General features: G+C 67.8%; 45 protein-coding genes and 1 pseudogene (2 of these 46 cut by a window edge). 23 read left to right on the top strand and 23 right to left on the bottom strand.

What is annotated here, in order from left to right; translation table 11 throughout:
* Positions 1-992, bottom strand: the 5' portion of a protein-coding gene (locus D187_RS59700) for a T3SS effector IpaJ family cysteine protease (RefSeq protein ID WP_002627842.1). The gene continues 382 nt to the left of window position 1, outside the view; the window shows 992 of its 1,374 coding nt (coding positions 1-992); its start codon is at positions 990-992; its stop codon lies beyond the left edge, outside the window.
* On the opposite strand from D187_RS59700, the gene D187_RS09400 reads away from it, so the two are divergent.
* A complete protein-coding gene (locus D187_RS09400; RefSeq protein ID WP_002627841.1) occupies positions 991-1,359 on the top strand; it encodes a hypothetical protein in 369 nt (122 codons plus the stop codon). The genes D187_RS59700 and D187_RS09400 overlap by 2 nt on opposite strands.
* A gap of 39 nt (positions 1,360-1,398) precedes the next feature.
* Here the strand turns inward: D187_RS09400 and D187_RS09395 are convergent, their stop codons facing one another.
* Both D187_RS09395 and D187_RS09390 read right to left on the bottom strand, forming a co-directional pair.
* Positions 1,399-2,874 (bottom strand): hypothetical protein, encoded by a 1,476-nt coding sequence (locus D187_RS09395; protein ID WP_002627839.1) that lies wholly within the window; start codon positions 2,872-2,874, stop codon positions 1,399-1,401.
* A gap of 115 nt (positions 2,875-2,989) precedes the next feature.
* Positions 2,990-4,894, bottom strand: a complete 1,905-nt coding sequence (locus D187_RS09390; protein WP_020917906.1) for a propionate--CoA ligase — start codon at positions 4,892-4,894, stop codon at positions 2,990-2,992.
* 150 nt (positions 4,895-5,044) lie between these two features.
* Here D187_RS09390 and D187_RS09385 point away from each other — a divergent pair, with 150 nt between their 5' ends.
* Positions 5,045-5,794 carry a class I SAM-dependent methyltransferase gene (locus D187_RS09385; protein WP_002627837.1) on the top strand — a complete coding sequence of 250 codons (750 nt, stop codon included), beginning with the start codon at positions 5,045-5,047 and terminating at the stop codon, positions 5,792-5,794.
* A 44-nt stretch (positions 5,795-5,838) separates the two neighbouring features.
* On the opposite strand, the gene D187_RS09380 is transcribed toward D187_RS09385, so the two are convergent.
* Positions 5,839-7,254: an OprO/OprP family phosphate-selective porin gene (locus D187_RS09380; RefSeq protein ID WP_002627835.1), complete on the bottom strand. Its 1,416-nt coding sequence runs from the start codon at positions 7,252-7,254 to the stop codon at positions 5,839-5,841.
* Positions 7,255-7,472: 218 nt separating this feature from the next.
* Between D187_RS09380 and D187_RS09375 the strand changes: the two genes are divergently transcribed.
* Positions 7,473-8,624 carry an acyltransferase family protein gene (locus D187_RS09375; RefSeq protein WP_002627834.1) on the top strand — a complete coding sequence of 384 codons (1,152 nt, stop codon included), beginning with the start codon at positions 7,473-7,475 and terminating at the stop codon, positions 8,622-8,624.
* Between the two features lie 33 nt (positions 8,625-8,657).
* On the opposite strand, the gene D187_RS09370 is transcribed toward D187_RS09375, so the two are convergent.
* Positions 8,658-9,755: a mannosyltransferase family protein gene (locus D187_RS09370; RefSeq protein WP_002627832.1), complete on the bottom strand. Its 1,098-nt coding sequence runs from the start codon at positions 9,753-9,755 to the stop codon at positions 8,658-8,660.
* A 110-nt stretch (positions 9,756-9,865) separates the two neighbouring features.
* Here D187_RS09370 and D187_RS09365 point away from each other — a divergent pair, with 110 nt between their 5' ends.
* Entirely contained in the window at positions 9,866-11,332 is a 1,467-nt protein-coding gene (locus tag D187_RS09365; protein WP_002627829.1) for a flavin-containing monooxygenase, read from the top strand.
* Between the two features lie 144 nt (positions 11,333-11,476).
* On the opposite strand, the gene D187_RS09360 is transcribed toward D187_RS09365, so the two are convergent.
* Positions 11,477-12,634: a hypothetical protein gene (locus D187_RS09360; RefSeq protein ID WP_002627828.1), complete on the bottom strand. Its 1,158-nt coding sequence runs from the start codon at positions 12,632-12,634 to the stop codon at positions 11,477-11,479.
* A 223-nt stretch (positions 12,635-12,857) separates the two neighbouring features.
* On the opposite strand from D187_RS09360, the gene D187_RS56980 reads away from it, so the two are divergent.
* On the top strand, positions 12,858-13,106 hold the full coding sequence (locus tag D187_RS56980) for an ELWxxDGT repeat protein (protein WP_002627827.1): 249 nt from the start codon (positions 12,858-12,860) through the stop codon (positions 13,104-13,106).
* Positions 13,107-13,357: 251 nt separating this feature from the next.
* Positions 13,358-15,616: an RCC1 domain-containing protein gene (locus D187_RS09350; protein ID WP_002627825.1), complete on the top strand. Its 2,259-nt coding sequence runs from the start codon at positions 13,358-13,360 to the stop codon at positions 15,614-15,616.
* Positions 15,617-15,728: 112 nt separating this feature from the next.
* Here the strand turns inward: D187_RS09350 and D187_RS09345 are convergent, their stop codons facing one another.
* A complete protein-coding gene (locus tag D187_RS09345; protein WP_002627823.1) occupies positions 15,729-18,287 on the bottom strand; it encodes an RCC1 domain-containing protein in 2,559 nt (852 codons plus the stop codon).
* A 236-nt stretch (positions 18,288-18,523) separates the two neighbouring features.
* Between D187_RS09345 and D187_RS49705 the strand changes: the two genes are divergently transcribed.
* Positions 18,524-20,341, top strand: a complete 1,818-nt coding sequence (locus D187_RS49705) for a GAF domain-containing sensor histidine kinase (protein ID WP_002627821.1) — start codon at positions 18,524-18,526, stop codon at positions 20,339-20,341.
* Between the two features lie 39 nt (positions 20,342-20,380).
* Here the strand turns inward: D187_RS49705 and D187_RS57625 are convergent, their stop codons facing one another.
* The 4 genes from D187_RS57625 to D187_RS09320 all read right to left on the bottom strand — a co-directional run bounded on the left by D187_RS57625 (position 20,381) and on the right by D187_RS09320 (position 26,736).
* Positions 20,381-22,162, bottom strand: a complete 1,782-nt coding sequence (locus D187_RS57625) for a phosphatase PAP2 family protein (RefSeq protein WP_051256277.1) — start codon at positions 22,160-22,162, stop codon at positions 20,381-20,383.
* 160 nt (positions 22,163-22,322) lie between these two features.
* Positions 22,323-23,633, bottom strand: coding sequence for an McrC family protein (locus D187_RS09330; RefSeq protein ID WP_002627817.1), 1,311 nt, complete (start codon positions 23,631-23,633; stop codon positions 22,323-22,325).
* Positions 23,630-25,945 (bottom strand): AAA family ATPase, encoded by a 2,316-nt coding sequence (locus D187_RS09325; protein WP_002627815.1) that lies wholly within the window; start codon positions 25,943-25,945, stop codon positions 23,630-23,632. Before D187_RS09325 ends, D187_RS09330 begins: the two co-directional genes overlap by 4 nt.
* Before the next feature lie 11 nt (positions 25,946-25,956).
* Complete coding sequence (locus D187_RS09320) at positions 25,957-26,736, bottom strand: MBL fold metallo-hydrolase (protein WP_002627813.1); 780 nt, start codon at positions 26,734-26,736, stop codon at positions 25,957-25,959.
* Positions 26,737-26,842: 106 nt separating this feature from the next.
* Between D187_RS09320 and D187_RS09315 the strand changes: the two genes are divergently transcribed.
* The 4 genes from D187_RS09315 (at position 26,843) to D187_RS09300 (ending at position 34,102) form a co-directional block, all read left to right on the top strand.
* Positions 26,843-27,769: a phytanoyl-CoA dioxygenase family protein gene (locus D187_RS09315; protein WP_081713644.1), complete on the top strand. Its 927-nt coding sequence runs from the start codon at positions 26,843-26,845 to the stop codon at positions 27,767-27,769.
* A 66-nt stretch (positions 27,770-27,835) separates the two neighbouring features.
* A complete protein-coding gene (locus tag D187_RS09310; protein WP_002627810.1) occupies positions 27,836-30,088 on the top strand; it encodes a hybrid sensor histidine kinase/response regulator in 2,253 nt (750 codons plus the stop codon).
* 76 nt (positions 30,089-30,164) lie between these two features.
* Positions 30,165-31,520: a family 43 glycosylhydrolase gene (locus D187_RS09305; protein ID WP_155893268.1), complete on the top strand. Its 1,356-nt coding sequence runs from the start codon at positions 30,165-30,167 to the stop codon at positions 31,518-31,520.
* A gap of 134 nt (positions 31,521-31,654) precedes the next feature.
* Positions 31,655-34,102: a S9 family peptidase gene (locus D187_RS09300; protein ID WP_002627803.1), complete on the top strand. Its 2,448-nt coding sequence runs from the start codon at positions 31,655-31,657 to the stop codon at positions 34,100-34,102.
* A gap of 4 nt (positions 34,103-34,106) precedes the next feature.
* On the opposite strand, the gene D187_RS09295 is transcribed toward D187_RS09300, so the two are convergent.
* From D187_RS09295 to D187_RS09285, 3 genes are all read right to left on the bottom strand, one after another.
* The gene (locus tag D187_RS09295) at positions 34,107-35,348 is read right to left on the bottom strand and encodes a GAF domain-containing sensor histidine kinase (protein ID WP_002627801.1); all 1,242 of its coding nucleotides are present in this window, start codon (positions 35,346-35,348) and stop codon (positions 34,107-34,109) included.
* Between the two features lie 73 nt (positions 35,349-35,421).
* Complete coding sequence (locus tag D187_RS09290) at positions 35,422-36,066, bottom strand: hypothetical protein (RefSeq protein WP_002627799.1); 645 nt, start codon at positions 36,064-36,066, stop codon at positions 35,422-35,424.
* A gap of 6 nt (positions 36,067-36,072) precedes the next feature.
* Entirely contained in the window at positions 36,073-38,085 is a 2,013-nt protein-coding gene (locus tag D187_RS09285; protein ID WP_002627798.1) for an ATP-binding protein, read from the bottom strand.
* 217 nt (positions 38,086-38,302) lie between these two features.
* Between D187_RS09285 and D187_RS09280 the strand changes: the two genes are divergently transcribed.
* A complete protein-coding gene (locus tag D187_RS09280) occupies positions 38,303-38,683 on the top strand; it encodes a DUF5335 family protein (protein WP_002627796.1) in 381 nt (126 codons plus the stop codon).
* Positions 38,684-38,731: 48 nt separating this feature from the next.
* On the opposite strand, the gene D187_RS09275 is transcribed toward D187_RS09280, so the two are convergent.
* Positions 38,732-39,001, bottom strand: coding sequence for a DUF2277 domain-containing protein (locus D187_RS09275; protein ID WP_002627794.1), 270 nt, complete (start codon positions 38,999-39,001; stop codon positions 38,732-38,734).
* 46 nt (positions 39,002-39,047) lie between these two features.
* Positions 39,048-39,920, bottom strand: coding sequence for an alpha/beta fold hydrolase (locus D187_RS09270; RefSeq protein ID WP_002627792.1), 873 nt, complete (start codon positions 39,918-39,920; stop codon positions 39,048-39,050).
* A gap of 103 nt (positions 39,921-40,023) precedes the next feature.
* Between D187_RS09270 and D187_RS09265 the strand changes: the two genes are divergently transcribed.
* The 3 genes from D187_RS09265 (at position 40,024) to D187_RS09255 (ending at position 44,302) form a co-directional block, all read left to right on the top strand.
* Positions 40,024-40,392: a winged helix-turn-helix transcriptional regulator gene (locus tag D187_RS09265; RefSeq protein ID WP_043428952.1), complete on the top strand. Its 369-nt coding sequence runs from the start codon at positions 40,024-40,026 to the stop codon at positions 40,390-40,392.
* A 368-nt stretch (positions 40,393-40,760) separates the two neighbouring features.
* Complete coding sequence (locus D187_RS09260; RefSeq protein ID WP_155893267.1) at positions 40,761-41,909, top strand: hypothetical protein; 1,149 nt, start codon at positions 40,761-40,763, stop codon at positions 41,907-41,909.
* A 152-nt stretch (positions 41,910-42,061) separates the two neighbouring features.
* Positions 42,062-44,302 (top strand): RCC1 domain-containing protein, encoded by a 2,241-nt coding sequence (locus D187_RS09255; RefSeq protein ID WP_002627786.1) that lies wholly within the window; start codon positions 42,062-42,064, stop codon positions 44,300-44,302.
* A 12-nt stretch (positions 44,303-44,314) separates the two neighbouring features.
* On the opposite strand, the gene D187_RS09250 is transcribed toward D187_RS09255, so the two are convergent.
* Positions 44,315-44,689 (bottom strand): alpha/beta fold hydrolase, encoded by a 375-nt coding sequence (locus D187_RS09250; RefSeq protein ID WP_002627784.1) that lies wholly within the window; start codon positions 44,687-44,689, stop codon positions 44,315-44,317.
* On the opposite strand from D187_RS09250, the gene D187_RS53710 reads away from it, so the two are divergent.
* Positions 44,673-45,149, top strand: coding sequence for a winged helix-turn-helix transcriptional regulator (locus D187_RS53710; protein WP_002627783.1), 477 nt, complete (start codon positions 44,673-44,675; stop codon positions 45,147-45,149). The genes D187_RS09250 and D187_RS53710 overlap by 17 nt on opposite strands.
* 280 nt (positions 45,150-45,429) lie before the next feature.
* Here D187_RS53710 and D187_RS49700 read toward each other — a convergent pair whose 3' ends face one another.
* Positions 45,430-47,001: a non-reducing end alpha-L-arabinofuranosidase family hydrolase gene (locus tag D187_RS49700; protein ID WP_211241482.1), complete on the bottom strand. Its 1,572-nt coding sequence runs from the start codon at positions 46,999-47,001 to the stop codon at positions 45,430-45,432.
* Between the two features lie 173 nt (positions 47,002-47,174).
* Here D187_RS49700 and D187_RS09235 point away from each other — a divergent pair, with 173 nt between their 5' ends.
* From D187_RS09235 to D187_RS09225, 3 genes are read left to right on the top strand one after another with little or no spacing between them, the layout of a single operon-like run.
* The gene (locus tag D187_RS09235) at positions 47,175-47,579 is read left to right on the top strand and encodes a hypothetical protein (RefSeq protein WP_043428951.1); all 405 of its coding nucleotides are present in this window, start codon (positions 47,175-47,177) and stop codon (positions 47,577-47,579) included.
* Between the two features lie 41 nt (positions 47,580-47,620).
* Positions 47,621-48,019: a helix-turn-helix domain-containing protein gene (locus D187_RS53705; protein WP_002627778.1), complete on the top strand. Its 399-nt coding sequence runs from the start codon at positions 47,621-47,623 to the stop codon at positions 48,017-48,019.
* Between the two features lies 1 nt (position 48,020).
* Complete coding sequence (locus tag D187_RS09225; protein ID WP_002627777.1) at positions 48,021-48,698, top strand: IS630 family transposase; 678 nt, start codon at positions 48,021-48,023, stop codon at positions 48,696-48,698.
* Between the two features lie 263 nt (positions 48,699-48,961).
* On the opposite strand, the gene D187_RS09220 is transcribed toward D187_RS09225, so the two are convergent.
* Positions 48,962-51,085, bottom strand: a complete 2,124-nt coding sequence (locus D187_RS09220; RefSeq protein ID WP_020917902.1) for a recombinase family protein — start codon at positions 51,083-51,085, stop codon at positions 48,962-48,964.
* The gene (locus D187_RS59695) at positions 51,082-51,525 is read right to left on the bottom strand and encodes a DUF5372 family protein (RefSeq protein WP_497463183.1); all 444 of its coding nucleotides are present in this window, start codon (positions 51,523-51,525) and stop codon (positions 51,082-51,084) included. The genes D187_RS09220 and D187_RS59695 overlap by 4 nt, the downstream gene beginning before the upstream one ends.
* Here D187_RS59695 and D187_RS56970 point away from each other — a divergent pair.
* Positions 51,518-52,522, top strand: coding sequence for a transposase (locus tag D187_RS56970; RefSeq protein ID WP_245591669.1), 1,005 nt, complete (start codon positions 51,518-51,520; stop codon positions 52,520-52,522). The two genes, D187_RS59695 and D187_RS56970, sit on opposite strands and share 8 nt — an antisense overlap.
* A 72-nt stretch (positions 52,523-52,594) precedes the next feature.
* Here the strand turns inward: D187_RS56970 and D187_RS09210 are convergent, their stop codons facing one another.
* Both D187_RS09210 and D187_RS59515 read right to left on the bottom strand, forming a co-directional pair.
* Entirely contained in the window at positions 52,595-54,784 is a 2,190-nt protein-coding gene (locus tag D187_RS09210; RefSeq protein ID WP_043428949.1) for an ATP-binding protein, read from the bottom strand.
* Between the two features lie 204 nt (positions 54,785-54,988).
* A complete protein-coding gene (locus D187_RS59515) occupies positions 54,989-55,144 on the bottom strand; it encodes a luciferase domain-containing protein (RefSeq protein WP_438356945.1) in 156 nt (51 codons plus the stop codon).
* Between the two features lie 41 nt (positions 55,145-55,185).
* Here D187_RS59515 and D187_RS59510 point away from each other — a divergent pair.
* Positions 55,186-55,392: pseudogene (locus D187_RS59510) on the top strand (DUF6310 domain-containing protein); the annotation flags it as partial.
* A gap of 134 nt (positions 55,393-55,526) precedes the next feature.
* On the opposite strand, the gene D187_RS09200 reads toward D187_RS59510, so the two are convergent.
* Positions 55,527-55,928, bottom strand: a complete 402-nt coding sequence (locus D187_RS09200; protein WP_043428948.1) for a YybH family protein — start codon at positions 55,926-55,928, stop codon at positions 55,527-55,529.
* Positions 55,929-56,398: 470 nt separating this feature from the next.
* On the opposite strand from D187_RS09200, the gene D187_RS09195 reads away from it, so the two are divergent.
* On the top strand, positions 56,399-57,454 hold the full coding sequence (locus D187_RS09195; protein WP_002623367.1) for a patatin-like phospholipase family protein: 1,056 nt from the start codon (positions 56,399-56,401) through the stop codon (positions 57,452-57,454).
* A 152-nt stretch (positions 57,455-57,606) separates the two neighbouring features.
* Positions 57,607-57,671 carry the 5' portion of an ATP-binding protein gene (locus tag D187_RS49690; RefSeq protein WP_002623368.1) on the top strand. The gene runs 1,879 nt beyond the window's last position, so 65 of the gene's 1,944 nt are visible here — the first part of the coding sequence; its start codon is at positions 57,607-57,609; its stop codon lies beyond the right edge, outside the window.

Genomic DNA, 57,671 nt, shown 5'->3' with positions numbered 1-57,671 from the left:
AATTCCAGCCGACGCGCCGCGTCGATGAGCCCGGTAGGGAATGACTCCTCTTCCTCTTGGAGGTCTCGATCAGGAGGGACTCGATTGATGCACTGAAACAACAAAGGCTCGGCTTGCCCGGGCGTGGTGTCGAGCGGACAGCCATTCCAGAGTTCGGTACGTCCCAACTCCATCGCGGCACAGAGCAGACCCGTCGCGCCACAGGAGTGGGTGAACTCCTCTTGTTTGACGATGCCGAGGCGGTAGGCCGGAGGGGACTCGGACCGCGAAGGACCGCTGGGTGCTGGATTCCTTCCGGGGCCGTCATAGAACGAACCTCCGTGGCGAGGCCGCAGCGGGACATGGACCCTGGGCGGAGGCAGGAGCTTGACGGGGTCCTTCTTGGGCCGCTCGCTGTACCTGTCGCGGAACCGCAAAGGGCGTGGAGGGGCTGGCGGAGGGCCAGGAGGGCCTCCGTGAGGGCCAGGAGGGCCCCCGTGAGGCCCAGGAGGACCCCCGTGAGGCCCAGGAGGACCCCCGTGAGGGCCAGGAGGGCCTCCGTGAGGGCCAGGAGGGCCCCCGTGAGGGCCAGGAGGGCCCCCGTGAGGGCCAGGAGGGCCTCCGTGAGGGCCAGGAGGGGGCTGGTTGACAGCGGGGGGCGGGTTGGGCCTGGGATCCGCGATCAGTGGATTCTTGGAGGATGAGAATTCGGAGTTGCCCGTGAAGCCTTGACGGCGTTGGGGGGGGGGCTGGCCCGGCTGCCGGGATTGCTCCTGCGGGCTCGGACGTCCCGTGCCGGGGTGGCTCGAGGGATCGCCTGGAGGAGGAGGCGAGCGCCCGTCTTTGTCGGAAATGGGATGTCCGCCTTTCTGGCGCAACCATAGCGTGGATCGCGAACGAGGAAGAGTGGACGTGGGCGCGGATGAGGCAACCCGGGGCCGGTCTCGGCGATAATGGAGGAGGGACCTGTCCTCCGTGTAGGGAGGTGAGGTGTTCCCCCCAGGAGGCGCCATGTCCACCATCACCGGTCCGACCGGTCCCCGCGTGACCACCACCCAGACCCCGTCCACGGCACGGCAGGTCTCGGAGACGAGTTTCCTCTCGCGCGTGCAGGCGAGCACCAGCGGCGCGGCGGCCCTGTCGAAGCCAGGCAATGCACCCCTCGTCTCCGGCCGCGATATCGTCTCGACGGCTGTCTCCGCCGCCCAGCAGAAGTCCGGTTCCGCTCAGGGGACGGGGAGCACCGCGGAGACGGATCCCGCGCTCGATCAGCGGCGCGCCCTCCAGGAGATGTCGCGCGCGTTTCTGATGGGCAGCATCCAGTCCACCTTCGCGGGAGTCGCCCAGGCGGGCTCCATCCGTCCCGATCTGGAGGACTGAGGGGGCCGGAGCGCCCACGGGGCCGCGGCCCCGCGGGGGTTACTTCAGCTCGAGCATCTGGGAGTGCAGGAAGAACTTGACGGTATCGAGGTTGTTGTCGTGCTGGCCCGCCAGCTTGCGCGCCTCGGCCATCCAGGCATTGAGATGGGGCCCGTTGGCGGCCTCCTTGAAGACGACCTGATGCGTGTCGTCCAGGGCCTGGCGCAGCTCCGTATCGGACGGGGGTGGGGCCTTGGCTCCGGGGGCGGGGAGCGGCTTGCCGCTCAGCAAGCCGTGCAGGGCGAACTTGACGGCGTTGAAGTCGTTCTTGAGCTGGCTCGCCAGTTCACCCGCCTTGGCCATCCAGGTGTCGACCCGGGTCCCGCTGGCGCTCTTGCCGAAGACGAGCGTGTGCGCCTCGTCCAGCGCCTGGTGCAACTTGTCCTTGGACAGCGGCGCGGGAGTCTCGCCGGCGGGCGGGGTGAGCATGCCAATCATCAAGGCGTGCAGGGCCAGCTGGATGACCTTGAAGTTGTTGTGGTGCTGGCCCGCCAGCCCTTGCGCCTGCGCCATCAGCTCGTTGGCGCTGGTGCCGCTGGCGCTCTGGCCGAAGGCGAGCTGGTGCGCATCGTCCACGGCCCGGCGCAGATTCGTGTTGGACATGGGCGCGGGCGGCGCGCTCGACTTGACCGTGGCCATCTTGCCGAACAGTTGGTTCTGCATGGACTGCCGGGCGTGGTTGTTCACGGCGTAGGAGAGGGGATCTCCCATGCTCATCCCCCCCGAGGAGAAGCCGCCCGGGGACATCGCGCTGTTGAGAATCTGGGATTTCAAGGCCATCTGGGCGTAGGAGCTGTCGCCACTGGTCTTGTTGTGTGTGATTTTCTGACCCGTCTTCTCGGAGAGTATCTCGGCGTGCAGGGTGTATTTGATGTCGTTGAGGTCGTTGCCCTCGCTCGCGAGTTGCTTCGCCCGGGCCATCAGGGCCTTGGCCTTGGGTCCACTGGGCTTGCCGCCGTGGACGAGCTCGTACGCCTCGTTCAGGGCCGTGCGCAATCCCGAGTCGCCCTGCGTGTGGTTCGCGGGGCTGGAGGGAGCCGACGTGCCCTGGGTCTTGGAGAACATCTCGGAGTGCAGGGCGTATTTGACGGCGTCGAAGTCGTTGCCGTGCTCGCTCGCGAGCTCACGCGCCCGCGCCATCCAGTCGTCCACCTGGGAGCCACTGGCCTTGCCCCCGTGGATGAGCTCGTGCGCCGCGTCCAGGGCCTGCCTCAACTCGTCATCGCCCATCGCGCTGGCCTGGGCCGAGGTATGTCCTGGCGGAGGGGGCGTGACGAAGTTCTTCGCTTTCGCCGAGGCATTGCGTCGCACCGGGGCGCCGAATTTGCTCTGGAAGCGGGCTTCCCCGCCGGCCTTGCGCGGCTGCGCGGCGGCTGGGGGAGTGGGGTGCGTGGCCTGGGAGGTGGCGGTGGGCGCCGCCTCGCGCGCCTTCATCTCCTGCCCTGATACCGAAGGTTGTTTCTGTCCGATGCGCATGGGGGGCCTCGCGACAGTCTAACCCGAGACGCCTTGGATGGACAGGCGAGGAGGCGCGGCGCGCTGGCCGGTGCGCCGCTGCCCGTTCCTCGTATTCGGAGAAAATGAACCCGGGCTATTCGCGTGGCTTCAGGGCGGAGCGGATCTGCTCCAGGGCACTGGGATCCTCCAGGGTGGTGAGGTCGCCGGGCTCGCGCTGCTCGGCCAGGGCCTGGATGCCGCGGCGCAGCAGCTTGCCCGAGCGCGTCTTGGGCAGCAGCGTCACCAGGTGCACCTGGGCGGGGCGAGCCAGGGCCCCCAGCGTCTTGTCCACCGTGTCCATCACCTCGCGCGTGAGTGCCGCGCGGCCCTCCTCCGTGCGCGGCCGCGAGCCGTCCCGCGGCACCGCGAAGGCCACCACCACCTGCCCCTTGAGCGAGTCCTTCACGCCCACCACGGCGACCTCGGCGATGCCGGGGTGCCCGCAGATGGCCTCCTCGATTTCCCGCGTGCCCAGCCGGTGCCCCGCCACGTTGATGACGTCGTCGGTCCGGCCGAGGATGAAGTAGTCCCCGTCCTCGTCGCGCGTGGCCCAGTCGAAGGTGCTGTAGACGGGCTTGTCGAAGTGGGAGAAGTACGTGGACACGAAGCGCGCGTCATCACCCCACACCGTGGACAGGCACCCGGGTGGCAGGGGCGGCTCCACCACCAGCACGCCCTTTTGCTGGGGCTGGGTCACCTCCTCGCCCGTCTGCGAGTCCAGCAGCCGCACCCGGTAGCCATAGATGGCCGTGCCCGGTGAGCCGAACTTGCGTGGCCGGGCCTCCACCCCCGGACAGGGGCCGAGCAGGGGCCAGCCCGTCTCCGTCTGCCAGTAGTTGTCCAACACCTGGGTGGCGGGCAGCGCGGTGGAGATCCACTCGTGGGTGGGCGCGTCCAGGGGCTCGCCCGCGAGGAACAGGTAGCGCAGGCTCGACGTGTCATGGCGCGTCAGGTGTGCCGCGTCCTGCCGCTTCAAGAGGCGGATGGCGGTGGGCGAGGTGAACATCACGTCCACCCGATGCTCCTCCACGAGCTTCCACCAGATGCTCGCGTCCGGGCGGATGGGCAGGCCCTCGTACAGCACCGTCGTCATGCCGGCCAGCAGGGGGCCATAGACGATGTACGAGTGTCCCACCACCCACCCGATGTCGCTCGCGGTGAACATCGTCTCGCCGGGCTGGCCGGTGAAGATGTGGCGCATCGAGGACGCCAGCGCCACCGCGTAACCTCCCGTGTCCCGCTGCACGCCCTTGGGGCGCCCGGTGGTGCCGGAGGTGTAGAGGATGTAGCTGGGTTCGGAGGACTCGAGCCACTCCACCGCGACGTGCGCGCTCTCGTGTTCGCGCGCCAGCGTGGCGAAGTCCACGTCGTGCTCGGGCACGCGGGGCATGTTCGGATCCAACCCCCGGTCGAGCACCAGCACCCGGGGGGGCGGGTGCCGCGCCAGCTTCAGGGCCTCCTCCACCAGCGGCTTGTAGGGGATGACCTTGCCGCCGCGCATGCCCGCGTCCGCCGTCACCAGCAACACCGCTCGCGCGTCATCCATGCGCGTGGCGAGACTGTTCGCCGCGAAGCCTCCGAACACCACCGAGTGGATGGCCCCCAGCCGCGTGCACGCCAGCAGGGTGAAGATCGCCTCGGGCACCATGGGCAGGTAGATGATGACCCGATCGCCGCGCTTCACCCCGAGCGCGCGCAGCATGGCCGCCACCCGGTTCACCTCGGCATGCAGTTGTGCGTAGGTGTACCGGCGCTGCTCCTGGGTCTCCGTGGAGACATAGACGAGCGCGGGCTGTTGCGCCCGGGCCGCCAGGTGCCTGTCCACCGCGTTATGACAGAGATTGGTCCGCCCCCCGACGAACCAGCGAGTGAAGGGCGGACGTGAGAAGTCCATCACCTGGTCGAAGGGTCGCTCCCAGTCAATGAGCCGTGCCTGCTCGGCCCAGAACGTCTCGGGCTGATCCACGGACCGACGGTGAAAGTCATTATATGCGCCCATGTGCTCGCTCCTGCCTCCCACGCCCGCGCGTGGGGCTGTTGAACGGCCTCTTCGTCCAATATGCTTGTACCGCAACCGTTGCTTCATTTCGAAGGGCTGGCACTCCTGTATGACTTGGAGTGATCACGACTCTTTTCCCCTGGAGGGCCCATGGGGCACACCGCCGAGTACGACTCCCTCGCCGAGGAGTACCAGCAGTCCAAGCTGATTCCCTTTCGTCTCGAGCTCGAGCACTACAGCCTGTTCGCGCGGTTGGGTGAGCTGCGCGGCAAGCGGGTGTTGGACCTGGCCTGTGGTGAGGGTTTCTACAGCCGGCAGATGAAGCGGCGGGGCGCGGCCACTGTCCACGGGGTGGACGTGTCCCCGGCGATGATCGAGCTGGCCCGTGGGGCCGAGCGCCGCGCGCCGCTCGGGTGTACCTACGCGGTGGGCGATGTGGCCGGGCTCGAGCGCCTGGGTGACTTCGACCTCGTGGTGGGCTGTTACCTGCTCAATCAGGCGCACACCCGCGAGCAACTCCTGGACTTCTGTCGCGCCATCCACCGCAACCTCGCGCCGGGCGGGCGCTTCGTGGGCGTCGCCGACAACCCGCGCGGTGACCCGAGGCACTACGAGCACTACCGTCCCTATGGCCTCACCAAGCAGGCCGCCTCTCCACGCACCGAGGGGAGCCTCATCACCCTGACCTTCTTCAACCCGGACGGCACGAGCTTCCAACTCACCAATACCTACCTGTCCCCCGAGTCCTATGAGTGGGCCTTCCGAGAAGCGGGCTTCTCCTGCTTCGAGTGGGTGCCCGTGAGGGCTCGTCCCAGTCATGACCCGGCGACCGCCGACTACTGGCGGCGGTTCGTGGAGATGGAGCCGCTGGTGCTCCTGGAGGCCCGCTCGGACGGGTAGGGCGAGCGAGCGCCCCCTGTTCCGCCGGAGGAGCGGCCAGGCGTCTAGAAGTAGACCTGGACGCGGTTGAAGAAGACGAACTCGGCGGGCCGCGAGCCGCCCTCCGCCGCGCCACCGGTGAACGCGGTGCGCTCTCCCGTGAAGGTGATGCGGGTGTTGTCACTCAGGTACCAGTGGGCGCCAAAGCCCCAGGACTGGGCACCATTCGCCGAGCGGGCCGGGTCCGCGAAGAGCGGGAAGGCGTTGGGGTCGATGCGCAGCCCGGAGTAGCGGCCCACGAGCTCCACGGCGCCCCAGTGGCCCGCGGCGGGGCTCAGCGCCTGCTCGGGCTTGAGTCCCTCGTAGGAGGCCTTGCCCCCGAACAGCACGTACGAGGCGGACAACTGCCAGGCGGTGTTGGTCAACCGGGCCTCCTCGCCGCCGCGCCGCACGTCCTGCGTGGAGGAGACGTACTCGGCCATCACCCCGAGCGGCCCCGAGAAGTAGTAGGCCTGGGGAGAGAACCGGTAATGCCGGCCGCTGGCGAGCACCGTGACGTCCGTGGTCGCGCCCGAGAGGTAGGTGAAGAAGGTCTGCTGCCCTTCCGCGCGCAGCGTCGGCTCCTGGGTCGCGCCCAGCGTGCCGTACTCGCTGCCCACGGTGCCGGCGATGCCCAGGCCCAGTCCCTCGAGCAGCCCGAGCCCCGACTTGCGGAAGGGGTGCGAGAAGAGGCGGCCCTCCAGCTCCACGTTGTCATCGACGTTGAGGTCCGCCGCGCCACCGTCGGGCGAGCCGTTGAACGCGCCCACCGCGTAGCTCAACACCCCCCCGGCGATGTCGCCGGAGAACTGGATGCCCACTTCCCGGTTGGGGACCAGGCTGGTGGGCAGGGCGAACTCGGGGAACATCAAGGCCGTGGTGGGCTGCAGGCGCTCGAGGCCCACGGGGGCCTTGAACTTGCCCACGCGGATCCGGAACTCCCGCGCCGGGTGGATGTCCACGTAGCCGTCCTGGACGGGCTGGGCGTTGGGCGCCAGATCCAGCAGGAAGCGGACGTCGACCAGCCCCGCCACGGTGGCGTCGAGGGCGGGCTGGAACCGGCGCAGCAGGAAGGTGTTGTTGCCGTTGCGCTCCTTGCCCTCGGCGAAGTAGCGCGCGTCCGCCTGGAGCACACCGCGCAACTTGAGCTGATAGTGCTTGTCCGCGCTGGAGATCGTGAAGCCCCCCGGCCCGGCGTTGATGACGGGCGCTGGGGCGGTCGTGGCCGGCTCGGCCGCGGGAGGGGGCGCCGTCGTCGTGGCCGGGTTGATGTCGCGCGGCGTATCGTCCTTGGGGGGATCCGCCTGGGGCTGGGGAGCGGGGCCCTGCTGGGCCGCGGCGCCGCCCGCCAGGGTCAGGCAGGACAGGGTCAGGAGGACACGCGGAAGGGTTTGACGACGGAAGAGGCCAGAGAACCACGCCCTGCGAATCGAATCGTTCAAGCGGACACCGTCATTCGGAAACCGAGCCGTGCAGTGGAGGCGTCCAAGACGCAGCCGTGACGTATCGGTTCCCTGGGGGAGGAAAAACAGCTCTGGGACGGAACGACCCCGCCGCGAGTTCCCCGTGCCACGGCGGGCGCGCTCCAGAGGGAGCGAGCAGGTGTGGGAAGGCAACTCCTGCTTGAACGGCTCCAGGAAGTCTGACTACCTGTCGGCGCATGGCGTCCTCCTCATCCGCCCACCAACTCTTCCTCCACTCCCGCTTCTTCGGGGGGCTGGACGGGCTGCGTTGCCTGAGCATCGTGGCGGTGGTGCTGCACCACGCGGCCAGCAGCCACCACGGCGTGTTCGTCCGGTTCAACCAGGGCGTCTCGTTGTTCTTCGCCATCAGCGGCTTCCTCATCACCACCTTGCTGCTGCGCGAACGCGACAGCCGGGGAGACATCTCGCTGACGGGCTTCTACGCCCGGCGCTCGCTGCGCATCTTCCCGCTCTACTACGCGGTGCTCGGGCTCTACACCCTGCTGGTCGTCTTCCTCGAGAAGGACGTGCAGGCACGGGGGGATTTCCTCGACAACCTGCCCGCCTTCCTCACCTACACCTCCAACTGGTTCGTCTCGCTCGAGGGCCGCGTCATCTTCTACTTCGCCTGGTCGCTGGCCGCCGAGGAGCAGTTCTACCTGCTGTGGCCCCCGGTGATTCGCTACGCCAGGGGCGCGGGCGCGCTCGTCTTCATGTCCGGGGTGCTCGCGCTGTCCCTCCTGGCGCCCCTGGCCGTGAAGGCGGGCTACATCGACACGCACGTGCTCTGGGGGCGCATCCTCACCAGCTTCCAGCCCTCCATCAGCATGGGCTGCCTGGCGGCCCTCCTGGCCCACTCGCCCCGGGGCTTCGCCTGGCTCTACCGGGTGCTGGGCCAGGCGTGGAGCGCCCCGCTGGCGATGCTGCTCGTGGCCGGCGCGTTCTTCTGGGACTCCACCCCCAAGGCGCTGTTCTCGTTGCTCTTCACCGCCCTGGTGGTCGCCACCTGCATCCGCCCGGATCACGCGTTGATGCCCGTGCTGAGGCTGTCCTGGGTGCGCTACGTGGGCACGGTCAGCTACGGCGTCTACCTGCTGCACATGCTCGTCTTCAACCTCGTGCGGCGGGCGATGCCCCGGCCGTTCACCTCGCTGCTCGAGTCCTCGCTGGGGTCCGGGATGGTGGTGTTCGTCACCTTCGTGCTCGGACTGGGTGTCTCCGTCCTCCTGGCGGGGCTCAGCCACCGCTACTTCGAGAGCCGCTTCCTCGTGTGGAAGGAGCACTTCGACTGGCGCACGAAGCCGCGCCCCGCCGAGCCCGTGGTCTCCAGTTCGAACAGCCCGGCCTGACGGCTCGCGTCCGGGCCCGGACGGCCGTGGCGCTCAATAGGCCCACTCGCCCAGGCCGTAGTGCCGCGCGGTGGCCACGTTGAGCAGCACCAGGACCAGCAGCACGCCGAACTGGAACCAGCGGGGACGGCGCGCGCAGCCGTCTCCGAGGAAGAACAACAGCGGGAAGAGCGGGGCGGCGAACCGGAAGGTATTGACGAACTCCCCCTGGAGCAGTTGGACCAGCAGGCAGAGCGTCGCATAGAGGCCCAGGGCGGGTTGCCAGCGGGCGAGCCGCACCGCCCCCACGAGGAAGACCCACCACGTGACATACCAGAGCACGTTGTAGGGGTCCCTGCTCTGCCAGGCGTTGCCGAAGACGAGCGTCTTCAGCGCGCCACCGAGCGAGTCCACATGCGCCCATCCCTGCTGGGCCTGCATGAAGGCGAAGGGCGAGCCCGCGACGAGGGTCTGGAACGTGAGGAAGCCCAGCACCCCGAGCAGGCTGAGGAGTCCGGCGATGAGGAGCGCGCGGATGCGGCGGGCGGGCGTCGTCTCCACCCAGGCCGCCAGCAGCGCGGTCATCCCTCCCACGAAGACGCCCTGGTTGCGCGTCAGGGCGGAGAGCGCGCCGAAGAGCCCACCCCCTCCCGGCCGCCTCGTCCCGCTGAAGAAGAACGAGAGGAACGACAGCAGCAGGAACAGCGCCTCGGTGTGGTGCGAGTGGAAGATGTAGCTCGCGGGCGAGAAGAGGAAGAAGAGCCACCCCAGCCGGGTGTCCGGCGTCAGCCGCTCCGGAACATCATCCCGTTGGGAAACCCGGACACAGACGACGACGAACACGGCGAACATCACGGTGGAGAACGCCGCGCCCAACCATTGGATCCCGGTGACGCCCAGGAGCTTCGCGAGCGCCCCGACCGTGAGCGGATACGCCGGGTAGAAGGCGAAGAGGGCGCCGCTGTACCCATCGCGGGCAATGGCCGTGTAGTAGTTCGCGTCCCAGTAGGTGAGCAGGTGCCCGAACGGCTGATGGCGCCGGAACGCGATCCATCTCCAGATGGCCAGGTGCATGAGTACCATGGCGGCCGCGCTCACGTAGACGAAGCGGGCGGTTCCGGGGCGCGTCAGATCCGGAAGGAATGGGCGCATGGGTTTCGATGTGGACAGCGGTGGCTCCAGGCGGAAAAGCGGACGGCCTTGCTTCGCAGCCAGAACAGGTCCATGTCAACGAGGCGTCGGATGAGCCAGGGGTACTCAGGATGAAGCACACCCAGAAACCAAGCATCGCCATCATCGGGACCGGATTCGCGGGTCTGGGCATGGCCATTCGCCTCAAGCAGGCGGGCCTCGACTCGTTCACCCTCTACGAGCAAGCCGAGAGGATCGGCGGCACCTGGCGTGACAACTCGTACCCGGGGGCCGCGTGCGACGTCCCGTCCCACCTGTACTCGTTCTCCTTCGAGCCCAATCCCCGGTGGACCCGCCACTTCGCTCCCCAGGCGGAGATCCTCGACTACCTCGAGCACTGCACGGACAAGTACGGGCTGCGGCCACACATCCGCTTCAACTCGCCGGTGCGCTCGGCCCGCTTCGACGAGGACGCCTCGGAGTGGGTCCTCACGATCGGCGAGGGAGAAGAGGTCCGGGCCCACCTCGTCATCTCCGGCTGTGGCGCGCTGAGTCGTCCCTCCCTCCCCGAGATACCGGGCCTGGCGAACTTCCAGGGCAAGCTCTTCCACTCGGCGCGGTGGGACCCTGGCCATGCGCTCGAGGGGAAGACGGTGGCCATCATCGGCACGGGCGCGTCGGCCACCCAGATCGTCCCCCGGATCGCCCCGCGCGTGAAGCAGCTCCACCTCTTCCAGCGCACCCCTCCGTGGGTGCTCCCCAAGGAGGACCGGCTCCTCGGTCCTCGGGAGCGCAAGCTCTACGCGGCCCTGCCCGCCATGCAGTGGCTCCACCGGCAGATCATCTACTGGAAATACGAGGGCCGGCTGCCCCTCTTCTTCTCGCGGCTCCCCCTCGCCAGGCTCTTCGAGTGGCGGGCGCTCCGGTGGCTCGCGCGGAGCATTCCCGACGCTGGGCTGCGGGCGAAGCTCACCCCGAACTACGCCATGGGCTGCAAGCGCGTCCTCCTGTCGGACGACTACTACCCCGCCTTGCTCCGGCCCAACGTGGAACTGGTGACCGAGCCCATCCAGACGGTCACCCGCGACGGCCTGCTCACGGCGGATGGGAAGGCGCGCCCCGTGGACACCCTCATCCTCGCCACGGGATTCCAGGCCGCCGAGGCCGTCTCCCCGTTCCCCATCCAGGGACGGGGCGGGCTGCGGCTGGAGGAGGCCTGGCGCACGAGCGCCGAGGCCTACCTCGGGACGACCGTGGCGGGAGTGCCCAACTTCTTCTTCCTCGTGGGTCCGAACACGCTCCTGGGGCACAGCTCGATGGTCTTCATGATCGAGTCCCAGGTCCAATACGTCCTGGACTGTATCCAGACCCTGCGGCGCGGGGGCTTCGAGACCCTCGAGGTGCGCGAGAGCGCCCAGGCGCGCTTCAACCAGCGGCTGCTCGAGCGGCTGGGCCGCACGGTGTGGAGCACGGGCGGGTGCGCGAGCTGGTACAAGACGCGCACGGGCAAGAACACCACGCTGTGGCCGGGGTCCACCGTGGAGTTCCGGTGGCGCACCCGCCAGCTCGAGCCAGGCGACTACCACCTGGAGAAGTGACTCGCGGCCAGGCCCCCAGCGCCATCAAGGTGCTGAACACGTCCCCTCCCACCATGACGTAGCGGCTGGCCCAGAGGACCGTCTCGAAGGCTCTTTCCAACTTCTTCGTGAAGAAGTGAGCCGAGCGCGAGCGGCGCGGGCCGCTCAGTGCTCGCCCACCGTGTTCTCGGTGCGATGCCAGGGCCCATACCTGGTGACGCTGGCTCGCACCGTGCGGCTCTGCGTCCAGGGCGGGTCCATGGGGTGAAGCATCCGCGTCGTCGTGTTGCCGCTCACCTTCCAGGATGCGCTCCCCGTCACGAGGTTCTCGTGCTCGTCCGTGGACAACGAAAAGCCCTCCTCGGTGGACATGCGGAGGGTGAAGCCCTGGGAGGCGGGAGGGACGTCCTGCCGTCTGCCGAGACGGCCTGTGTTCCGGACGGAACGCAGCAGGAATTTCCCCTCCACGCGTTGGACCGTGAGGATTTCCTCCGCGAGGAACGACGACGTGGTCGTCTTGTGGAGGGTGAGCACGTCCCCCTCCATGCCGATGATCTCGTACTGGTGCAGGTTGCGCAGGTTGTCCCAATACAGCCAGCGCTCGCCCACCGCGACGCGCTTGGGGGCCCAGGCCAGCCACAGCCCCAGCTCTCCCTCGCGGATGACGCCGATCAGGAAGTCTTCCGAGTAGATGAAGAGGAGTGCTCCCGGCTGGGGGGCGGGGCGGAGCTGATAGGAGATGCCGTCCACGGTCACCTGACTGCTGGGATGGGCGAAGGCGCTGGTATTCGCCCACATCATGGGAAGGGAGGAGTCCTCCGAGTGATTTCCAGGATTGATGAACCCACCCTGCTCGGGGGTGGGGGGCGAGAAGGCCTCGAACGAGAGAAGGATCCTCTCGCCCTCATGAGAGGTGAAGCGCAGCCGCATCGTGGGTAGACCGTTGCGCTCTCCCTCCTCGTACTGCATGGGCCGGTAGAGCGTCCGCCGGTTGGTCAACACCGCGGCGCGCTCCCGCGCCATCTCCTCGTCGTTGATGAAGTCGATCTGAACACCATCGAGCTGCGTGATGATGGCTCGAAGCAGGGGAGGCCGCCCGGTCCGCCGGGTCACCATCACCTCGATGGCATCGTAGACAGGGTGATTGGCGAGCAAGGCGATCACCTGGACCTCGTGGCGATCGAAGGTGATGATGAATGGCTGGACGATGCTTTCCGGGTTCATCGGGCCCGGGGGCCGGGGCGGGGCGGCAGGCACGTTGGCCCCGACCAGCAGAAAGGTGACCAACGCGACGAACGCGAATCTGTCTCGATAGAACCGCATGACGGCTTTCCTCCCTCCGCCGGCGCTCGCCAGTCAGAGGGGGCCAATATGCGGTCCTGCCCCTACATGGTGAAGCAACCCCGTGGATGCAGGGCATGACTGCTCAAGAGACGTTTTCGGGCCCAGAACAGAGGGACGCACCGTGGTGGGGGCAGGCTGCCCCCCGGGTCAGGATCGTTGGCGTCTGGAGACACGGGGCCGACGCCGGCTTTCGTCGGGGGGCGTGGAGCCGACTCCCCTGCTCGGGCTGCCCGAGGGCCTTTTGTTCTTCCGCGCCAAGGATGGGGTGCACGGCTCGGAGCCGTGGGTGACGGATGGCACCGCGTCCGGCACCCGCATGGTGGCGGACATCGCCCCGGGGGCCCGTTCCTCGGCCCCCCGCGAGCTCACCCGCAGCGGCGATGCCATTGTCTTCAGCGCGGATGATGGCACCCACGGTGCCGAGCTGTGGCGCGTGCCGCTGTTGCCGTGAGCGGGCGGGCCCCAGGGGGAGCACGTGCTGGCGGTGCTCGCCCTGGAGCCCTGATTGCCCATGCTTTCGTCATGAGCATCCACGAAGATTCCCTTTCTTGAGTTCCTACAAATTGGATTCTCAAAGGGGCTGAATGGCTCGATTGCTCGGAAATCGAAATGAGCAATGGAGTGGATGGTTTGTGTTGCTCCGCCTCCTGGGTCATCTATGGGAGAACTCCTTTCAAACCCCGTGGAACCAGGAGTCGCGGAATGCAAAGCAGCGCGAGGTGGTGGCTGGTCAGGCTGTTGGGCGTCTGGCTCGGAGTCTTGTGGGGGGGCTGTGGGCAGACGGGGCCGGGCGGAGTGCCAGACGAAGGGGAGGCGGTACGAGGCTCTTCCCTGTGGGCCACGCGGGCTCGTGCCCGCCTCGCCGCGGGAACAGCTCATTCCCTGGCGGTGCGCCCGGATGGCACGGTTTGGACGACGGGCGGCAATGGCCATGGCCAGTTGGGAGATGGGACCACGCTGTCTCGCCGGACCCCCGTTCAAGTGCAGGGGTTGAGTGGGGTGGCGGCCGTGGCCGCGGGCCATGGCCATTCGCTGGCGCTGCGCTACGACGGCACCGTGTGGGCCTGGGGCAACAACGCCTATGGCCAGCTCGGGGACGACACCCGGGACAACCGGACCGTGCCGGTGCAGGTGACGGGGCTGAGCGGGGTGGTGTCCGTGGTCGCGGGCGATACCCACTCTCTGGCGGTGCGCTCCGACGGCTCTGTCTGGGCCTGGGGCCGCAACACCTCCGGCCAGCTCGGGGATGGCACTCGCGACGACCGGGCCGTGCCGGTGCAGGTGACGGGGCTGAGCGGGGTGGTGTCCGTGGCCGCGGGGGGGAATCACTCGCTGGCGGTGCGCTCCGACGGCTCTGTCTGGGCCTGGGGCAACAACGCCTCCGGCCAGTTGGGGGGCGCCCCCGAGGCGGCCTACCCCGTGCCCTGGCGGGTGGAGGACGTGAGCGGGGTGGTGGCCGTGGCCGCGGGCCAGTACCACTCGCTGGCGGTGCGCTACGACGGCACCGTGTGGGCCTGGGGTGACAACCTCTACGGCCAGCTCGGGGATGGCAAGCTGGAGGGCAACTCCCGCTGGCTGCCGAAGCAGGTGCCGGGGCTGGGTGGGGTGGTGGCCGTCTCCGCGGGCTTCTACCACTCGCTGGTGGTGCGCTCCGACGGCACCGTGTGGGCCTGGGGCAACAACGCCTATGGCCAGTTGGGCGGGGGCTCCAGGGCCCATGCCGCCTCACCCGTGCAGGTGCTGGGGGTGAGTGGGGCCGTGGCCGTGGCCGCGGGTTATCGCCACTCGCTGGTGGTGAACTCCGACGGCACCCTGTGGGCCTGGGGCTCCAACCTCGACGGTCAGCGGGGAGATGGCACCCTGACCCGCTACCCCACGCCAGGGCGGGTGCCTGGGCTGAGCGGGGTGGTGTCCGTGGCGGCGGGAGGTGGCCATGTGTTGGCGCTGCTCTCCGATGGCACCGTGTGGGCCTGGGGTGACAATGCCTCCGGCCAACTGGGAGATGGGACCCGGCACAGCCGCTGGGTGCCGAGGCAGGTGCCGGAGCTGAGCGGGGTGGTGGCCGTGGCCGCGGGCTCCTCCTTCTCGCTGGCGGTGCGCTACGACGGCAGCGTGTGGTCCTGGGGCGACAACGCCTACGGCCAGCTCGGGCATGGCTCCACGGACGCCAGCTCCGTGCCGTTGCATGTGCGGGAGCTGAGCGAGGTGGTGGCCGTGGCCGCGGGCAGCATGCACGCGTTGGCGGTGCGCGCCGATGGCACCGTGTGGGGCTGGGGCTTCAACGACTACGGCCAGCTCGGAGATGGCTTCGAGGGCATCTCGGCCCGCCGCTACTCGCCGGTGCAGGTGCCGGGGCTGAGCGGGATGGTGTCCGTGGCAGCCGACTTCGGTCACTCGCTGGCGGTGCGCGCCGATGGCACCGTGTGGGCCTGGGGCAACAACACCGACAGCGAGCTCGGGGATGGGACCACGACCCGCCGCCTGGTGCCGCTGCGGGTGAACGCGCCGGGCACGGTCGCGCTCCTGTCGGCGGGTTATAACTACTCGATGGCGATGCGGGCCGATGGCTCCTTGTGGGCCTGGGGCACCAACTTCGCGGGCCAGTTGGGGGATGGGTCCACGACCTCCCGGGCGGTGCCGGTGCGGGTGCAGGGGCCCGTCAGGGCGAGCACCCTGGCCGCTGGCCAGAGCCACTCGATGGCGGTGGGGTCCGATGGCTTCCTGTGGGCCTGGGGCTTCAACTTCGAAGGCCAGTTGGGCGATGGCACCTTGACGCATCACGCCCTGCCGGTGCGGGTGCCGGGGATGAGTGGGGTGGTGGCCGTGGACGTGACCCTGAACCTGTCGCTGGCGGTGCGCTCCGACGGCTCCCTGTGGGCCTGGGGGAACAACGACGTTGGCCAGTTGGGCACTCAACCCTCCACGTACGTGACCACCGCCGTTCGCTCCTCGTTGTATTGAGAGCGAGGACTCGCATCCGCCCCCTTTCCCACGCGGGTGTGGGGGAGGGGGTCGGCACTGGTGAAAGAGCCAGCGCACGGGGCGTGGCTCTCGCGCCACGTGTTGGCGGAACTCAGGGACGCGTGCAGGGCACGGGCAGGGCACTGAAATCCAGGAGGCCATTTCCCAGCTGGCCGGAAGTGTTGAGACCCCACGTCCACACCGTGCCATCCTTACGGACCGCCATGGAGTGGTTCTCGCCAGCGGCGATGAGTTTCACGTCGCTGAGTCCCCGCACCTGCACCGGCGTCGAGCGCTGAGTCCTCGTCCCATCACCGAGTTGGCTGTAATAGTTGTCCCCCCAGGCCCACACCGTGCCGTCATTGCGCAGCGCCAGAAAGTGGTGGTTGCCGGAAGCCAGCGCCTTCACGCCGCTGAGCCCGCTCACCAGCACGGGAGTCAGGCGATCAGTGGTCGTTCCATCTCCCAACTGTCCGCTGTAGTTGTCGCCCCAGGCCCACACCGTGCCGTTATCTCGCACGACCGCTGAGGAAACAATCGCCGCGGCCACGGCCTTCACGCCACTGAGACCACTCACCTGCACCGGCTTCGGTTGGTTGGTTGTCGTCCCGTCCCCGAGTTGGCCATCGTGATTGCCACCCCAGGCCCACACGGTGCCATCATTTCGCAATGCCAGGGAATGGCCTCCACTGGTGGCCACCCCCACGATGTGGACCAGCCCGCCCACTGGCCCAGGTGTCGAGCGATTGATGGTCGATCCATCTCCCAATTGGCCGACACTGTTGAGACCCCAGGCCCACACGGTGCCATCACTCCGCAGCGCCAGGGAAACGCTGAAGCTGGCAGCTGCGCCCACCACGTTTTCAAGACCATTCACTGGTACCGGAGTCAGGCGGTTGGTGGTCGATCCATCTCCCAACTGGCCGATACTGTTACTACCCCAGGCCCATAGTGATCCGTTATTGCGCACTGCCAGGGAGTAATCATTGCCCGCGGCAACGGCTTTCACATCGTCGAGGATTGACGAGGGAACCGGGTGAGCACCCGTCGACCCATCACCCAGGTCTCCGAGGCTGCTGGACCCCCAGACCCATAAAGTGTTGTCCTCTTTCACCGCGAGGGAACGGTTGCCGTGAGAAGCGATTTGCGCTGTGGCGGTCAGGCCCATCGTTTGAACAGGGACGAAGCTCAAGAACATCGCCCCATCACCGAGCAGGCCCATTCCACGGTAACCCCAGGCCCAGGCTTTCCCATCCTCCCGTACTGACACGGAGTGGGATTCGCCTGCGGCCACGGACCTCACTCCACTGAGTCCATGCACCTGCACCGGAATCAAACGATGAGCCGTCGTCTCATCGCCGAGCTTTCCGTTTGTGTTTTTCCCCCAGGACCACACTGTGCCGTCATCGCGCATGGCCAGTGCATGGTCGCTACTCGCGGACACCGCCGTGATGCCACTCAGCGCATTCACCTGGGCCGGACGCGAGCGGCTAATGGTGGTCCCATCACCTAGCTGTCCAGTGGAGTTGCTCCCCCACGCCCACACCGTGCCATCACCACGTACCGCTAGTGAATAACTCCCGTTTGAATTGGAGAGTGGGAAACTGTTCCCCACGGCTATGGCTTTCACACCATCAAGCTCGCTCACCTGTACTGGCGTCAAACGATCAGTGGTCGTCCCATCGCCGAGTTGGCCAGAACCGTTGTTGCCCCAAGCCCACACCGTGCCGTCACCACGCACCGCCAGAACATGGGCGGAACCAAGGAGGCTGTATTTTGCGGCGGATACTTCGACCACTTCGCTGAGTCCCTTGACCCGTCCCGGTGTCAGACGGTCAGTGGTCGTCCCATCGCCGAGTTGGCCGGAACTGTTGATTCCCCAGGCCCACACCGTACCGTCACCATGCACTGCCAGGGAGTAGCCGTCACCAGCGGCCACCCTCTTGATACTGCTCAGGCCAGCCACCTGTACCGGTGTCAGACGGTCGTTGGTCGTCCCATCGCCGAGTTGGCCGGAACTGTTGATTCCCCAGGCCCACACCGTACCGTCATCTCGCACTGCCAGCGAGTGGTCGCTGCTCGCCGCCACCGCCCTGATACCACTCAACCCGCCCACCTGCACGGGTACTGGGCGATTCGTGGTCGTCCCGTCGCCGAGTTGGCCGTAATCGTTGGGCCCCCACGCCCACACCGTGCCATCCGGGCGGAGCAGCAGCGTGTGCTGAGTCCCCACCGCCACGGCGGGCGCGATGCAGGTTGGCGAGGAGGAGAGGACGAAGCTGGCCGAAGCGGAGAGGCCCAGGGCATTCTGGACGGTCGCCGTGACGGTGGGCGTCACCCCGCTGGGGACACACGAGGGAGCGGTCCAGACGACCTCGCTCTCCGTGGCGGTGTCCGCGGGGCTTCCCAGTGTGCCGATGTTGCTCGTCCAGGAGAAGTGGAGCGTGAGGTTCTGGGCGTCCACCGCGGTGACGTGCAGGGTGACGGTCTCCCCCGCCCGGACGGAGGCCGCTGACTGGGTAGAGCGCACGATCTCAGGTGCTATGGGTTCAGCACACCGCGTGGGATTGCGCGCGCAGAACTCCACGGCGGATTTGTCGAAGTCGATGCAACCCACCGCACCACCGAGCACCACCGTTGCGAATAGGACGAGCCTCGTCGAAATCTTCATGACCACTCACTCTCAGGTAGAGTCCCAACAATACCCAAAAGGGAGTCCACCCGACGGCGGAGCACGAGCATCGGAGCCTGTTGCTCACCCTTCGACACATCACCCACGGACGCCTGCCCTGACGCGTCGGCCTCACGAGCGTCGCCCGCGGCGGGGGGCTCGTGCGCTCCACCCTCCCTCTGCCCGCAATCCCTCCCAGACGGGTGTTGTTCCCCCTCTCAGAAGGGGCTGCGTCGATGGAGGAGCAAATACAGGGGGGCCGGGTGGAGTCTTCCGGGCAGGACGACAGCTCCGGGGCGGAAGACGCGCCGCGGGAGTTCCAGCAGATCCTCCGCCGGGAGAGCCGGCTGGAAGCGCTGCGCCGTACGGCCCTGATGGACTCTCCCGCCGAGGAGGCATTCGACCGGCTGTCGCGGCTGGCGACCCGGGTGCTCGAGGCCCCCGTGGGGCTCGTCTCCCTGGTGGACGGCAAGCGCCAGTTCTTCAAGAGCTGCGTGGGCCTGCCCCCTCCCTGGTGCGACCTGCGCCAGACGCCCCTGACCCACTCCTTCTGCATGCACGTGGTGGCCACCGGAAAGCCCCTCGTCGTCGAGGACGCGCGCCTGCACCCCGTGCTCCGAGACAACCTCGCCGTCGATCAGCTCGGGGTGGTGGCCTACCTCGGCATGCCCCTCACCGCCTCCCAGGGAGAGACGCTCGGCACCCTGTGTGTCATCGACACCCAGCCGCGCGTCTGGACGGAGGAGAACCTGTACGTCCTCGAGGAGCTATCCGTCTCGGTGATGAAGGAGATCGAGCTGCGCGCCGTCCGGGAGCTGGAGGTGCGGGCCCAATCGGCGCGAGTGGCTGGCGCCGAGGCGGAGGCGGCGCGCCAGCGCTTCGCCCTGCTGGCCGAGCTGAGCGCCGTGCTCGCCGAGGGGTTCGATCTCCAGGCCGTGCTCGCCCGGGCCGTGCGCCTGGTTGTCCCTCTGGTGGCGGATGGCTGCTCGGTGGAGTTGCTCGAGGCACAGGGCCGGCTGCGCCGGGTGGCGGTGGCGCATGTGGATCCACGAGAGGAGGCACGGCTGCGCGCCCTGCCCGAGCCCTCCGCCCTGCTCACACCCGAGCGGATGGATGTACATCCGGTCGCGGGGCATGTCCGCATCACCGGGCCCGAAGGCGCCTCGCTCCGGCTGCCGTTGACGAGTCACAGCCGGGTGCTGGGCGCCGTGAGCTTCTCCCTGGCACCCGAGCATCCCCTGGGAGAGATCGAGGTGTCGCTGGCCGAGGATGTGGTGCGCCGCATGGCGCTGGCGGTGGAGAATGCCCGGCTCTACGCGGAGTCCCGCGAGGCCACGCTGCTGAGGGACAAGTTCCTCTCCATCGCCTCGCACGAGCTGCGCACGCCCCTGACGGCGCTGGGGTTGCAGGCGCGGATGTTGCTGCGTGACGCGAGCCATCCGCAACGGCCGCTCACGCCGGAGCTGGTCGCGCGCAAGGCGCGGGTCATCACCCGGCAGGTGGATCGGTTGGGCCATCTGGTGGACGAGCTGTTGGACATCTCCCGGATCGCCCAGGGGCACCTGTCCTTCCCGCTCGAGGACGTGGACCTGGCCGAGCTGGTGCGCGACGTGGCGGCGAGCTTCCGCGAGGAACTGGCGAGCCCGGGCATCCGGCTGGTGCTCTCCGGGGTGGACGCTCCCGTGGTGGGGCGGTGGAACCGGTTGCGGCTGGAGCAGGTGGTCATCAACCTGCTGACCAATGCCATCAAGTATGGGCGGGGCCGCCCCATCGCGCTGGAGCTGAAGGCGGACGAGGCGCATGCGTGGCTCACCGTGCGCGACGAGGGCATCGGCATCGCGCCGGGAGACCAGGAGCGCATCTTCGAGCGCTTCGAGCGCGCCGTCTCCGAGCAGAACTACAGCGGTTTCGGGCTGGGCCTGTGGATCGTCCGGGAGATCGTCCACAGGCTGGGGGGCGCCATCTCCGTGAACAGCACGCCCGGCGTCGGCTCGGCCTTCACGGTGGAGCTGCCCCGCGGCTCTTCACGGCTGAGCGGCCCCCTGCTTCACTGAGGGCCGGGTGGTGTCTGTCATTGTCTGGCGACCACTCGGTCACAGCTCGACGAGCGTCCCATCCAGCCGGGTGAAGGCGAACCCCTGGAAGACCGACTCGGGGTAGGTGGGGCGCTCCTCCTGGAGGAAGCGGATGAGCACGTCCTCGCCCAGACGGAAGCCGTCGAGATCGTCGTTCCGGTAGTGGATGCCGTACGCATCCCGCCCCATCGCGGTGTTGTGGGCGAGTTTGTTGAGTTCCCCGGCCACGGTGAGGGGGGGGCCGTCCACACCGGGCACGTAGGGCTCGAGCCCGGTGCCATCGCGGTTGGGTTTGACGGGGTTGGGGATGACGAAGTCCTCCTTGAACCAGGCCTTGAGGAGGGCGGAGCGGGAGCCCGCGGTGTAGCCGTGTCCCCCTGGGTGGGAGGGATCCGTGGGCGAGCCGATGGGCATCATGACGGGCAGCAGGAACGAGCCCTGGCCGTCATTCAACCCCCGCCGCTTGTTGACCAGCTCGTTGTAGGCCTGGATGCGCTCGAGCACGGGCGACTCCAGCAGCTCCGGGTGGATGGGGTAGTCCGCGGCCCCCCTGCGGCGGTTGTGGACTCGCCCGCCAAAGGCATCCGGCCGCAGGTAGCGGTGGATGTACCACTTGCCATAGAAGCCGTGGTGGCTGAGCCGGGTGAGGCAGCCCAGCAGTTGGAGCAGGTGGGACGGTCCGAAGCTGGCGAACCCGCTCTGCGTCCTGCTCGCCTTGTAGGGATTGCGGTCGCTCAGGGCCGCATCGCCCAGGCTCAGCAGGATGAGGGCCGCCCGGAGGTAGGGCGTGTAGTGCAGGTCCACGCCGGCGTTCTGGCCCAGGGAGCGCAGATCGTGGATGTACCGGAGCACCGGATCCATGCGCGGAGGGGTGATGGCCGTCCCCTCGGGGAAGCCGCGCTGGGCCGCCAGCCACTCGTCATACGACGTCAGGAAGTCGATGCCCTCTCCGGTGGTCACGGGCAGCGGGACCTGGAGCCGGGGCTCGATGGGGATGCCATCGTACGTCCAGGGCCGCAGCAGGAACTGGGAGACCATGGGCCCCTCCAGGACTCCGGGGCTGTCCATGCGGAAGATCGTCTGCGGGGTGATGGGCTTGGGTCCCAGGTAGCCGGAGTATCGTTTGAGGTCCTCGATGGCCGCGGCGATGGTGGGATCGCTGGCGTAGTCGGTGAAGGGGATGTCGCGGCAGAGCGCCATCCAATACAACTCCGCCACTTGTGCGGCCGCCTCGGGACTGGCCAGGGCGGGGGGCGTGCCCAGACGCACGGCGGCGGCATCCGGTCCCACCAGATCGTACGTCAGGCCGCCCAGGGGATTGGTCAGCTTCAGCCGGCCTCCCAGGGGCAGGGCCTCGAAGTCCTCGAAGCGGCCCGTGGCGAGCGCGCGCAGCATGGCGTCGTAGGCATTGGGGTCCACCTCGCCCAGTTCGTTGTGGGGCAGGCCCTTGGAGTAATTGCCAATGCGATGGGGGTAGCGCTCTTCATCCCCGTTGGTCCGCTTGGGGAAGATGCCCCGCTTGAACTCGTTGAGGGCGGCCTGCTGGCGCAGTTGGTAGGACCGGATGCGCCGGATCTGGGCCCTGCGCGTTTCCGGGCGCGTGGGGTCCTCGAGCAGATCGAGGGAGGAGTCGTCCACCGGAGGGGCGCCCGCCGCCAGGGCGGCCAACGCCGCGCTTCCCATTCCGCCCAGGAAGCCGCGGCGGCTGGTCAGTTCCTGCGGGTTCATCTCCTCGGGTGTGGCCTGGGCGTGGCCCACGGCTGATTCCCGCGGCGGAGAATCCTTGTGTTGCTTCGTCATGTGTGTCCCCCCCACTTCCGCGACCCGCGTCACACGAGTCTCGCCCTCCACCTCAATCACTCATCATCCGAGGCCGTCAATTCCACCTCCCGAGCCCGGTTGATTCGCCGACGCTCATGAATGACAACTGTTGGCCCGCCGCCCGCGAAGGTGTCTTCCATCAAACCGCGCCCGGCTCGCCCAGCGCCAGCCGGTGTGCGAAAGCTTCCCGTTCGCGCCCGGTGTCCACGCCCTCTCGTGGGTGTACCAGGTCCGCCAGGGTGGGGAGGTGGACTGGTCTGAGTACCACCGTGGCCTCGCGGTTTCCCTGGACGACATCGTTGATCTCGATGATCTGCTCCCGGGCCTCCGGGGCCAGGGTCGGGTAGAGGATGGCCGCGCTCCCCGTGGAGCCCTGGCTCAGCGCGTAGATGGCGAGCTGGTAGAGCATGTCCCGTGGGAGCTGCGTCTCCCACAGGTCGCGGTATTTCGCATCGAGCAGGGTGAGCACCCGCTGCCCCCGCAGGATGGCGAAGTCGGGTCTTGGCGTGGGCGCCTGCCGCCTCCGGGGATTGTGGGTCGCGGCGTAGGCCATCATCCCCACGAGCCGGAACTCGTCGCGCACGGTGTACTCTCGCAGGTTCTCCTTCAAGAACCGCGACAGGAGCGCCTGGAAGAAGCGGTTCATGTCGAAGAGGAACCCCGGAAGCTCCACCGCGCGTGAGGACTCCTCCTGAATCGTCCCTCGCGCGTCGAGCAGCACCTGGATGAGGGACAGTGCCGGCCGGTAGGCGGCCGTCATCCGGTCGGTCTCGCGGATGCGCCGCTCCAGGAACTCTGGATACAGCACCACCCGCTGAACGCCCGGCAGCAGGGCCTCGAGCCGGTGGAGCCGGGTCCTCAGCCCGACGTCGTTCGTGAGCGTCAAGGCCAGCAGGAGCCCGGCACGCAGCACCCGGTTGAGCGGGTGATCCTCCAGCCGGGGATGGTGCGCGCAGCGCAGCGACGCCCGGCCCGAGCCGGCGTGCCGCATCCACCAGCCCAGGTCGATCCTTCCCCGGGGGCTCGCGAGTTCCTCCTCTCGACGCACGTACCCGCGATGCAGGCCCCGGTGGACGAGTTCCCGGGTCTCCGCTTCGAGCTGGTGGATGAGGAGATCCTGGAACGCCAGCCGGGAGGTCTCCTGCTCGAACCCCGGGAAGAGCTCGAGGTCGCGCAACCCGTAGGCGTAGCGCAGCAGCGACAGGAGCCGCGCGCCTCCCAGCTTGGGGCGGATGATGACGGGCAGGCTCCCGAGCCGGAGGGTTCCGACGTAGGACGTCGCCTCGAGGCGCAGACCCGTCCTGAGGTCTCGCACCCGGAGCATGCGCTCCCGATCGAGGTACTCGGCCAACCTGTGCACCTCGGGGTCGTCATCCAGGTGGAGGGGTGCCCCGCGTGAAGCGCCCTCCGGTGGCCAGCTCCGCCATTCCGAGAGCTCGGCGGGGATCATGGCGCGCCGGGCTCCGTGCCGGCGTCGTCCTCGGTGAGGGCCCGGGCGCTCGCCTCCGAGGCGATGACCGGTGCCGACGAGCCGATCTCCGGGCTCGGAGCGAGCAGCGCCTGGATCAGATCCAACTGCCGCTCCGGGTCGAACAGCTCGTGGCGCACCCGCTGCTCCTTGCGGCTCACCAGGCTGCTTCCCAGGATCTTCTCCAGGGCGGCCCAGTCCTCGTAGCAGTACTCCTCCAGCAGCGGGATGAGATCCTCCTGCACCACGCGAGAGAACCGGGGGAAGTCGGCGAGGGGCTCTCCGCGCTCCATGAGGTAGGCATGGCCGACCTGGAGGTTGCGTCCGTCGCGCCCGACGTGCTCGCAGATGCGCGCGTTGAGCGCCTTCAGCCAGGGGCCGAGCGGAATGCCCTCCACCATGGCCTTGCCGAGCCGCGTGATGTCCGGCATCAACTCCAGGAAGCCGAACCGGCGCCGCAACGCCGTGTCGAGCAGCGCGATGGAACGGTCCGCCGTGTTCATCGTGCCCACGAGGTAGACGTTCTCCGGCACCAGGAACGGAGCACCGCTCATCGGCAGGAGGATGGACTTGCCCCGCTTGCTCCTCTCCATCACCGTGAGCAGCTCGCCCATGATGCGCGGGATGTCGCCCCGGTTGATCTCATCGATGATGAGGTAGAAGCGCAGGTAGGGTCGGCGCCGTGCATCCAGACACAGCCGTTTGAAGATGCCATCGCGCAGCACGAAGCGCATCGGTCCACCCGAGCCGTCGTCCCGAGGCCGGTAGCCCTCGAGGAACTCCTCATAGCCATAGGAGGGGTGGAAGCAGCACATGCGTACCAGGGGGCCCTCTTCCTCCGTCCCCTTGGTGATGACGTCCTGCTGTTCGGCGTCGAGGGCCGCGAAGGGCGCTCCGAAGGCCGCGTGCGCGGACAGCTCCCGCACCGTCTGCTCGGCGAGGTGGGTCTTCCCCGTGCCCAGTGGACCATAGAGGATGACCTGTCCCTTGCGCTCCAGCACGGCCTGGATGCGTCCGTGAACGCCAGCGAGGTGAGGGGTGGGGTGGCCGCCCTGGACGTCGCCGGGCACGGGCCTGGGCCTCGGGGTGGGCGCTGGCGCCGAGGTGCTCAACAGGTGCCTCTCGATGGCGACGATGCTCTCGGACGACTCCACCTCGCGAAGCAGCGTCTGGGCGTCGGCGCCCATGCCCTCGGGGAGCTGAAACGCGCCCAGGGACAACCACTGGACGGGATGGCGGTGAGGGAAGTCCGACGCGGAGACATGGGCATAGCCCCCTTCGACGCGTCCCACGCCCAGCACCTGCTCGCCTCTCGTGGCGAGGACGAAGTCTCCCTCGAGCACCTTCACCACGAAGGAGAAGAGCTGCCTGGTCACCGTGCCCTGCCGTGGCGCCAGTCCCCCGTGGCTTCCCAGGAGGACGCCCAGGCGTTTCAAGCCTTCCCGATCGGGCGGCGTTTCCGAGAGATCTCCCAGCGCCCGTCCTTCCACCGCGATGCAGTTGCCCTCGCGCATCTGTGGCCAGTGCGCGTTGGGCCCGCCTCCGTCCAACGTGCCGAGGCACCAGTAGCGATGCGGACCGCCATGGCGCAGCTTGAGCAGCCGGGTCGTGGTGTTCATGGGCAGGCCGAGCTCCCTGGCCAGGGCGACGAAACGACCCGCGCACACGTACCGTCCCTCGCCTCCAGGCGGAATCTGGAGGAGCTTCATCAGGTGGAAGCGCTGATGGTCGGTGTTGTGGTAGTCGTCGAGCTTGTCGGGAAACAGCAGGCTCCAGTACTTGTGGCTCCAGGACAGATCGCAGAGTTCGGGCGACGCGGCCTCGAGCTGTTCCTGGAGCCGGAGGTAATCCGAGTCACTCCCATTCGAGCGAAGTCGTTCGAGCAACCTGATACCCAGCAGGAGTTGATCGCGGTGGCGCTGCGCGATCCGCACCGCCTCGGACTGGGAGAGTTCCCGCTGATTGGTGGGGCTGCCCGTCATCCAGGCACCCGTCTCCTTGCGCCGATAGATGCCGAACTTGAGCGCGCTGCCTCCGGCGATGCTGCCGAAGATGGCCGGGAACTCCTCGTCGTCCTTGAACTCGAGCCAGTACACCAGCCCGTCGCGCCGGCCATGATCGTGCATCAGCGACAGCAACTCGTCCCCGTCCAGCTGGAGCAGCCGCTCCGGGCCGAAGCGCTCCCGGAAGAGCGCGTAGAACCGCTCGAGCTGGGCCCGCGAATGAAGCTTGCCCTCGTCATCCAGCTTGCGCCGGAGTTCCTCCAGCGCATGGCCGAGCCTTTCATCGAGCACGAAGGGTCTCCTTATTCGTACCAGTTGCGCACGCGCACCTCGACGCCCACGTCCGTGCCGACGAGCCGGGTGAACTCGTTCGGGTCGCTGCCGCGCGAGTGGTAGGGATAGACGACCTTCGGCTTGAACTCGCGCACCGCGTCCGCCGCCTGGGCGACCGTCATGGTGTAGGGCAGGTTCATCGGAACGAAGGCGACGTCGATGTCGCGCAGCTGCCTCATCTCGGGGATGTCCTCCGTGTCGCCCGCGATGTAGACGCGCTCGCCACCCACGGTCAGCACGTAGCCATTGCCTCGGCCCTTCACGTGGAACTGAAGGCGGTCCGGTGTGAGGTTGTACATGGGGATGGCCTCGACGGCGATGTCCTTCACCGTCAGGGTCCCTCCATTGGCGAGCACCTGCGTGGCACCGCGCAGGCTCTCGGGCAGGGCGTCACGGACCGCCTGGGGCGCGACGATCACCGTGTCGGCCTTCACGAGCGCCGTCAGCGTGTCGGCGCTCAGGTGATCGGCGTGGATATCGGTCACGAAGACGACATCGGGCGAGGGCAGGCCCTCGAAGGGCGCGGCGCCGCCGACCGGGTCGACGTAGACCGTCTTCCCCGCCCAGCTCATCAGGAGGGACGCGTGGTTGACCGGGTGGACGATCAGGTCGCCCTGGGACGTGGGGAAGGCATCTCCCGAGAGGGTCGGCTCGGCGGGGGCAGGGGGCACCTCCGGGGAGGACGTGCACGCCGGAAGGGACAGCGACAGCCAGAGGGTCGACACAGCAAGCAGCCGGGCATTGATCATGGCCCCGCTGTAACGGCTGCCCCGCCTCACGGCAAGCGCGGAGGAGCCTCGACCGTTGGTGGGCCGCATGGTGGGCGGGCGGGCCCTGGCGCCCGGGGATGTGGGCATGGTTGTAGTGGGTATGAACTACGACGGACAGGAAACGCAGGCGTCCATGGGAATGGCGAGGACTCCCGCGGAGGAGCTCTCGAGCACTTCCACCCGGACGTTTCCGCGACCCAGCTACGAGCCCGCGTCCATCCTGGGCGGCCTCTATGGGGATGGCATCATCGCCCTGAAGGGTGCCTTCGAGCGGGCCTGGGTACAGCAGGTGGGGGAGGACATCGAGCAGCTCTTCCAGGAGGCCATCAAGCGGCCCGGCGGCGCGCTCGGGCGGGGCCCCAGTCGCTACTATGTCGAGATCCACCCGGAGCGGCTGCGCGGCTTCGTCGACCTCGTCACCCACCCCTGGGTGGTGGCGGTGTGCGAGGCGGTGCTTGGCCCGGAGTACAAGATCGTGGAGCTGGGCTTCGACATTCCCTTCCCTGGCGCCCAGAACCAGCCCTGGCACCGCGACTTCCCGTCTCCGGAGGCGACGGTGAAGGGGCGGCGCCTGAACTCGCTGGCGTTCAACCTCACCACCGTGGATGTCACCGAGGACATGGGCCCCTTCGAGATCGCGCCCGGCACGCAGTGGGACGACTCCCCGGAGTTCGACAAGGGGATGTTCCCGCCCCGCTCGTTCTACCCCCGCTATCTCGAGCGCGCCCAGCGCCGCATGCCGAAGATGGGTGACATCTCGGCGCGCTCCGCCCTCACCATCCATCGGGGCACGGCCAACCACTCGGACAAGTCCCGGCCGACCCTCGTCCTTGGCGTGGACGCGCCGGATGGCCGCAATGCGGAGCGGCATGATCTCCAGCTCAGCCGGAGCTTCGTCGAGACATTGCCGGAGCTGGTGCGCCAGCACCTGATCTACCGCGTGGTGGGAGAGCTGGAGCCCATCGTGCAGGCCCACACCATCGAGGGATTGGTGAAGCCGGACGACACCTGAGGAGTGGGCGGGGTGGACGTTTGCATGGCCCGTGGCGTTTCGTTACGGTGCCTGGGAGCGTCCCCCTTGCCCCTTGCTCCTCCTCAGCCCTTCCCGCTGCGCTGGCACCTCGTCCGGCTCGTGAGCGGGACGCTTCTGCCCGCGGTCGCCTTCGCCGCGGTCGTGGCCTTCCAACTGGCGCGCGTGGAGCGTGGGGCCGTCGAGCGGCGCGCGGTGCAATCGGCCCGCGCGCTCGCGGAGTCCTTCGAACGTGAGATGTCCGGCTCCATCCAGGCGCTCCAGGCCCTGGCCGAGTCCGACCGGCTCGATCGTGGCGAGCTGGAGTCCTTCCAGAGGGAGAGTGAGCGGGTCCTCCGCACGCAGCCGTCGTGGAGGCACGTGTTGCTGCTCTCGCCAGAAGGGCAGCCGCTGGTGAACACCGCCTATGCGTTTGGCACCGCGCTCCCGGCTCTCGCCGATCGGGAGAGCTTCGCGCGCGTCCTCGAGACCCGCCAACCCCTCGTGGGGAGTCTCGCGGTGGGCAAGGGTGCCAGGAAGCAACTCGCCTTTCCCGTCCGGGTGCCGGTGTTGCGCGAGGGCGTCCTCCGGTACGTGCTCACGGCCGTCATCACGCCGCAGTCGCTCGCTGGCATTGTCGACAGCCCGTCGTCCGACAGCGGGGAATGGACGCGCGTGCTGGTGGATGAAGCGGGGACGGTGGTGGCCCGCACCCGGCAGCCCGAGCGCTTCGTGGGGCGGACGGCGACGCCCCCTTTTCTCGAGAAGACCCGGGCCGTGTTCGAAGGCCTGTATGCCGACGTGTCGATGGACGGCGAGCGGGTCTATGTGGCGTTCAGCCATTCGAACCCCTCGGGGTGGACCGCGGCGGTCGTCAGTCCCAGGCGACTGCTGGACGCGCCCGTGTGGGACTCGATGCTCGCTGTCGGGGGCCTGGGGCTCGTGTTCCTGCTGGTGAGCGCGGGCGGCGCCTGGGTCTTCTCCCGGCGGCTCGAGCGCTCCATCTCCGAGGCCTCCGCCGCCGCGGCCGCGCTCGCCGAGGGCCACCCTCACCGCATGGCGTCCTCCAGCGTGTGGGAGCTCGCGCGGCTCGGTGAGGCCCTGGAGCGCTCCAGGCTGTTGCTGCGCGAGCGGGAGGTCGAACGGGACGCGCACCTCGCCAGCGCCGAGGCGGCACGGGCCGAGGCCGTCGCGGCGGCGCGGGCCAAGGACGAGTTCCTCGCCATGCTCGGACACGAGCTGCGCAACCCCCTCGCCCCCATCGTGAGCTCGCTGGAACTGCTGCGCAGGCGAGGGCTCGCGCGCACACCCGAGCACGAGGTCATCTCGCGGCAACTCCGGCACGTCGTCCGGCTCGTGGATGATCTGCTCGACGTGGCGAGGATCACCCGCGGGCAGATGTCGCTGCGCCGCGAACCACTCGAGCTCGTGTCCGTGGTCACCCGGGCCGTGGAGGCGGCCTCGCCCCTGATCGAGCAGCGGCGCCATGCCCTGGAGGTCCACGTGCCCTCCTCGGGGCTGCTCGTCCTGGCGGACGCCGATCGACTGACGCAGGTGGTGGCCAACCTCCTCACCAACGCGGCCCGCTACACGCCTTCCGGAGGACACATCCGGCTGCGGGCCCACGGCCACGAGGGGAGCATCGCGCTCGCCGTCGAGGACGATGGGCAGGGAATCCCACCGGAGCTGCGCTCGCGAATCTTCGAGCCGTTCGTGCAGGGGCCCCGGTCGCTCGATCGCAGCGAGGGCGGACTGGGCATCGGCCTGGCGCTCGTGCGCAGCCTCGTCGAGGCGCATGGGGGGCATGTCGAGCTTCACAGCGATGGACCCGGTCGGGGCAGCACCTTCACGGTCTGGCTGCCGCGACACGTCCAGGCGGAGATTCCGGTCCTCGAGGACGTGCGGAAGGCGTTTGTTCCCCATGCGGCCACGCCCGGGCACGCCGTGCGCGTCCTCGTCGTCGACGACAATGTCGATGCCGCCGAGGCGCTGGCCGAGTTGCTGGGCCTGAGCGGATACGAGGTGGCCGTGGCGCACGATTGGGCGGGTGCGCTGAGCCGGGCCGAGGACTTCCGGCCGGAGATGGCGCTGCTCGATATCGGCCTGCCAGAAGTGGATGGGTACGGGGTCGCCGAGCGCATCCGGGAACGGTTGGGGCCGGCGAGCCCCGTCTTCGCCGCGCTCACGGGCTTCGGCCAGGAGACGGACCGCGCACGCACTGCCGCGGCGGGCTTCCGTCGGCACTTCGTGAAGCCCATCGACATCGACGAACTGACCGCGTTCATCGAGTCGCTGCGACCGGCGCGAAGCGGGGCCGCGTAGGGACTCCCTCGTGCGAGGGGCTGGCTGCCCCTCTTCCAGGCGCACGGGGTTGCCTCGCGGCTGGAATCTTCATGGAATGCGGCGAGCGACGGATCCGGTTTCCGCTGCCGTCACCTCTGCCCTGGACACGATGCCGCCCGACAACTTCGAGCAGAAGTCCCCCCCGCAGCCTTCCGACCCCCGGTTGCCTGCTTCCCCTTCGAAGCACAATGAGCTCGCGTCGGCTCTGGCCGCGCCCTTCGATCTGGATGCCGCGGGTGTGGGCGTGATGCTTCGCACGCTCCTGGCGTGGCCGGCTCGGGTCCCCGAGTCGCTCCTCGTCGACAACATGCCGGACCCGTTCGCCCTCCGGCTGACGGCCACGAGTCCGGGTGGCGTGCGGACGCAGGGGCTGTGGCTCATCGCGACGTCGAACAACCTGCCCCATGCCTTCCCGCTCTACCGGTGGAACGAGGCGCGGGCGTGCTTCGATGTGGCCGAGAAGGACGGGCGCCACCTGTGCGTGTTTCCCGAGGGTCACCTGCCAGCGTGGTGGAACCGGGGCGAGCCGGTGCCCACCGAGCCGGATCTGCCCGCGGATCTCCTGTTCGCGCGCTGGGCGCCGGAGATCTTCGAGTTCGGAGAGCGGCTGGTGCTCTTCTACACCGCGCGTGACCGTCAGGGCGTGCTGCGCAGTGCCTACGCCACCAGCCGCTGCATCGAGGGCCCCTGGACGGACCATGGGCCGCTGGACGTCAATCCGCGCGTGAAGGAGCTCGTCCCCGACTATCCGGGGGAGAACCTGGAACTGGGCACCATCGACGGGACCCTGGTGCGCTTCGAGGACTCGAGCGGACGCAAGCGCCACGCGCTGGTGGTCAAGGTGGATGGCAATGCGCTGCGCTGGGTGGATCCGATCACCGGGCAGAAGCGCGTCGCGCCGACCCCGTTGGTCGCGCGCGAGTTCACCTTCGGGGAGGAGGGAGCGCTCCGCTTCGTCGGCACGCCCCATGTCATCCTCTCGGATGGGCCCCAGCACGGCGGACTCGTCGAGGGGCAGTTCTTCGTCCGGGAGAACGGGCAGCTCTACGTCATCTACAGCGCGGGCTTCTTCGGCAATCACGAGTACCGCACGTACGTGGGCAAGATCGATGACGTCCTGCACGGCGAGGTCCGCGACGAGCGGCTGTTGATGGACAGCCAGAGTCCGGCGTTGGGCGGCGCGTGGAACGGACCGGGGCACCCCTCGTTGGAGAAGCTGGGCGACGGCCTGTACGCGCTCTATCTCCACGCGTGGCGCAATGGGACCGATTACGTCGCCCACGGCGAGGCGCGAAAGGTGCTGCGCTTCCACCTGTCCTTCCGTGACGAGCACGGCCAGGCGTGTGAGCCGTTCGTCGTCGAGGATCGCCAGGGCTCGCGCGGCGCGCCGCGGACGGTCGAAGCGGCCTGACGCGCTCGGCTGGCCGCCCAAGGGGGGCCGGAGAGATTTCATGATAAAGGCACGCCACGCGGCCAGAATCCGCGGGCCGCGCACCCGCTGCGCCTGCTCCCGGTGCGGGCCCACGCCTCTCTCCCCCCATCCAGATGATCCCGACCTCCCTGCTCACCGCGCTCCTGTCCGCCACTGCCACCGCTCCGTCCCCGGCGATCGAGAGTGGCTACCACACGCCGCCCGCGCCGATCGCGCGGATCCTCGCGGCGCCTCCCACGCCGACGGTGCGCGTGAGTCCGGATCACCAGACGATGGCGCTCCTGGGCCGCGAGAACCTGCCGACCATCGCCAACGTGTCGAAGCCAATCCTGCGGCTGGGCGGCTACCGCATCGATCCGGCCACCAATGGACCGGCGGAGGTGCGCGTGCAGTGGAGCAACTCGCTGTCCTTCCAGGAGGTGGCGAGCGGGAAGGTGACACCGGTGCGCCTGCCGGCCGATGCGCGTTTCTTCGCGCCGGACTGGTCTCCGGACGGCAAGCGGCTCGCGCTCATCGTCCAGCAGCCGGAGGGGCTGGCGCTGTGGGTGGCGGAGCGGGACGGCTCGGCGCGGCTCCTGGTGACGGGGCTGAACGCCGCCTTCGGCACGCCCTACGACTGGACGCCGGACAGCCGCGCCCTGATCGTGCGGCGGGTGAAGGCGGATCGGGGCGAGCCACCGGTCGCCTCCGGCACGCCCACCGGCCCGATCGTGGAGGAGAGCATCGGCCGGGTGACGGCCGCGCGCACCTATCAGGACCTGCTCCAGAACGCGGCGGACGAGGCGCTGTTCGACCATTACTTCACCGGCCAGCTCGAGCGTGTTCCCCTCGATGGCTCGGCGTCGCGGGCGATCGGCGCGCCGGGGCTGATCACTGATTTCTCCGTGTCGCCGGACGGCCGCTATCTGCTCACCGAAACGCTGAAGCGGCCCTATTCCTATCTGCTGCCCGCCCCCTTGTTCCCCACGGTGATCGCGGTGTCGACCCTGGACGGGCAGCCGGTGAAGACGATCGCCGACCGGCCGCTGGCGGATGATCTGCCGGTCGACTTCGATGCGGCCGTCAAGGGCCCGCGCGAGGTGAAGTGGCGCTCCGATGCTCCGGCGACGCTGCTCTGGGCCGAGGCCCAGGATGGGGGCGATCCCAAGGCGAACGTGCCCTTCCATGATCGCCTGTGGATGCAGGCGGCCCCGTTCGACGTGGCGCCGGTGAAGCTCGCGGATCTCCAGCACCGGTTCGCGAAGGTTCTCTGGGGCCGTGGCGACCATGCGCTGGTGATCGATCGCAAGTGGAAGACGCGCACCGAGCGGCGCTCGGCGGTGGATCCCTCCAAGCCCGGCACGGCGCGGCTGATCGTCGAGCGCAACTACCAGGACCAGTATGGCGATCCCGGGATGCCGCTCTTGGAGGACAACGCCGCGGGCAAGCCGGTGATGCGCTACACGCCGGATGGGCGCGCCCTCTTCGTGTCGGGCGAGGGCGCGACGCGCGAGGGCGCCTTTCCCTTCCTCGATCGGCAGGAGCTCGCGGACGGCAAGGCGACGCGGCTGTGGGTCGCCAAGGCCCCCTACTATGAGGACGTGGTGGCGTTGCTCGACGAGGGCGGCGGCCGCATCCTGACCCGCCGCGAGAGCGCGAAGGAGACGCCGAACTACTTCATCCGCACGGTGAAGACGGGCAAGGCCAAGGCGGTCACCGCCTTCATGGATCCAGCGCCGATCTTCGCGGGCGTCGCCCAGAAGACCATCACCTATGCCCGGGCCGATGGCCTGCCCTTGTCGGGCACGCTCTACCTGCCGGCCGGTTACGAGCCGAAGCGGGACGGGCCGCTGCCGACGCTGCTGTGGGCCTATCCGGCCGAGTACACGGATCCCAAGGTCGCCGGGCAGACGGTGGATCAGGGCAACCGCTTCACCCGCCCGCGCGGCAGCAGCCACCTGTTCATGCTGACCCAGGGCTACGCGGTGCTGGACGGTCCCGCCATGCCAATCGTCGGTCCGAATGGGACCGAGCCCAACGACACCTATATCGAGCAACTGAAGGCGGACGCCGAGGCCGCCGTCGACGCGGTGGTGAAGCTGGGGGTGGCCGATCGTCACCGCCTGGCGGTGGGCGGTCACAGCTATGGCGCCTTCATGACGGCCAACCTGCTCGCCCATACCGATCTGTTCCGCGCGGGCCTCGCGCGCTCGGGCGCGTACAACCGGACGCTCACCCCGTTCGGCTTCCAGTCCGAGCAGCGCACCTACTGGCAGGCGACGGACATCTACACGAAGATGAGCCCATTCACGTTCGCCCATCAGATCAACGAGCCCCTGCTGCTCATCCATGGCGGAGCCGACGACAACCAGGGCACCTTCCCGGTCCAGTCGGAGCGCTTCTACGCCGCGCTCAAGGGCAATGGCGCGACCGTGCGCTACGTCGTGTTGCCGAACGAGCCGCATGGCTACCGCGCCATGGAGTCGACCGGGCACACGCTCTGGGAGATGGCCCAGTGGCTCGAGCGCTACGTGAAGAACGCGCCCGCGCCCGTGGCCGGTGGAAAGCCGGAGACGCGGTAGGCGCTCATTCCTCGATGAGTGGCAGCGCCAGGACGAAGAGGGCTCCCTTGCCGAGTTCCGACCGCACCGTCAGCGTGCCGCCGTGCGCCTCGGCGATGCTGCGCACGAGGTACAGCCCGAGGCCGAGCCCCTTGGAGCCCGGTCCCTTGGAGAAGCGCTCGAAGAGCCGGGGCATCACCTCCGGGGCGATGCCGGGCCCCTGATCCTTCACCGAGATGAGGGCCCACGCTCCGTCCTCGCGCTGCTGGCGGTTGACGTCGATGTTCACCGGTAGGTCGACCGGGGAGTACTTCTGCGCATTGGCCACCAGGTTCGCGAGTGCCTGGCGGAGGCGGGCCGGATCCGCTTGCGCCACCAGTTCCTGCATGCCGGTGAGCTGGACCTCCTTGCCGGGGGTACTGGCCACCTGGGCCACCTCCTCGGCGAGCGCCACCAGATCCACCGGGTACTGCTGCAGGGTGAAGAGTCCCTGCTCCAGCCTGCCCACGTCCAAGAGGTCCGAGATGAGCTGGCTGAGTGCCTTGAGGGATTGCTCGGCGGCTTCGACATCGCGCAGGTAGGGCACGGCCTTCTCCCGGGCCGCGCGCCGGTGGATCAACTCGAGGCGGATCCGCATGGGCGTCAGGTGGTTGCCCAGGTCGTGCGCCAGGACGGTGATGAGCTCCTCGGCGGCGGTGCGGCGACCCTGCTCCAGGGCTGCCTTGGTCAGTGCTTCGCCGAGTTCGACCCGGTGGGCCACGATGCCCACCCATCGGGCCGCCGATTCGAGGAAGCGCACATCGTCCGTGTTGAAGAAGTCCGGGGTGCAGGACTGCACGTCGAGCACTCCCCTGGGCTTGCCGCCCACCTCGATGAGGACTCCGATATGTGAGCGGACACCAAGCCCTTGTTTGATTCCCACCAGCTCGTCCGGATCCTCATCCTGGCGGGGGTGGTGCCACGTCTTGCCCGTCTGGAAGACCTCCACGGTCCGCCCTCCGTTGGTGACGGGAATGCGGTCCAGGCCCAAGGCCTTTTGTTTCCTGCCCAGCGGGCTGTCACTCGTCCCCACGGCGACGAGGGTGGTGGTGGACGGCTCGAAGAGGAACACGTCGACCTTGTCGGCGCGGGTGAGTTCGATGACGCACTGGGCGACCTGACCCATCGCCGACTCCACATCCGTGGGCGTGATCTCCAGCAACTCCTCGAGCGCCTGGAGCATCCGGTCTCGCTGCTCCGGTGTACCTTCCTTCTTCTCCGAGGTCATGGCCTCACGATGGCCATGACGAGGATGGCTGCACGATGAACCCGAGAAGGATGCAGGACCAGGGTGCGAGGGTCTACCTGCCCGCCGGGTGGCCTGGCCTCTTCCCGAGCGGCCGGGTGTTGGTGACCTGGAGCCCCGAGCCGGCGGCGTAGACGAACACCTCACTGGCGGGAGGAACCTCGATGGAGGCGCGCCGGACTCCGCCACCGAACAGGAGTTCCGCCTCGACCTGGTGGGTGCCCGGCACGAGGCCGTGGACGATGGCGGTCCGCCCATCATCGGAGGGCCTGCGCACATGGTCCACCGCCACGGAGCAGGACTTCTGGCAGCGGACGTGGAGGATGGAGCCGGCCTCCTTCTTCCGCGCCACGGGAGCCACCGGGCGGGAGCCCGCGCCGCTCTTCGGAGACGAGGACTCCCGCGGGGACACGAGCAGCCCGCCCTTCGCGTCGACATAGACGCTGGTCTCGGGCACGTCTGGGATGTCGAGATAGCGGGTGGCCAGGGAACGGCCGAGGAAGCCCTTCACCTCGAGGCGCCGCTTGCCGGGAGCGACATCCTTGAACTCCCAATCCCACGGGGCGTCATGAAGGCGCCGGCCCGGCTTCCCCTCGAGGAGGACGGTGCAGGTCTCGACGCAGCGGATCCGCAGCGTGGTGCCCTCGGCGGCGAACGCGGAGGGCGCGAGCAACAGGAGAAGGAGGCAGAGCGCTCGCATGAAGGGTCAGGACGCGCCGCTCGGAGGCGGGGAAGGGGAGCGGAGGGAGGAGGCGCGCAGCAGGCGGAGGACGACGGCGCGCAGCTCCTCGTTGGTGGCACGGGACTTCACCAGCACGGCGGACACCTGGCGGGCCAGCTCCGGTTCGGCCTCGCGCACGGAGAAGAGCACCACCGGAGCGGTGGCGAGCAGTGGCTCCAGGGGCAGCAGTCCGCCCTCGGGCAGGACGTTCTCGGCGATGACCAACGGGAAGGATTCGGCGCGGAGCGCGGACTCGGCCTCCGGTGGGTTGCGCGCGGGGACCATGTCCGCCACGTCCCTCAACACGTCCGCCACCACGCGGCGGTTGTCCTCGTCCGCCTCCACGTGCAGCAGGCGGGGACGACCGGATCCTGGCCCGGACGCCACGGCCGTCATCTCCCGGAGCGGCACGGGCGGGTCGCGGGGGTCCGCCGGGGCATGCCACTCGGGCAGCTCCACCCGGAAGGTGGTGCCAACGCCCTCGCGTGAAACGAAATCCAGCGTGCCTCCCTGCTGCGTCACCAGCGCCCGGGTGATGGAGAGCCCCAGTCCGGTGCCTCCCTTGCGCCGGCTGTCCGAGCCATCCGCCTGGGCGAACTTCTCGAAGATGCGCGCGCGGAAGGACTCGGGGATGCCCGGGCCGTGATCCTCCACGCTCACGCGCAGCCGCGAGCCCACCCGCTCCAGCCGCAGCGTGACGCGCTCGCCGCGGGGGGAGAACTTGAGCGCGTTGGACAACAGGTTGGCGAGCACCTGGAGGAAGCGGTCTCCGTCGACGAGGGCCCGGGCGCCGGGTGCCTCCAGCGCCAGCTCCACCCGGGCATCGCACTCCTGCGCGTAGCCCTGGTGCGCCTCGACGGCCTGGGCGAGCAGCGTGCCCAGCTCCAGGGGCTCGAGCTGGAAGTCCAGCTTGCCCGACTCCATCTTCTCCAGGTCGAGGATGTCGTTGATGAGGCGGATGAGGCGCTCGGTGTTGGTCCGCGCGATGCGCACCATGTCCTGGGCCTGGGGAGGCAGCTCCCCGAGGATGCCCCCCTCCAGCAGGCCGAGCGAGCCGCGAATGGAGGTCAGGGGCGTGCGCAGCTCATGGCTGACGGTGGAGACGAACTCGCTCTTCATCAGCTCCACCTGTCGCTGCTCGGCCTCCAGGCGCTTCTGCTCGGTGACGTTGCGCGCCACCCCGTAGAAGATGCCCTCCTCCACGTTGACGGTGGCGTTCCACTGGAGCCAGTGCCAGGTGCCGTCCTGACCCTGGCAGCGGTGCTCGAAGCGGGGGAGCGGCTCGCCCCGGGCCCCGCGCGCCAACCACTCGGCGGTGGCGGCGCGATCCTCCTCGTGCACCAGCTCCAGCAGCGGCCTCGCCAACAGCGCCTGCTCGGAGTAGCCGAGCGTGCGCGTCCACGCCTGGCCGAGTTGCCGGAAGGTTCCATCCAGTCCGGCGATGCAGAGCATGTCCACCGACAGCTCGAAGAAGCGCTCCTGCTGGGCCAGCGCGGTGCGTGCCTCCTTCATGGAGAGGGCATTGAGTTCCAGCTCCACCCACGAGGCCATGTCCTCCAACTGCTGGCGCTCCGCCTCGGAGAAGTCGCGTGCCCGGCGGTCGAGGAGGCAGAGTGTTCCCACGGGGCTGCCGTCCGAGGCGTGGATGGGATGGCCCGCGTAGAAGCGCACGTGGGGCGTGCTCGTGACGAGCGGGTTGTCGGCGAAGCGCGGATCCTCCAGGGCGTCGCGCACCACGAAGGTGTGGGCGGTGAGGATGGCGTGGCCGCAGAAGGAGATGCCGCGCGCCGTGGAGGGGGTATCCAGGCCCACCCGCGCCTTGAACCACTGCCGCGACTCGTCCAGCAGCGACACGAGGGAGATGGGGACCTGGAACATCCGCGCCGCCATCCGGACGATGCGGTCGAAGCGCTCCTCGGCCGGGGTGTCCAACAGGCCCAGGCGCAACAGGGCCTGGAGTCGCCTGGGTTCATCGAGCGGCAGGAGAGGGGGGATCATCCAACCCCAGTCTATCCGCGCCCCTGGAGCGTGGGGGGATGGCGTCCGCTCGTCCGCACGGGGAGAAGGGTCTCCGGGGGGAGGTCCGGACGTGTCCTGGGCGTCGACGAGCCAGGGCCTGGTCGGGGGCCCCCCGGCGCATCGGGGAGGCGGACCCGTCATCCGCGCGGCACAGGACTTACGGTTCAAGGGCAACACGACAGCGCGGAGGCGCCCCATGACACACATCAACCAGGAGATTCCCCGGGAGCAATGGGCGGATTACCTCGCCCGGATCAGCAAGCAGGAACACGACGAATGGGTGCGCGTCGAGTCCATCAGCCCCGAGATGGGAGACCAGCCCCTGTCCGAACGCCTGCCGCTCGTCGACATCATGCTGGAGACCAAGGGCAGTGAGGCGGGCGCGGTGCAGATCATCGTGGGCCGCGAGAACGAGTCAATCACCCATCGGATCCTCGAACCGGAGCGCCTCGTCGCCGAGTTGAACGGCAATGGCGGCGTGTTGGAGTGTCTGGAGATCTGTGAGCGCGGAAATGGCAAGACGCTCATCTTCTTCGAGCGCACCTCCGTCTTCGACGACATGGCGGCCCCGATCTGAGCTTGCGAGCCGGTGACGCGCCTGGGGCGTGGCTCCAGGCGCGCTGGCTCAGCGGGGCTCGGCCTTCTTGAAGCGCAGCCGCTTGGCCGCCTCGAAGCTCACGCGATCCCGGGGCGGCGTCGTCGCCACCAGCCCCTCGAGCATGCGCTTGGAACTCTGGAAGATCTCCTCGACGGCGATCTCGAAGGCGTCGGCGTTCTGTTTCGACGGCTTGCGAGTGCCGGCGATCTTCCGGACGAACTGCAGCGCCGCCGCGCGGATGTCTTCGTCGGTGGCGGGAGGCGCGAAGTTGAACAGGGGCTTGATGTTCCGGCACATGTCCCAAGTCTAGCAGCTCCCGGCCCATGCTTCCGCGCTCCGGGCTTCAGCCGAGGAAGTGGGCCAGATGACGCAGGAGCTCCTCGGGACGCTCCTCCGGAATGGCATGGCCGCACTCGGGAATGAGGTGTCCGGCCACGTCGTCGGCGATGGGCACGAGCTGGCGATACAACGCCTCGCCGACCACGTTTCCGCCCAGCGCCAGGGTCGGAATCCTCAGGCGGGACCGCGCGGCCTCCTGGATGAGGGCGGCGTTGCCCTTGAAGGCCCGGTAGGGTCCGAAGCCACCCCGCAGGCCCTCCTCTCCGGAGAAGGCGGCCACGTATTCCTCACGCGCCTCGGGCCGGATGCCCCGTTGCCCGTAGGTGTGATGGACGTAGAACCAGTCGAGATAGGCCCCCTCGTTGCCGACCAGGACGCGCTCCGCCAGTTCGGGCACCTCGTGGAAGCCGAACCACCACGGTTTGCCCTGCGCGAGGAAGGACTCCGCGCCCGGCAGGCCCGCGAGGAGGGCCTCGCTCAACACCAACCGGCGCACCTTGCCCGGGTGGCGCAACGCCAGCATGAAGGCGACCTCCGTACCGAGATCGTGCGCGACGACATCGGCGCGGCGCACTCCGAGATGCTCGAGCAGGGCGGCGGCATCGTCGGCCAGGGTGTGCAGGTCATAACCCGTCTGGGGCCGGCTGCTGTGCCCGAAGCCACGCAGGTCCGGGGCGATCACCGTCCGGGTCGCGGCCAGGGTGGGAATGACGCGTGCCCAGGTGAACCAGGTGAACGGCCAGCCATGCAGCAGCAGCAGGGGTTCGCCGCCGTGACCGGCGAGCGTGTAGTGCACCTGGATGCCATTGACCCGCGCGAAGTGGTGCCCGAAGCCGGGGGCCTCCAGGGTCTTGAGCGGTCGTGGGGAAGGCTTCATGCGTGTCTCCTCGTGGGAAGGCACGCATTAGTCACTTGGAGAGACCTGGTGTAAAGAGGATACCTGGAAGTGTTCTGGTTACCTGGAGGGAACCCTGGTGGCGATGAAGAAGGAGCGCAAGGGAGATGCCTACTCGGCGCGCTGTCCGGCGCGTCTGGTGTTGGATCAGATCGGCGACAAGTGGACCGTGCTGCTGCTGGGGGTGCTCGTGAAGCAACCCACGCGCTTCAACGAGTTGAAGCGACGGCTCCAAGGGGTGTCGCAGAAGATGCTGGGACAGACCCTCAAGAAGCTCGAGCGCAACGGTCTGGTGACCCGGCAGGTCTTCGCCACGGTTCCGGTCTCCGTGGAGTACGCCATCACTCCGCTCGGGCGGACGCTCGCGGGCACGGTGGACGCGCTTCGCCAGTGGGCCGAGCAACACATCGACGAGGTCGCCCGGGCCCAGGAGCGCTTCGACGCGCGTCCTTGAACAGGGACGGGACGGGCATCCGGATGGCCGCTGTGGTGTTGAAGCTCGGGCCGCCACAGCCAGATAGGGCTCCTGTCCTTCCTATGCTCCAGGCTGGCGACAGCGCAAACAGAATCAAAGACAGCAGGCGGCGGGTCTGCGGCATGGGACGGTGGCTCGCGGCGGAGAAGGCCCTCACGATATCAGGTGCGTAGCGTCGCCATTTCTCGGGCCCGGCTCGGCCATGGGTTGTGAATACGGGTTCCCGCGTGCTAGGGGAGCGTCCCCTACAGGACCTGTCGCACACTCAGCGGAGGGTCCCAGATGCGCGCTCTTCGGGCCCCTGCAACGAAAGAGGCGCGGGAGAACGGGTCATGAGGCGCTTCAGCTTGACAGCAGTCGTTGTCGCCATCCTGGTCGCCTCATGTGGCGAAACGAAGGATGAGCGCCCGAACGCCGGGTCCGGCGATGATGCCGGCACCCACGCCGATGCCGGTGTCGAGGTCGACGGAGGCAGCACCGTCGACGGAGGCAGCACCGTTGACGGGGGCAGCACCGTTGACGGCGGCACGCAGGGCGGCACCGGCGATGCCGGGACGAACAGCACCACGTTCCCGGAGCTCGACGACCCCTCGCGCCCCAGCGCGGTCTACGAGTGCCAGGGGGAGCCGCTCACGGCCGAGCAGTTCCGCGCGTTCGTTCCGCAAGGCTACGGCTCGCTCAAGCTGGCCAACGGGCAGAATTGGAATGGGACACGCTCGGCGCTGCGGACGCGCCGGACGACGCGCCGCTGCAACGCCGTGACCGGCTGCACGGCGTGGAGCTGGCTGGCGAACGACGTGCAGCCGGACTACCAGGTCAGCCTGGGACTGCGTCCCGAGGATCGCCTTGAGCTGCGCCACGAGGACGACGCGGGCGCGCTCCTGAAGGCCCTGTCGCTGACCGTCGCGGACGGCCAGCTCATCCTCAAGAGCGTCGCCTCGCGTCCCTTCCGGATGAGGATGACGCTGCTGCCGGAGGGAGACGCCTGCGTTTCGTTCGCGTCGACGCTCTCGCGGACGAACCAGGGTGACGGCTCGGTCCTCGAGGAGTTCGAGCTCGCCCGGTTCTCGTTCAAGCCGGCCACTCGGACGCCCGATCCGGTGTTCAACGTGGGCTCCGCCACCTGCACGGGGACCGCGCTTGCCAACAGCGCCATCGCCGCGAAGTTCACGCCCGGCCAGACGCGCCTGTCTCGTTCAGCCTCCGAGATGCAAGCCAGCCGGCGTTGTCATGCGCTCACCGGCTGCACCGGTTCGGAGCCCACGACGGTGAACGGCCAGAGCAACACGCTCGTGGTCTCGGGGACTGGCTTCGCCTACGAATGGGGCGTCGAGCAGATCCGGATCACCGCGGGCGAAGGCCGTTGGACTTCTGGCGCGTCGGTGGCCTCGGTGCTCGTCGCCGAGACCTGCTTCGGTCACGTCCTCGAGACCTCGGGGACCGACGCCTTCGGGAGCACGTGGGCCGACCTGACCTGGTCGAGCTCGGCGTGGTGAGCCGAGCCGCCACGACCGGCTCAACCAGGCCGCCCTTGCTGCCGCCCGTCGTCAGCCAGTGTCCGGAGTAGACTCTGGGCGGGTTTTATGAGGTATACGGGTTTCGCTGGGAATTCCACCTGTCAGCCCGCTTTGTGGGGAGGGACTTGAACGTGCGGATCTCGAGACGCTGGTCGTTGCTGTTGCTGTCTCTGGGAGGGCTTCTGGCCGCTGCTTGCGGCGCGCCTGCCTCCTCGAAGGATGCGGCCGAGGCCGTGCAGGCCCGTCCCTTGCGGTCCGGAAGTCCACGGGCCGTCCGCCTGGCCTCGGGCAAGGCCCACTCCCTGCTCGCCACCCCGGATGGGACCGTACGCGCCTGGGGGGACAATGCCTCCGGACAGCTCGGAGATGGCACCACCACCCAACGCTCCTCACCCACGGCGGTGCCGGGCCTCGCGGGCGCGGTGGCGGTCTCCGCGGGCGGCGAGTATTCGCTGGCACTGCTCGGGGATGGCACCGTGCGCGCCTGGGGCAACAACACCTATGGCCAGCTCGGGGATGGCACCACCCCCCACCGCGCCTCGCCCGGCGCCGTGCCCGGCCTCTCGGGCGTGGTGGCCATCGCCGCGGGCAACAACCACGCGCTGGCCCTGCTCTCCGACGGCACCGTGCGCGCCTGGGGCTACAACGCCTATGGCCAGCTCGGGGATGGCACCACCACCCAACGTCGCACCCCCGTCGCGGTGCTCGGGCTGACGGGCGTGGTGGCCATCGCCGCCGGTGAGAACCACTCCCTGGCGGTGCTCGCCGATGGCACCGTGCGCGCCTGGGGCAACAACACCTATGGCCGGCTCGGGGATGGCACCACCACCCAACGCACCTCGCCGGTGCTCGTCTCCAGCTTGACGGGCGTGACGGCGATCGCGGCCGGTGCCAACCACTCGCTGGCGGTGCTCGCCGATGGCACCGTGCGCGCCTGGGGCTACAACGCCTCGGGCCGACTCGGCGATGGCACCACCACCCAACGCGCCACGCCGGTCGCCGTCCCCGGCCTGACCGGGGTGACGGAGATTTCGGCCGGTGGCGGCCACTCGCTGGCCCTGCTCGCCGACGGCACCGCGCGGGCCTGGGGCTCCAACGTTTCGGGCCAGCTCGGCGATGGCACGGTCAGCAACCGCACCTCGCCGGTGCTCGTCTCCAGCCTGACGGGCGTGACGGCGCTCTCCGCCGGTGGCAACCATTCGCTGGCCCTGCTCGCCGACGGCACCGCACGCGCCTGGGGTGCCAATGTCTCGGGCCAGCTCGGCGATGGCACCACCACCCAGCGCACCCTGCCGGTGGGTCTCCCGGGCCTGACGGGCGTGGCGGCTCTCGCGGCGGGTGGCTACCACTCGCTGGCGGTGCTCGCCAATGGCACCGTGCGCGCCTGGGGTCACAACACCTACGGCCAGCTCGGCGATGGCTCCACCGCCCAGCGCACCGCGCCGGTGGTGGTGCCCGCCCTGACGGGGGTGGTGTCCCTCACGGCCGGCTATGACCACTCGCTGGCGCTGCTCTCCGACGGCACCGTGCGCGCCTGGGGCAACAATGCCTCCGGTCAGCTCGGGGATGGCACCACCAACCAGCGCGGCACCCCCGTGCAGGTGTCCGGCCTGACGAACGTCGTGGCCCTCTCGGGAGGCAAGCTGTACCACGCGCTGGCGCTGCTCTCCGACGGCACCGTGCGTGCCTGGGGCTACAACATGAATGGCCAGCTCGGCGACGGCTCCACCTCCAACCGCTGGACGCCCGTGGCCGTCTCCGGCCTGACGAACGTGGTGGCCATCGCCGCCGGTGGCGATTACTCGCTCGCCTTGCAGTCCAACGGCACCGTCCAGTCCTGGGGCTACGGCGTCTACGGCCCGCTCGGCCGGGATTACGACACCTACAGCCCCACGCCCAAGGCCGTGCCCGGCGTGACGAACGTGGTGGCCATCGCCGCCGGCGCCAACCATGTGCTGGCGCTGCGCGCGGATGGCACCGTGTATGCCTGGGGCCGTAACGACTTTGGCCAGCTCGGCGATGGCACCACCGTCCAGCGCAACACCCCCGTGCAGGTGCCCGGCCTGACGAACGTGGTGGCCATCGCCACCGGATGGGACCACTCGCTGGCGCTGCGCGCGGATGGCACCGTGTATGCCTGGGGTTACAACTACGCCCGCCAGCTCGGTGACGGCTCCACCGCCAACTACCGCCAGACGCCCGCGCCGGTCCCCGGTCTGACGAACGTCGTGGCCGTCACCGCCGGTGGCAACCAGTCGCTGGCGCTCCTCTCCAGTGGCGCCGTGCACGCCTGGGGAGACAACAGCCATGGCGAACTCGGCAACGGCTCCACCCTGACTCCCCCGGCGCCGGTCGCCGTGACGGGTCTGTAGTCGGGCCCTCTCTCAGCGGCGAAAACGATCCGTGGCATCCACGAGCGCGTGCGTGGTGCCCGGCTCGTACGCCGCGTGCCCCGCGTCCGGGATGATCTTCAGCTCCGCCTCCGGCCACGTCTTGTGCAGCGCCCAGGCGCTGTCCATGGGGCCGCAGATGTCATAGCGGCCCTGGACGATGACGGCCGGGATGTGGCGGATGCGGGGCACGTCGTCGAGCAGCTGCGTGTCACTGTGCAGGAATGCGCGGTTGACGAAGTAGTGGCACTCGATGCGCGCGAAGGCCAGGGAGAACTCGTCCTCGCCCAGGTGCGCGATGTAGTCCGCGTTGGGCGCCAGGTAGCTGGTGCGACCCTCCCAGATGCTGGCGATGAAGAAGGAGCGCAAGGGAGATGCCTACTCGGCGCGCTGTCCGGCGCGTCTGGTGTTGGATCAGATCGGCGACAAGTGGACCGTGCTGCTGCTGGGGGTGCTCGTGAAGCAACCCACGCGCTTCAACGAGTTGAAGCGACGGCTCCAAGGGGTGTCGCAGAAGATGCTGGGACAGACCCTCACTTCGACGCCCCGGATTTCGAGAGTGGCTTCGAGGCCTTCGTCCGGTGTGTCCAGACCGAGCCGCTCGACTGGTTTCGCGGATGGAGGGTCCTCTCCTGCACCGTGCGCCCGGAGCGCGCGGCCGAGCTCGCGGGAGCATAAGAAAAATGGGAGGCCGGTTGAAGGTGAGGGCGACCTCGACCGGCTCGCCTCCCTGTGCCTGCAAAAGGCCGCACGCCGCAAGCGCAAGCTCGTCGACTCCGACATCGTCCGCGAGATCCTCGAGCGCCAGCACAGCCCCTCGCTGGCGTAGCGGCCACCTGCCGGCGAGCCACCCTCGCTCATCTCCCGGTGGCTCGCCGTCCGGCCCATTCCATCACCCAGTGTGGTGACTCCATCCTCTCCGCGTGACCATCAACAAGCGTGCTCACATCTCCATCAACAAGCCTGCGCGGTAACAGTAGGTGCCTGGAATCACAATGGGTGATCAGTATGAGAACCACACCCCATGGGCAGTTTGTCTCCAGGTCCGACCGGGATGGCGGACCTTCATGGTTGAGGTGAAAGCGCCGTAGGCGCGGTCGAAAGATGTGCTAGCGCTGTAGCGTCAGCAGACCCGGAAGGTATGGCAGACGACCGTAGTCACCACCAGAGTTGGGATTGCGTCCCTGATACAGCAATTGCAGATTGCACGCGTCGACGGTCATGGTCTGGTCGGGGTTGCTGCGGACCAGATCGCCGTGGCTGATGTCATTGGTCCAGGTGGCGCCGCTGTTGGCCTTGCCGGCGAAGGGGTTGCTCTCGGTTGCGGCCTGCGGCGTCCACGATCCGGCAAGACTGGTTGCCGTGAACGAGCGGAAGTATCTGCCGTTGGCGCCGATTGCCTCGACGATCATGAGGTACTGGTTCTGGCCCTGGACCTTGTAGACCTGAACGGCCTCGAACAGGTTGTTCGTAGTGTCGCTCAAGACGATTGTCGACGCCGTACCGAAGCTGGCCGGGAAGTTGCCGATCGGCATACTGGCTCGGTAGATCTTCCCATTGTCCCCGGCGAAGAACAGGTACATGTTCGTGTCGTCGCCGATCAGCGTCAGGTCGATGGGCCCGGTGCTGGAACCGGAGATCGTTCCGGAGAACAGCTCGCGCGGGGACGACCACCCATTCGCGTTGCTGGGGTCGGTCGACGTCCGGTAGACGAAAGCGGTTGCGCCCCACTGGTAGGCCAGTACCCAGATGTTCTTCGGGGCGAAGTAGAAGAGCGTGGGGGCGACGGCGGAAGAGGACATCCCGTTCTGAGGGGCGGTGGCCATGTCAGACCAGTTGGTGAAGAGGCCGAAGTTCATCGAACCCCACGACGTTCCCGTGTCGTGCGTCGTCGCGTAGACGAGATGCTTGCCGTTGTAGACGACGTTGGTGAAGTCCTTGAGCGAGACCCAGCCCGATTTCGGACTCGCGAGAGGTCCCGTCGAAGTCCAACGGTACGTCGAAGGAAGGGCGCACGTCCCGCCCGACGAATTGTTGACGAACGAAGCGTCGTCGATGAAGAAGCTGTCGGTGTCGGCAAGCGTCTCCACATAGATCGTCGCGGATGACAACGTCCCGGTCCAGGACACGGTTGTGGTGCCGGTCAGCTGCGTCCAAGCGGATGCGTTCACCGCGCCCTGCGCCAGGGTGATGTAGTTCGTCGTCCCGTTGGCGGTCAAAGCCAGAGTGACCTTGGCGGTGGGGGCTCCGCTCTGCGTTCGCATCCATACGCTCGTCGTGAAACTGGCGCCATTGGCCAGCAGGGATGTCACACTCTGGCTCGGTCCGTTCCACGAAGCCGTGCGGCCCGTGTACGACAGCGACCGCGTGCCGCCATGGACGACACTCGTGTTCGATGCCGGCGTTCCTGCGCCCATGGCAGACCAACCGGTCGTGCCGCTTTCCATGCCGGCGTTCGTCAGAAGATTCCCACTCGCCGCGATGGCGGGGGCAGCATCAACCGGTACTGCCCCGAGCGAGGCCCGCGTCAGTGCAACGGCCGGAGCCGGCCGGAACGTGAACAGAAGAAGGAGGGACAGCCCCAGCGTCGTAAGGCGGTGATGGGACGCTGGCTCGCCGAGACCTGGAGATGTGAGCGCTAACATTTTAGCGGAACCGATTGCCACGTTCCTTCGACTCATGGGGGTCCTCCGGTGGGGTAGGGACGCTCGGGGCGAACATCAGCGCCCGAGTCCCGCCAGTGTGGATCTATGAGGGCTTTCTGTCAAGATTGTAAACCATGATTATTCTGGAAATGCATTATTCTGGAAATGCATTATGGCATTCATGTAACCATCCTCGGCTTCGACGTGGAATGGGGGACGCGCGTAGCCCCGACCGCAAACTGCTGTCCGTGCAGCTCGCTGGCATCCTCAACGGCGTGGTGGTGTCCGAGGTCTTCGAGCCACCAGGGCCATTCCTCACGGTGGAGAGCTTCACCCGGTTGGTGCTCGAGTTCATCGCCCAGCACGGCCTCTCGGTGCCCATGCGCAAGCGCCGGCCTCGCAAGGTGTACCTCGTGGCGCACTTCGCGGCAGCGGAGCTCAGCAAGTTCAAGGACCCGATGGACGAACTGCTCATGCCTTGCGCGCCCTCCACGGGGGTCGAGTGGAGGTCTTCATCCGTGGACTCTAGTGGAGTGTCCGACAAGTTTTTCAACATGGTCGAGACCACCGGGCAAGTTGGAGGGGTGAGGAGACCGGGTAAGTTGGGTGGATGAGGAGACGACCGCCGCACCTCCTCCACCTCTCGCCTGGGGAAGTGGCTTACCTCAAGACGCTGGTGGAGGACGGACGTACTGAACAGCGCGTCGCGCGCCGAGCGCGCGTCCTGCTGGCCATGACCGACCCGGACACCGTCGTGTCGGAGCTGGCCGACAAGCTCGAGCTGGAGCGCACCACCATCTGGCACTTGTGCCGTCGCTACGAAGCGTACGGTGTCGATGTGGTGCTGGATGCACCCCGCTCCGGCCGTCCGCGGGAGCTTTCCCCCCCCCTGCAGCGAGTGGAGGTGGAACAGTTAGCGTGTTGTGAGCCGGCGGGCGTGGGCTTGCAGATGACGCACTGGTCCACCCGGAGCCTGGCCCTGGTGGCACGCCAGCGGGGCATTGCCCCCCACCATTTCCCACTCCACGGTGGCCCTCCTCCTGCACGACGCTGACTTGCAGCCTCACCGCACGCGTTACTGGAAGACACCCACTCTGGACGACACCTTCCGTTACAAAGCGGCCCAGGTGCTGTGGTGCTACGAGCAGGCGCAGCAGTTGGCCCAGAGGGACGAAGTGGTGTTGTGCGTGGACGAGAAGCCCAACATCCAGGTGCTGCACGGTGAGCAGCCCGTGCGGCTCATGCGGCCCGGCCTCATCGAACGCCGGGAGTTCGAGTACGTGCGGCGTGGCACGGTGAACCTCCTGGCCAAGCTCGTGGTGCACTCCGGCCGCATGCGCAGCTGGGACCTGGAGAGAAACAACGGGGACTGCTTGCGCGCCGTCCTGCCGCAGTTCCTTGGGGACCATCGCGACGCCAGGCGCATCCACCTCATCTGGGACAACGGACCCAGTCACACCGCCAGGCAGACGCACGACTTCCTTCGCACCCACTACCCGCATGTCCGGGTGATTTTCACTCCAGCCCATGCCTCCTGGCTCAACCAGGCGGAGTTGCTGCTACGCGCCTTCGCCGAGCGCTACCTGCAACGAGGGGACTGGGCCAGCCGTGACGAGCTCGTCGAGCACCTCGACGCCAGCTGGCCCGAGTACAACCGCTTCTACGCCCACCCCTTCACCTGGTCCTGGACCCGCGCCAAGATGCACTCGTGGGTGGACCGGCACCTGTCCTGACTATGTTGAAAAACTTGTCGGACACTCCACTAGCCCGCGCCCCTGGTGGAGCGTGACGTGGTGAGCCTCTATCCCAGCGCCGCTCGCCTCCAACCACTGCCGCACGAGAAGACGAAGTGGGTACACGTAACGACCGTGGACGAGGTGCATACCCTGGAGGGCTTGCGCATAGGAAGGACAGGAGCCCTATTGGGCGTAGCTGGAGGGCTTCTCCCTACGCCAACACGCACCTGCACGCCAACGACAGGCAGGGACTGGGTGCGCTATGCATAATGCCCCTCTTCCTGGAGATGGGCTTTGGAATGGCTGCGCCCACCTGGTCCATACCCTCGGGCCTTGGCATCAGTCAGGCGCTTGATTGTCTGGCTGTCCAGCTTGAACCACCAGCAGCGCCCCATCCCGCCGCCCTCGACGCCCTTGAGCCAGCCCTCTTTTATCCAGTAATATACCATCCATTTTGTAACATTGAAATGTTCAGCCACCCCGCGCACCGAGTAGAGGCCATCGGCTCGGCGAGTGGGCTGCCGCCCCGCCTGCGGTGCCGAGGGCAGGCGATGTAGACCGTGGCGCCAGCGGACCCAACTCACTGCCTTCGCATCCCACGGACGCTCGACTCCGGAGCGCAGGCCGCGCCGATTGAGTTCGGCCGCGATCTCGTCATCGCTCTTCTTCTCTTCGAAGAGCATGCGAATGCTCTCGATAGCCTCGGCGGAGGTCTTCCTTGCATCGAATCGAGTACGGCGTGGAACGCTGAAGTCACTGACTGCCCCCGTCTGCCAGACCACCTGAATACGCGTCGTCCGCTCGGGCACTTCGATTGGGTTCAGCGTTACCTCCCGCACCAGGATGCGGAGGAGATTCTTGCGCTCTGCATGGGTCGTGCTCTTCGCATGCCAGACGCGAGGCAGGTCTTTGGCGAGAGCAAGGATTTTCGCCCGGTCCCTGTCCGTCAGTTCGAGCTTCTCGCGCTGGAGAACCGCCTGGTACTCGTGCTCAGTCTCTTCGAGTTCGCGAAGACGGTCGTTCCACTCGCGCTCAAGGGTCCGGGCCACGACACGGTTGTCTGGGTCAATGGCCTTATAGCGTCGCTCCGCCAGTTGAGCCTCATAGCGGACACGCTCCAAGCGCAACTTCCATTGGTGATGGACCTCGCCCACCTGGCGTTCCACCTCTCGGGCAACGGCGAGCCCGAGTTCGATTTCTGGGGGCTGGGTTACCTCGAGAAAGAGCCTGGCAATGGCCTCATCAATCGCTGCTGCTGCGACCATCCAGCACATGCTCTTGTCGCCACCTTCCGGCGTGGGACTACGGCACTCGTAGTACGCATGGCGTCGTAGGCCATGGTAGCGCGTCTGCATGCGGTGGCCACACTGCCCACACAGCACAAGTCCTTGCAGCAGCGCGTGCCCTTCCCGGGCAGCACCACGTTGGTCTGGCAACTTGGAGTTGGAGCGGTTTTCATGGAGCTTCTTCTGGTTGGCTTGGTACTCCTCCCAGGGAATGTATGCTGGGTGGTGGTCGCGCAGGCATACCTTCCATTCTTCCTTCGGCATCCGGGTGATGCGTCGTCGCTTCAACTGGCCATCCACCAACGCTAGTTGCTCCTCGCGACGGCCAAAGACGTAGGCACCCGCGTATGCGGGATTGTGAAGCATTTGGAGGAGGGTGCCATGACGTGCAGGGCCCCAGCGCACCTGATGCATGCGTTGATCTCGAACAGGCATCATCAACCCATTTCTCTCGAAGTAACGCATGACCGAGAAGGCGCTGCCCTCCACGCGGAAGCGCTCGAAGACCAGGCGCACCATGCGTTGGACCTGCTCGTCGGGGTCGAGGCGCAAGCGGTGAGTTGCTTCATCCCACTGGTAGCCGACTGGTGGCGGGAGAAAGAGCTCGCCCCGCCTGGCCTTGGAGAGCCTGCCCCCCTGCAGGCGCAGGCGCATCCAGTACTGCTCGGCCTCGCTCATGGTCCCTTTGAGACCGAGCAACAAGCGGTCATTATAATCCCGAGGGCTGTAGACCGAGTCCTCGTCTGCGATGAGGACATCGGCCAGGGCGCACAGTTCGAGCAGGCGGTGCCAGTCCGCTGAGGAGCGGGCCAGGCGCGAAACCTCCAGGGAGAAGATGGCGCCCACTCGTCCGCGTGCGACATCCTCGGCCAGCCGTTGGAACCCTGCACGCCAGCTCGCACTTGCACCACTCTGGCCCAGGTCCTCATCCAAGGTATCTATCCGCTCGGTCGGCCAACCCAGCTCCAATGCCCGCTGTTGCAGGGCATACTGGCGAGCGGTGGATTCATGGTGTTCGTGGACCTGCTTGAGTGTGGACTGTCGCAGGTAGACAATCGCGCGCCGCTCCAGATGGGTTGCTCGAATCTTCTCGTTCATCGCATTCCTCCGCGCTTGCGGCCTCGGCGCGAAGCATTTTGTGCAGGAGGGTTGTCCACGCTCTGAGGAGGTCTTGTCGGATTGCCGCGGGCAGTGTTGACCAAGGCAATGCGGGTTGAGGGGTTGGAGGAGGTGACATGGACAAAGCTATGCTCAGCTGCGGAGTCATAAGCAGGCGGCGGGGCATGCTCCTGGCGAAGTGCCACCTCTACGGCATCAGCGAGCTTGAGTAGGTCGGAAATGCCGAGGCGAACCTCACGACCGTCAATGCTGGGTGGAACCTGAGGCGAGGAGCGGTCCGTCCACTCGATGGGAAGCCTCATGCACCAGCCAGGTGGGTACTCTACGTCGATGTACCGCCTGCCGTCCTGGCTACGGGCGGTGCGGATGAACGGCAACTGCACGCCCTGGAGCGGATGAGTCGGCAGGGTGATGGTCACGCAGCCCGAAACAGGTCCTGCATGTGTCGTAGTCTGCGAATGGGATGTGGAGCGGCCAGGCCGCTACGGAGCGCGCGGTGCACTGGCGCTGGAGCGTTTGTCACGAGCGGAGGATGGCCGCATCGCCTACCAAATGAAGCGCCCGCTGCCGGACGGTACGACGCACCTGCTCTTCACCGGGCTGGAACTGTTACGGCGTGTGGCGTCCCTGGTGCCTCCGCCTCGGGCAAACCTCACGAGGTTCCACGGCGTCTTCGCTCCAGGCGCGCGACTGCGGCCATTTCAGGTCCCCCAAGCAGGAGAGGAGGAGGCGAGCGTGGCGCCCCAGGCAGCTGCGAGGCAGGAAACGAGGAAGGAGCGGAGGGCGCGAGTGGACTGGGCAGGGCTACTACGAAGGACCTTCGCGGTGGAGGTGTTGGCCTGCGAGAGGTGTGGAGGCAGGCGGCGAGTGCTGGCGTACGTGAACGAGGCGGGAGGGGTGAGAGCGCTTCTGGAGCACCTGGGCCTGGCCCCGGCAGGAGCGAGGCTGGCCCCTGCGCGAGGCCCCCCCAGGCCGCGTGGTGTTGAGGCTTACGCCTCCCCAGAGCCAAAAGGCCCAGTCACCTACCGCGCACCCCATGCAAGCGCGGCCTGGGCAGTCGTGTACCTCAAGGGGCTGCGCGGCCTGTCCACCCGCTTGGCTCACTGCTCGGGCGGCCCCTGTCCGCGGTCCTCCTCGGCACCTGCGCTCCAGCCCTCACCCTCCACATGGCCTCTATCCCGCCTATACGCTGAACTGCATTCCGATGTGGAAGCGGGCATGGCCCGGCCAGCGCGGATTGAACAGGTGGGTGGAGTTGAACACGTCGGCGATGGCGACCACGACGACCGTTGCGACGATGGCGAACCCGAAGAGGGCCTTGACGAGTTGGGTTCGGCTCGAGGGGGCAGCAGCAGGGGGGGAGACCGGCGTTGCAGGACCGGTAGCGGGGGGGGGGGGACATGGTGCTGGATATAGAAAGCGATGTTTTGGATCCAAAGTGGCGCGTCTGGAACAGCGGCGTCCATGGGATGGAACAATGGGGCCGGATCAGGCGGCCTGTTGTGGCAGGACCGGGTGGTAGGGCAACTCCAGGGTGAACGTGGCTCCGCGTCCGAGCCCCTCGCTGTGGACGGTCAGGGAGCCCCCCATCTCCTGGGCGGCCAGGGCACTCGCGTGCAGGCCGAAGCCGTGCCCGTCCGCGCGCGTGGTGAAGCCATGCTGGAAGATGCGGATGAGCATCTCCGGCGCGATTCCCATCCCATTGTCATGGATGCCGATGCGGAAGCGGTCGGTGGAGACCTGCTCCAGCTTCACCGTCAGGAGCCGTTCGCCCGGCGCCACCGTGTCCAGGGCGTATTTGGCGTTGCTGACCAGGTTGACGAGGATCATCAGCGTCTTGTGCTTGTCCGTCATCACGGGGGGCAGGGACGCGAGGTCGCGCACCACCTTCACCTGATGACGGGTCAGCCCGGCCGCGTTGATGCGCAGGGCGTCCTCCACCAGCTGCTCCAGGGTGACCTGCTCGTGCAGCCGGGGCGTGCGGGCGTAGTTCTGCTGCACCTTGACGATGTCGCCGATGTGCTCGGTATAGCGGCCCACGTCATCCAGCAGCGAGATGATCTGCTCGCGCTCCTCGTGCAGGTTCTTCCCCAGCTTGTCCAAGAAGGGCATCAGGTGACGTCCTCGCGCGTCTTGCGTGAGGAAGGTGGTGAGGTCGGACTGTCGCTCCTCGAGCATCCGGGCCACCCGGCCCACGTGGTCCACGCGCATCTCAGCCATCCGGTCCTTGGCGAGCTGGGCCGAGGTGTAGACGCTGTTGAGCACGTTGCCCACGTTGTGCAGCACGTTGGTGGCGATCTCCGCCATGCCCGCCCGCCGGGCCGTCTGCAGCCACTGCGTGTGGAGCTCCTTGATCTCCCGGGTGCGCTCCTCCACCCGCTGCTCCAGGTTCTCATTGCTCTGGCGCAGGGCCTCTTCGCGACGCTGGACCTCGTCGGCCATGAGTTGGAAGGCGCGGGCCAGTTGCCCCAGCTCATCGTGGCGAGCGGTATCCAGCGCCACCTTGAAGTCGCCGGCCGCCACCTTGTCGGTGGCCTGGGTCAGGTTCTCCAGCGGACGGGAGATCTGCTGTTGGAGCACCCGGTACATGATGATCAGCTCCACCAGCAGCGACAGCAGGCCGAGCAGCAGCACGTAGCGGGCCGCGGCGAAGGCGGGCTGGGTCACCATGCTCTCGGGCAACACCGTGGCGAGGTACCAGCCGGGACCCTTCAGCCGCATCACGGCGATGTACTCGTCGTATTCCGGCAGCTCCAGGAGGGTCTGATCGGGCGCGCGGTTCTTCACCCGCTCGAAGATGTCGCGCAGATGGGCCGCGTTCTCCTTTGAGCCGAGACGATTGGCCGCGGGCTGCTCGGCGGCGTGCGGGATGTTGTAGGGCGTGGTGACTCCCTCCAACTTCAGATCGGGATGCGCGATGAGCTGGCCGTCCTCGCGGAAGATGATGTTGTAGGCACCGGGCAGATGATCGTTGACGGTGCGATGCATGAACTCGTCGAGGAGCACATCGTGGCCGATTGACGCGACATGCTGTCCGTCCACGTCCACCGGCGTCCCGACCGAGGCCATCCATGCGTGGGAGACGTTCTCCAGATAGATGCCCGTCCAGATGGTCTTCCTCTCTGGGTTGTTTTTGGGCTGGGTGAGCGCGTAGTCCTCGTAGTCGGTGATCGAGAAATCCGAGCTGGCCTGCTGTGCCCAGGAGGGCGCCCACGGCCAGAAGCCCACGATCGCCCCCTCCATCAGGTTGATGTAGATCGTGTTGAACCGGACGCTGAGGGCCCGCCCATACCAGGTGAGCACGTCATACGCGGCCATGAACCGGGCGCGGAACCCGGCGTCGATGACCACGTGCGGAGCAATGAAGCCCTGCACCTCTCTCGACCCGTCGACGAGCTCGGGTCTGCTGCGGACCGTGCCATCGGGCAACCGCACGAACAGCCGGTCGAAGCGGGCGCTCACGTCTTCCCGCTCGAGCGCCCGGATCCGCTCCTCCAGGGCTTTCTTGAGGAAGGCGTGGTTGTCCTCCGCCAACACGAAGATGGCCTGCTCCCGCGCGCTCCGTTCCGTGACATGCTGCTGTAACTGCGCGAGTGCCTTGGTGCGCAGGGTGTGAAGCATGTGGAGATAGCTGAAGAGCGTGGAGAGGGCGATGATGACTCCGATGCGCCCCCCCATCTTCAGGAGCGTCGTTCGGGCCAGCGGGGCTCGGGGGCTGGACGGTAGAGGCATGAGGGCTCGCGAACCTGGCCTCGTCCTGTGGATTCCAAAACACGTCCAGTGAAAGACGCGCCAGGCCTGGTCCGAAACCTGAACCATACCGTGGAATCTTCCTTCGGGGAGCCTGCGAGGGCTCGAGGGACGCGGTGCTCGGCTGTGACATCAAGCGCTGCCGCGCGCGTAGCGCCAGGAGGCGGTCACGAGCGTGGTGACCACCTCGATCTCGGCCGGATCCCGCGGCGCGTAGACCATGACGATGTCGCGGGAGACGCTGGGATAACCGGTGAGGGGATGCTTCTCCGCCCAGCCGCTCGCGATCGCCTTGCTGCGCAGCGGTTCCGGCAGGGGCAGGCTCAGCGCCGAGCCCGGAAGAGCCCGTGGACTGGGACCCGAGGTATGCCAACCTCCAGCGAGCGGCGAAGCTGCCCTGGACGGACGGGGGGCGGTGCGCCGTCCGCGAAGCTTCCGAGCCATGGCCCGTGCTGGCGGAGCGGTGCTATCAGGCCCTCGACCATGACCGGATCGAGTTTCACGACCTCACGGGACGATGCGCGGTGGCCTCCGCTACCCTGACACAGGGGGCATGCGGCCCAGTTGGGTGAAGACGCTCGCGGACCTGAGCTGCCGTGGTTCCCTCGGCCTCTCGGGGGCTCACGAGAAGTCCGTGGGAGCCTGGCGGGAGCGTGTGCCCACGGACTCGCTATCGGGTGCCTTTCGTCCACGCCCAGGCCGCCACGCGCCAGCCTTCCGCCGTCTTCCGCAACGCGACCGTAAACATTGCTCCGGACTGCGTGACCTTCGTGCCGTTCAGGTTGAATGTCATGGTCGCCGGCAGGACGACATAGGCAGTATCGCCGGTGACGTCGTTGTGCAGCGGCTCCCCAACACTGACGAAATAGCCGGAAGCACCGTGTCCCTTGCCTTCGCTCAGGACGTCCCTGTACCAGTCCTGAGCCGCCGTCGGCCCCTGCCAGACGTGCGGCGCCATGCCGTCGAGAATCTGGCCAGGGACAGAGAACGTCGCTGCCATTGCCTGCACGTCACCTCGGTTGAAGGCATCGAGGTATTGGTGCACCGCCGCCCACGGAGTCTCTGTACCCATGTGTTTGCCCTCCCGTTTGCCGGCGCCGGAGCAGTGAGCTCACCGTGCGTCGATGCTGCTTTAGACTGACTAACTCCCAAGCTCAGCTGCGAGCACGTTACAAACGGTGTGACGCTCCCCGGGCAGGTGAGGAGGATGGGAGGGTGGCGCTTGAGGCAGTTCGTCATCCCGCCCTTGCTGTGCCTTCGTTTCGGCTGACTGATCCTCCTGTGTCGGCTCAAAGGAAGCCAAGTACTTCGATGGGTCGTCATGGGAACAGCGGGCCTGGCGCTGGTGCTGTGCATCTACAGGTTGTTCAAGGTGCTCCCCCTGTACGCGGGGTAGAGGCCAGTCGCCCGGGCCCAGGAGCGCTTCGACGCGCGTCCTTGAACAGGGACGGGGCGGGCATCCGGATGGCCGCTGGCCCGGGTCCGCCGTCTTCACATCCAACACCCGCTGCCCTCTGCCTCCTCGAGGAGGACGGAGCGAAGATGGAACCCGACAAGGTGGATCTGGTGTTCGAGGGGGGCGGTGTCAAGGGCATCGCACTGGCGGGAGCGGTCGAGTGCCTGGAGACGATGGGGCTGAAGCCGCAGAACGTCGTGGGCACCTCGGCCGGAGCCGTCGTCGCGGCGCTGGTGGCGGCGGGGTACTCGGCGAGGGACGTGCGCGGCATCATGGCGGGGCTCGACTACCGGCGCTTCCGGGACATGAGCCTCCTGGATCGGCTCCCCGTGGTGGGCCCCGCGCTGAGCCTGCTCCGGGAGAAGGGCCTCTACGAGGGCGTCTACCTCGAGAGCTGGTTGCGCAAGCTGCTGGCCGAGTCGCCTCGCCAGGTGCACACCTTCAAGGACCTGCTCTGGGAGGACGAGGAGGGACGGGAGGTCGATCCGAAATACCGCTACAGGCTCCAGGTCGTCGCCACGGATCTCTCCCGGCGCAAGCAGCTCGTCCTGCCGTGGGACATCCGGGACTATGGGAGGGATCCCGATCATCTCGACGTGGCCTGGGCGGTGCGGATGAGCATGAGCATCCCCCTCTTCTTCGAGCCCGTGCGACTCGAGGATGGCCAGGGCCACACGAGCTTCATCGTGGATGGAGGCGTGCTCAGCAACTTCCCCGTCGACATCCTCGATGACGGGAGCGCCCACCCGAGGTGGCCCACGTTCGGACTCAAGCTGGTGGATCGGACGCGGGCGGATGGCCGGGAAGAGGTGGTGCCGGGCCGCATCCAGGGGCCCTTGTCGTTGCTCAAGGCGATGATCTCCACCATGCTCGAGGCGCACGACACGCGCTACATCGAGCAGAAGAACTTCGAGCGCACCATCGCCATCCCTACCCTGGGCGTGAAGACCACGGACTTTGGTCTGCGCGAGGAACAGGTCCACGCGCTCTACCAGGCGGGCTACACGGCCGCCGAGCGGTTCCTCCAGACGTGGGACTTCCAGGGGTGGATCCGGAAGCATCGCCAGTCCGAGTCGCCGCGCCAGGAGACGGCGAGCGAGAGCGCCGGGGAGGGTATCACGGCCCTGGCGGCGTCGATGTGAGGGGAGTCTGTCGTGGGAGGAGGCGCGTGAGGGCTCTTCCACGAGCGCCCGGCTGGCGGCCTCCCGTGCGCCCCTTGGGAAAAACCCTGTCCCCGAGGACAATCGCCCGAGCCGCGCCGCGAGCCCATCCCCGCGAGTGCCGCCACGCAGCCATGGCGAACCTCCTCACGCCCGAGACACTCCCCTCCGCGCATCCACCACCCGAGCCTCGGGAGGA

This window comes from Cystobacter fuscus DSM 2262 (genome assembly GCF_000335475.2).
In the GTDB taxonomy this organism is placed as follows: Bacteria; Myxococcota; Myxococcia; order Myxococcales; family Myxococcaceae; genus Cystobacter; species Cystobacter fuscus.
The sequence above is the reverse complement of the archived record's forward strand: the minus strand, read 5'-3'. Positions and strand labels throughout refer to the sequence as shown.

What these genes read in the sequence shown, in the direction of transcription:
- D187_RS09400 (WP_002627841.1), top strand. Translation starts at nt 991, where the DNA reads ATGTCCACCATCACCGGTCCGACCGGTCCCCGCGTGACCACCACCCAG.
- D187_RS09235 (WP_043428951.1), top strand. Translation starts at nt 47,175, where the DNA reads ATGGGGGACGCGCGTAGCCCCGACCGCAAACTGCTGTCCGTGCAGCTC.
- D187_RS09370 (WP_002627832.1), bottom strand. Translation starts at nt 9,755, where the DNA reads ATGCGCCCATTCCTTCCGGATCTGACGCGCCCCGGAACCGCCCGCTTC.
- D187_RS09320 (WP_002627813.1), bottom strand. Translation starts at nt 26,736, where the DNA reads ATGATCAATGCCCGGCTGCTTGCTGTGTCGACCCTCTGGCTGTCGCTG.
- D187_RS09305 (WP_155893268.1), top strand. Translation starts at nt 30,165, where the DNA reads ATGCGGCGAGCGACGGATCCGGTTTCCGCTGCCGTCACCTCTGCCCTG.
- D187_RS09295 (WP_002627801.1), bottom strand. Translation starts at nt 35,348, where the DNA reads ATGACCTCGGAGAAGAAGGAAGGTACACCGGAGCAGCGAGACCGGATG.
- D187_RS09395 (WP_002627839.1), bottom strand. Translation starts at nt 2,874, where the DNA reads ATGCGCATCGGACAGAAACAACCTTCGGTATCAGGGCAGGAGATGAAG.
- D187_RS09280 (WP_002627796.1), top strand. Translation starts at nt 38,303, where the DNA reads ATGACACACATCAACCAGGAGATTCCCCGGGAGCAATGGGCGGATTAC.
- D187_RS09275 (WP_002627794.1), bottom strand. Translation starts at nt 39,001, where the DNA reads ATGTGCCGGAACATCAAGCCCCTGTTCAACTTCGCGCCTCCCGCCACC.
- D187_RS09375 (WP_002627834.1), top strand. Translation starts at nt 7,473, where the DNA reads ATGGCGTCCTCCTCATCCGCCCACCAACTCTTCCTCCACTCCCGCTTC.
- D187_RS09385 (WP_002627837.1), top strand. Translation starts at nt 5,045, where the DNA reads ATGGGGCACACCGCCGAGTACGACTCCCTCGCCGAGGAGTACCAGCAG.
- D187_RS09200 (WP_043428948.1), bottom strand. Translation starts at nt 55,928, where the DNA reads ATGGGTACAGAGACTCCGTGGGCGGCGGTGCACCAATACCTCGATGCC.
- D187_RS53710 (WP_002627783.1), top strand. Translation starts at nt 44,673, where the DNA reads ATGAAGAAGGAGCGCAAGGGAGATGCCTACTCGGCGCGCTGTCCGGCG.
- D187_RS09195 (WP_002623367.1), top strand. Translation starts at nt 56,399, where the DNA reads ATGGAACCCGACAAGGTGGATCTGGTGTTCGAGGGGGGCGGTGTCAAG.
- D187_RS09285 (WP_002627798.1), bottom strand. Translation starts at nt 38,085, where the DNA reads ATGATCCCCCCTCTCCTGCCGCTCGATGAACCCAGGCGACTCCAGGCC.
- D187_RS09210 (WP_043428949.1), bottom strand. Translation starts at nt 54,784, where the DNA reads ATGGGGGGGCGCATCGGAGTCATCATCGCCCTCTCCACGCTCTTCAGC.
- D187_RS57625 (WP_051256277.1), bottom strand. Translation starts at nt 22,162, where the DNA reads ATGACGAAGCAACACAAGGATTCTCCGCCGCGGGAATCAGCCGTGGGC.
- D187_RS49705 (WP_002627821.1), top strand. Translation starts at nt 18,524, where the DNA reads ATGGAGGAGCAAATACAGGGGGGCCGGGTGGAGTCTTCCGGGCAGGAC.
- D187_RS49700 (WP_211241482.1), bottom strand. Translation starts at nt 47,001, where the DNA reads ATGAGTCGAAGGAACGTGGCAATCGGTTCCGCTAAAATGTTAGCGCTC.
- D187_RS09365 (WP_002627829.1), top strand. Translation starts at nt 9,866, where the DNA reads ATGAAGCACACCCAGAAACCAAGCATCGCCATCATCGGGACCGGATTC.
- D187_RS09350 (WP_002627825.1), top strand. Translation starts at nt 13,358, where the DNA reads ATGCAAAGCAGCGCGAGGTGGTGGCTGGTCAGGCTGTTGGGCGTCTGG.
- D187_RS09265 (WP_043428952.1), top strand. Translation starts at nt 40,024, where the DNA reads ATGAAGAAGGAGCGCAAGGGAGATGCCTACTCGGCGCGCTGTCCGGCG.
- D187_RS09300 (WP_002627803.1), top strand. Translation starts at nt 31,655, where the DNA reads ATGATCCCGACCTCCCTGCTCACCGCGCTCCTGTCCGCCACTGCCACC.
- D187_RS09330 (WP_002627817.1), bottom strand. Translation starts at nt 23,633, where the DNA reads ATGATCCCCGCCGAGCTCTCGGAATGGCGGAGCTGGCCACCGGAGGGC.
- D187_RS09360 (WP_002627828.1), bottom strand. Translation starts at nt 12,634, where the DNA reads ATGCGGTTCTATCGAGACAGATTCGCGTTCGTCGCGTTGGTCACCTTT.
- D187_RS09345 (WP_002627823.1), bottom strand. Translation starts at nt 18,287, where the DNA reads ATGAAGATTTCGACGAGGCTCGTCCTATTCGCAACGGTGGTGCTCGGT.
- D187_RS09270 (WP_002627792.1), bottom strand. Translation starts at nt 39,920, where the DNA reads ATGAAGCCTTCCCCACGACCGCTCAAGACCCTGGAGGCCCCCGGCTTC.
- D187_RS56970 (WP_245591669.1), top strand. Translation starts at nt 51,518, where the DNA reads ATGGTCACGCAGCCCGAAACAGGTCCTGCATGTGTCGTAGTCTGCGAA.
- D187_RS09290 (WP_002627799.1), bottom strand. Translation starts at nt 36,066, where the DNA reads ATGCGAGCGCTCTGCCTCCTTCTCCTGTTGCTCGCGCCCTCCGCGTTC.
- D187_RS09220 (WP_020917902.1), bottom strand. Translation starts at nt 51,085, where the DNA reads ATGAACGAGAAGATTCGAGCAACCCATCTGGAGCGGCGCGCGATTGTC.
- D187_RS09315 (WP_081713644.1), top strand. Translation starts at nt 26,843, where the DNA reads ATGGTTGTAGTGGGTATGAACTACGACGGACAGGAAACGCAGGCGTCC.
- D187_RS09390 (WP_020917906.1), bottom strand. Translation starts at nt 4,894, where the DNA reads ATGGGCGCATATAATGACTTTCACCGTCGGTCCGTGGATCAGCCCGAG.